This window comes from Streptomyces sp. NBC_00328, assembly GCF_036139655.1.
Lineage (GTDB): Bacteria > Actinomycetota > Actinomycetes > Streptomycetales > Streptomycetaceae > Streptomyces.
Genome location: NZ_CP108013.1, coordinates 1152332 through 1208614, shown reverse-complemented (window position 1 = coordinate 1208614; position 56283 = coordinate 1152332). Strand labels below are relative to the sequence as shown.

The following is a 56283-nucleotide window of genomic DNA, read 5'->3' as shown; positions in this document are numbered from 1 at the left end:
AAACCCTGCGCGCCGGCCGCCTGGTGCTCTGCGCGGGACTCCAGAGCGACCGGGTCGCCCGGCTGGCCGACGACGGCGACGAGCCGCGCATCGTCCCCTTCCGCGGCGAGTACATGACCGTCACACCGAGCAGGGCGCACCTGGTCCGCGGCCTCATCTACCCCGTGCCCGACCCGCGTTACCCCTTCCTCGGCGTGCACTTCACCCGCCGCGTGAACGGCGACGTGGAGGTGGGACCCAACGCGGTCCTCGCCCTCGCCCGCGAGGGATACCGCCGCTCCGACATCGACGTCCGCGAACTCGCCCGCATCGCCCGCTTCCCCGGCATGTGGCGTCTGGCCAGGGAACACTGGCGCACCGGCGTCAAGGAGATACGCGGCTCACTGTCGGTGGACGCCTACATGAAGGCCGCCAGGGCGTACGTCCCCGCCATCCACGCCGCCGACGTGGTGCGCGGCGGGGCCGGCGTACGGGCCCAGGCGCTCGGCAGGGACGGCTCGCTGGTGGACGACTTCGTCATCCACCGGGCCGGTGGCGTCACCGCCGTACGCAACGCCCCCTCACCCGCCGCGACCTCCTCGATGGCGATCGCGGAACACATCGCCGACACCGTCCTCGGTGACACCCGCGCAACCTGAACATGCCCCGTGCGCAGGGCACTTCCGCGCAAGAACTGCTTGCGCCCCCAGCGCTCGGCAAAGGCCTTTCGCCGACCTAGCGTTCCCTCCGCACCACCCCGGCACCCCTCCGCAGAGAAACGGCAGATGACATGTTCGTTGTCGACACCCAGATCCACATCTGGAAGGAAGAGACCCCGGACCGCCCCTGGGTCCCCGGCGCACGGGAGCGCATCCGCCTCAACGGACACCGCGAGGACCCGTTCTCCTACGAGGAGGCCCTCGAGCTGATGGACGAGGCGGGCGTCAACCGGGCGCTGATCCTGCCCCCGTCGTGGGAGGGCAACCGCATCGACTACGCCCTCGAGGCCTGCGAGGCCCACCCGGACCGCTTCGGCATCATGGCCCGCGTCCCGCAGGACGACGCCGTCGAGGGCACCGCGATGCTGAAGGACTTCGCCCACAACCCGCACATCAAGGGGACCCGGCTCACCTTCCACCGTCCGCAGGACCGCAACTGGATGATCGACGGCACCAACGACTGGTACTGGCCGATCGCCGAGGAACTCGGCATCCCCACCATGGTCCACGCCCCGATCTGGAAGCGCGAGCTCGGCGAGATCGCCGCCAAGCACCCCGGCCTGAAGATCATCATCGACCACATGGGCATCATGGCCCGCTGCGTGGACGACGCGATCGGCTACTGGGTCCAGGAGACCGCCGACCTGGCCGTGCACCCGAACATCTACGTCAAGGTCTCGGCGCTCCCCGGCTACTCGACGCAGCCCTTCCCGAACAAGAACATCGAGAAGTACGTGCGCGAGATGGTCGACAGGCTGGGCCCCCAGCGGTGCTTCTACGGCACCGACATCACCCGCCTGCTGGGCCACGGCATCACCTACACCGACACCATCGAACAGTTCACCCAGCACTGGGACTTCACGCCCGAGGAACTGGAGTGGATCCTGGGCCGCGGCATCTCCGAGGTCCTCGACTGGCCGATCGAAGGCTGAGGACACACCGGAGATGACGGACACCGAGAACACACCGGGTGCCGGCGGCAGGGACGGCGGTGAAGCGCTCGTATCGGCCTTCAACGCCGTCGGCGCCGACTACGTCTTCTGCTCGTCGGGGTCGGAATGGGCCCCGGTCTGGGAATCCCTGGCCCGGCGCCACCGCGACGGCGAGCCCGCACCGGAATACCTGGACCTCACCCACGAGACCGTGGCGGTCGGGATGGCCACCGGCTACGGCCTGCTCGCCCGCCGCCCGCAGGCCGTGCTCCTGCACGCGGCCCCCGGCCTGCTCCAGGGCTCCATGGCGGTCCACGGAGCCCTGCTGGCCGGCGTCCCCATGGTGGTCGCCTCCTCGGAGTCGACCACCTACGGCGACGGACCCGGACAGGACCCCGGCGGTCAGTGGTACCGCAACCTGTCCGTCGTGGGCGGACCGCACGGCATCGCAAGACCGTTCACCAAGTGGTCCAACGAGGCCGCCGGAGTGCACACCCTGCCCTCCATGGTCACGCGGGCCGCCGAGCTGGCCTGGCGGGCTCCGGCCGGACCGGTCTACCTCGACATCCCGCTGGAGATCCTGCTGGAGGAGTGGGACGGCCGCGAGGCCAAGCCCGTCGTCCCACCGGGTTCGACCCACAGTTCCCCCGAAGAGGCCGACCTCGTGGCCGAGTTGATCCGCGAAGCGGCCGTCCCGGTGATCGTCACCGAGACGGCGGGCCGCGAGGCGGGCGGCTTCGAGGCCCTGGTCGCCTTCGCCGAGGCCTGGAACCTCCCGGTCGTCGAACCCGACTCGGCGGTGTGCGGCAACTTCCCGCGCACCCACCCGCTGCACGCGGGCTCGGACATCGGCCCCTGGATGGACGAGGCCGATCTCATCCTCCTCGTCAACTGCCGCGCCCCCTTCTATCCGCCGTCGCGCCGCCCGTCCAAGGCGCGGATCGTGGTCATCGACGAGGTGCCGCAGCGCCCCCACGTCGCCTACCAAGTCCTCTTCGCCGACCACTACTTGGAAGGGAACGTCGCCAACACCCTGCGCCAGCTCGCCAAGCGGGCGCACACACGGCCGCCGGACCTCGAGGCCACGGCCGCCCTCACCGCGCGCCGCGTGGAGCATGAGGAGCGGCACGCGGACGAACGGGCCGCCATCGCGGCCGCCGAGACGAAGGCGACCCAGGCAAACGCCTTACAGGCAGAGGGCGTCGACCCCGTGCACGTCGCCGCCACCCTGCGCGGACTCCTGGACGGACAGGACGCGATCGTCGTCGACGAGACGATCACGCACAGCCGTGTCGTCAAACGCCATCTGCAGACCTCCGAGCCCGACACGTACTTCTACGTCCAGGGCGGACTCGGCCAGGGCATCGCGGTCGCGCTCGGCGTCAAACTCGCCGCGCGGGAACGGCCCGTGGTCCTCACGATCGGCGACGGCGCCTTCGCGTACAACCCGGTCATCCCGTCGTACGACGCCTCGAACGCGTACGGACTGCCGCTGCTGATCGTGGTCTTCAACAACCGTGTCTACAAGTCGATGAACCTCAACCATCGCCGGTTCTACCCCGAGGGCGCGGCGGCCGAGACCGGCGAGTGGCTCGGCACCGACCTGCGCCGGCTGCCCCGGCTCGCCCGGTTCGCCGAGCCGTTCGGCATGCACACCGAGACCGTCGACGCGCCGGACGCGCTCGCCCCCGCCCTGGAGCGCGCGCTCAAGGCCGTGGCGGAGGGCACCACCGCTGTCGTCGACGTCCTCGTCACCCGCTGATCCAGGAGGCACCCGCCACCATGACCGACACCCCAACGCCCAAGCCGGGCAAGGTGCTCGTCCCCGCCGAGGAGCTCCGCGGATTCGCCGCGGCCCTCCTCGAGAAGGGCGGCCTTCGCCCCGAGCACGCCCGTACCACCGCCGACGTGTTCGTCTGGGCCGCGCTGCGCGGCGTCGACTCCCACGGCACCGCGCGTGTCCCCGCCTACCTGGAGCTGCTCTCCAAGGGGGTGGCCAACGCCAGTCCCGAGATCACGGTCGAGTCGAGCACCCCGGCCGTCGCCGTCCTCGACGCCGACCGCGCGCCAGGACCGGTGGCCCTCACCGCCGCCGCCGAGGAGGCGGTCACCCGGGCCAGGACGAGTGGAATCGCGGCCGTCGGGGTGCGCCGCACCGTGCACACCGGTGCCATCGGCTACTACGTCTCGAAGATCGCCGAACAGGGCCTGATCGGTATCGCGTTCGTCGCCGGCATGCCCAACATGGGCTACACCGGGGTCAAGGGCGCGGCGGTCGCGACCAGCCCGCTCGCCGTCGCCGTACCGGCGAGGAGTCATGCCCCGCTGCTCCTCGACATGGCCACCGCCACCATCGCCCTGGGCAAGATCCGGCAGGCCCGGGCGAGCGGCACCCCGCTGCCCGAAGGCGCCGCCGCCACCGGGGACGGCACCCCCACCACCGATCCGGACAAGGCGGTCATGCCGCTGCCGCTGGGCGGCGCCAAGGGGTCCGGAATGTCGCTCGCCTTCGAGCTGCTGACCAGCGTCCTCGTCGGCGCTCCCATCTTCGCCGCCTTCCACTCCGACGATCCCGAAGGACGCAAGCACCGCCAGAACGCGCTGATCGTCGCCATCGACCCGGCGGCCTTCGGCGACGCCGACGGGTTCACCGCGGCCGTCGACGCCACGCTCGCCACGCTCAAGGCGCTGACTCCGGCGGACGGAGCGCAGGGCGTGTTCTACCCGGGGGAGCGCAGCGCCTCGGTCGCGGCGCGGCGCGCGGGGGAGGGGGTGCCCGTGGCGGCCAAGGTGTGGCGCGAGCTGACTGAGAGCGCGGCGGGGTTCGGCATCTCCGTGCCCGAGGTCCAGGGGTAGCTCCCGGACGTCCTCGTAGCCCCCGGCGGCCCGGTGCCGCGGCAGACGCTGTCCGTCTGCCGCGGCACCGGGCCGCTCCGTTGCCGCGCCCGGCCCGGCCGGTGCCGTGAACGCGCCGGGCCTGTACGTGAACGTGCCGGGCCTCCGGTGCCGCGTCGCGCGAGATGAGCGCCCCTCCGGCCGGCCGCGGGTCCGCCCCGGCTCCGGCACAGGTCCTGCGTCTCCCGGAGCGGCGGCGGACCCGTGGGTTCCGCCGTCGTACGGTCGGCAACATGCCGAACAAAATTGTTGACAATCTTGTTGGTCTAGATTTACGTTCGACAGGCACTCACTCAGGGAGGGCGCAATGCAGACGGAAGCCCGTCCAGGCACCGGCGAGCAGGCCAAGCAGCACGCGTTGGCGCAGCTGCGGCAGGCGATTCTGCGCGGAGAGATGGCACCGGCCCAGCGGCTGGTGGAGAACGAACTCGCCGAGCAGTTCGGTGTCACCCGGGCCAGCGCGCGGGCGGCGTTGATCGAGCTGGAATCGGAGGGACTGGTCGAACGGATCCGCAACCGCGGATCACGCGTCCGGGTGGTGACCGTGGAGGAAGCGGTCGCCATCACCGAGTGCCGTATGGCCCTCGAAGGTCTCTGCGCCGCCAAGGCGGCCGTCCTGGCCACCGACGACCAGCTCGCCGAGCTGGCCGATCTGGGCGCCGCCATGGTCAAGGCGGTCGGCGACGGTGAACCCATGACCTACTCCGAGCTGAACCACGAAGTACACGCCCGGATCAGGGAGTTCTCCGGCCAGCGGACGGCCGTGGAACTCCTGGAACGGCTCAACGCCCAACTGGTTCGCCACCGCTTCCAGTTGGCGTTGCGTCCCGGTCGCGCGCAGCAGTCCCTGAGTGAACACCTGGCCATGATCGAGGCGATCGCGGCCAGGGACCCGCAGGCGGCCGAAGCGGCCGTCCGCGCTCACCTCGGCAGTGTGATCGAAGCGCTGCGCGACTGACGCACCGCGCGGCGACGCGCGGTGCGACGGACAGCCGAGGCGGGCGCCCACCTGTCCACCAAGGAGATTCCAGCAATGACGCACGGCTACGCGCCCGCCACCCCCGAGCCCCCGGCCCCGCCCGAGCCCGGGGGGAGCCCGTCACGATCGACGCTCGTCGTCACCGCGCACGCCGGAGACTTCGTGTGGCGGGCAGGGGGTGCCATCGCCCTGGCCGCGTCCCGCGGGGAGAAGGTCACCATCGCGTGTCTGACCTTCGGCGAGCGCGGTGAGTCCGCCAAGGCCTGGCGCGAGGGCAAGAAGCTCGACGAGATCAAGGCGATACGCCGTGAGGAGGCCGAGAAGGCCGCCGCCACGCTCGGCGCCGCGGTCCGCTTCTTCGACGCCGGCGACTACCCGCTGACCGTCACCGCCGAGCTCACCGACCGCCTGGTGACGGTCTACCGCGAGACCCAGCCGGACGTCGTGCTCACCCACCCGGCCGAGGACCCGTACAACGGCGACCACCCCGCCGCCCACCGCATGGCGCTGGAGGCCCGGGTCCTCGCCCAGGCCATCGGCTATCCCGGCGAGGGCGAGATCATCGGCGCCCCGCCCGTCTTCTACTTCGAACCCCACCAGCCCGAGATGAGCGGCTTCAGGCCCGAGGTCCTCCTCGACATCACCGAGGTGTGGGAGACCAAGCGCAAGGCGATGGAGTGCCTCGGCGCCCAGCAGCACCTGTGGGACTACTACACCGACCTCGCCGTACGCCGAGGTGTCCAGCTCAAGCGCAACGCCGGCCCCAACCTGGGCCTGGCCCACAAGACCATGGCCGAGGCGTTCATGCGTCCCTACCCGCAGATCGCGAAGGAGCTGGCATGAGCGGCGTGATCGTCACCGGCCCGCCGAAGGCGGACGCGAAGGACGTCGAGGCGATCGCCGGATACGGCACCGCGACCGTGCACGAGGCCATGGGCCGCACCGGCCTGCTCGGCACACGTCTGCGCCCCGTCCAGCAGGACACCCGTGTCGCCGGCACCGCGGTCACCGTCCTGTCCTGGCCCGGCGACAACCTCATGATCCACGCCGCGGTTGAGCAGTGCGGAGAGGGCGACGTCCTCGTCGTCACCACCACCTCGCCCTCCACCGACGGCATGTTCGGCGAACTCTTCGCCACGGCGCTCCAACGGCGCGGCGTGCGCGGTCTGGTCATCAACGCCGGCATCCGGGACACCGCCGAACTGAGGGAGATGGGCTTCGCCGCCTGGTCCGCCGCTGTCAGCCCGCAGGGCACGGTGAAGGCGACCGGCGGCTCCGTGAACGTGCCGGTGGCCATCGGCGGCCAGATCGTCCGGCCCGGCGACGTGATCCTCGCCGACGACGACGGCGTGGTGTGCGTGCCCCGCGAGAGTGCCCGCCGGGTCGCCGAGGCGTCCGAGGCCCGCGAGCGCAAGGAGGCGCTGGCCCGCGCCGCCTTCCTCGACGGCGAACTCGGCCTGGACCGCTACGGGTTGCGCGAGACGCTGGTCCGCCTGGGCGTGACCTACACGTCGTACGACGACTACGTGCGGGACGGAGCCACGCCATGAGCGGGCCCGACGAGGTGCGCTGCATGCTCCTGCGCGGCGGCACCTCCAAGGGCGCCTACTTCCTCGCCGGGGACCTCCCCGGGGACACCGCCGGACGCGACGATCTGCTGCTGCGCGTGATGGGCAGCCCCGACCCGCGCCAGATCGACGGCCTGGGCGGCGCCCACCCGCTGACAAGCAAGGTCGCCGTGGTCTCGGTCTCAGCGGACCCCGCCGCCGACGTCGACTACCTCTTCCTCCAAGTCGCCGTCGACAAAGCGGAAGTGTCGGACCGTCAGAACTGCGGCAACATCCTCGCCGGGGTCGGCCCGTTCGCCGTCGAACGCGGACTGGTCGAGCCGGGGGAGGGCCGTACATCGGTACGCATCCGCATGGTCAACTCCGGGGACCTCGCGGTCGCGAGCTTCCCCACCGAGGGCGGGCGCGTGGTCTACACGGGTTCCGCCGAGATCTCCGGGGTGCCCGGGACGGCTGCTCCGGTGGTGATCGAGTTCCCGCGGGGGAGCAGCCCGCTGCTGCCCACCGGCCATGCCCGGGACATCGTCGCCGACACCCCGGTGACCTGCGTGGACAACGGCATGCCGACCGTGCTGATCGCCGCGTCCTCGCTGGGCGTCACCGGGTACGAGGCCCCCAAGGACCTGGAGGAGGATCCGGCGCTGGCCGACCGGCTCCGCGAGATCCGCCTGGAGGCGGGCAAGCTGATGGGTCTCGGGGACGTCGAGAACGCCACCGTGCCGAAGCTGACCCTGCTCGCTCCGCCCCGCGCCGGCGGTGCCGTCATGACCCGCACGTTCATCCCGGTGCGCTGCCACACCTCCATCGGTGTCCTCGGCGCCGCGAGCGTCGCCGCCGGGCTGCGCGTGGAGGGCGGCGTCGGGCACGGCGTGGCGCGCCCGCCCGAACGGGGCGACCGGCTGCGTATCGAACACCCCACCGGATTCCTCGACATCGAAGCAGGTGTCGAGTACGGCCCCGGGGACGCCGCACCCGTGGCCCGGCGCACCGCCGTCGTCCGCACCGCACGCAAGATCTTCGACGGCACGGTCTTCCCCCGGCCGGCCGGAGCCGCACATCACCCTTAAGGAGGCCCCATGGCCCCGCCGCTCGGCGACATCGCCCACCTCGGGCACGTCGAACTGCTCACCCCCGACCTGGACGCCAGCGTCCGCTTCTTCACGGACTACCTCGGGCTGACCGAGAACGGCCGCTCCGGAGACTCCGTCTATCTGCGGACCTGGGACGACTACGAGCACCACAGCCTGACCCTCACCGCCCACACGACCTCGGGCATCCGCCGCACCGCCCTGCGCGCCTCCAGCGAGGAGGCCCTCCAGCGCCGGGTCAAGGAGATCGAGAGCGCCGGCCGCGAGGGCCGCTGGGTGAACGACGAGCCGGGGCTCGGCCCGGTCTACGTCACCACCGACCCCGACGGTCACGAGCTCGCCCTGTACTGGGAGAGCGAGTGGTATCAGGCGCCCGACCATCTCAAGCCCGGTCTGAAGAACCAGCCGCAGGCCAAGCCCGGCCACGGGGTCGGCGTACGACGCCTGGACCACGTGAACTTCCTCGCCTCCGACGTCGCCGCCAACGGGGACTTCGTCCGTGACGCGCTCGGGGCCCGGCCGACCGAGCAGATCCAGCTCGACAGCGGCCGGATCGCCGCCCAGTGGCTGACCTTCAGCAACAAGTCGTACGACGTCGTCTACACGGAGGACTGGACGGGTTCGAGCGGGCGCCTGCACCACATCGCGTTCGCCACGGACACCCGTGAGGACATCCTGCGCGCCGCCGACCTCGCCATCGACACCGGTGTGTTCATCGAGACGGGCCCGCACAAGCACGCCATCCAGCAGACGTTCTTCCTGTACGTCTACGAACCCGGCGGCAACCGCATCGAGCTGTGCAACCCGCTCACCCGACTCGTCCTGGCCCCCGACTGGCCCCTGGTCACCTGGACCGAGAACGAGCGGAAGAAGGGCCAGGCCTGGGGCCTGAAGACCATCGAGTCCTTCCACACCCACGGCACACCGCCCATCGGCTGACCACCCCGTTGGCCTCGCGCCGGGCGCCGAACTTCTGAGCGAACCGTTCCAGCCATTGCCTACGTGCGGGCGGCACTGACCGTGTGCCGCCCGTGCGTGCTTTCATCTGCCTCTCAGCCACCCGTGCCAGAGTCGCGAGGGGTGGCTTGATTGTTTCGCAGATTGTTGACAAAAGCGTTGACACTCCGGGAGTTCACTCCTTAGCGTCTGTCGCACAATCGGGTCAGCCGCACGAGCCGCGTCGACCCGCGTCCCCGATCCCCTTCCAGGGCCCCCACCTCCTGGACGAGAGGAAACAACGATGTCCTCCTCCCTCGCCCTGCCCGCTCGCGGCGGCAGCAGACTGGCCGCGATCGTCGTCGGTCTCTGCTGGCTGGTCGTCCTCTTCGACGGCCTCGACATGTTCATCTACGGCTCCGTGCTGCCGCACATGCTGGAGACGAAGGCGCTCGGCATCGACCCCGGCAAGGCCGGCGACGTCGGCTCCTACGCCACCTTCGGCATGCTGATCGGCGCCCTGTGCTCGGGCACCGTCAGCGACTGGGTCGGCCGCAAGAAGACGATCATCGCGTCGACCGCCGTGTTCTCGCTGGCCTCCGCGGTCTGCGCCGCCGCCGGGAGCCTGGGCGTCTTCAGCCTCGGCCGCTTCCTGGCCGGCCTCGGCCTCGGCGGTCTGCTGCCGAGCGCGATCACCATGGTCACCGAGTACGCGCCGAAGGGCCGCCGCGCCCTCATCGTGGGTTCCCTGATGACCGCCCACCAGGCCGGCGGCATCGTCGCCGGATTCGTGGCGCTCGGGACGGGCGACTGGCGGGTCTCCTTCTGGATCTGCGTGATCCCGCTGTTCATCGGAGTTCCGCTGGCGGCCGCCTTCCTGCCCGAGTCGATGTCCTTCCTCCAGGCCAAGGGCCGCACCGACGAGGCCCGCGCGCTCGCCGACCGCTACGGGGTCGACCTGGCCGCACGCGCCGAGGAGCGCCAGGCCGTGGCCGACCGCTTCAGCGCCGTCACCGCCCTGTTCCGCGGGGGCCGGTGGATGCAGACCCTGCTCTTCTGGATCGCGTCCTTCGGCGGTCTCCTCCTCGTCTACGGCGTCTCGCAGTGGCTGCCCTCGCTGATGAAGGCCAACGGCTACGACCTCGGCTCCTCGATCGGCTTCGTCATCGTCATCAACCTCGGCGGCATCGTCGGCATGCTGATCGGCGGACGCCTCACCGACAAGTTCGGCGGCTCGCGCATCTCCGCGATCTGGTTCGGCGCCACCGCCATCGGGATCTACTCCCTCAGCTTCAAGATGGCGCTGCCCCTCACCTACACGGTCGTCTTCCTGACCGGCATGTTCCTCTTCAGCGCCCAGGCGATGATCTACGCCACGGTGGCGCACCGCTCCGAGGACGACAACCGTGCCACCGCGGTCGGCTGGACCTCCGGAATGGGACGCTTCGGCGCCGTCTTCGGCCCCTGGCTCGGCGGCCAGCTGCTCGCCACCGGCTCGACGACCGCGGGCTTCACCGCCTTCGCCCTCGCGGGCGTCTTCTCCCTGGTGTTCGTCAGCCTGACCGGTCTGCGCCGCGTCCAGGCGACGCCCCTGAGCTCCGTCCCGCAGCAGGAGCTGGCCGCCACCGGCTGACCGGGGCGGCACAGAGCCGGCGTCCGGGCGGGCCCTGCGGAAGGGCCCTCCCGGACGCCCTCATGCCCGGGGCGTGCGCGCGGTGACGCCTGGCGAGTGATGAACAGGGAGGACACCGCCTTATCCCGTTGCCCCGTTCGTCCCGGGATGTTGAAGTGACCCCATGGATCACGTAGCGGTACTGGCGTTGTTCGACCGGGACATGCGGGAAGGCGCCCGGCCCGACGCGCCGGGCGCCCGCGTCGAGCGCGTCGGCAAGGTGGTGCGCCAGGTCGGCGCCGACAAGGGCTGGAACGGGGTGGTCTGGTCCGACCTCGACGCGACGGGCGCCGACGCGGCCATCGCCGAACAGGTGCGCTTCTTCTCCGGGCTCGGGGGCGGCTTCGAGTGGAAGCTGTACGGGCACGACCGGCCCGAGGACCTGGGGCAGCGACTGCGGGCCGCGGGTTTCACCGCCCAGCCCGAGGAGACGCTGATGGTCGCCGAGCTGAGCGATCTGGCCCTCGACGGGGAACCGCCCGAGGGCGTACGCCTGCTGCCGGTCACCGACCGCGCGGGCGTGGCCCTCGTCGCCGACGTCCATGAGCAGGCCTTCGGCGGCGACAGCACCCTGCTGCGCCACCAGCTGCTCGCCCAGCTCACCGGCGACCCGAACACGGTCGTCGCCGTCGTGGCGCTCGCCGGAGACGTCCCGGTCAGCGCGGCCCGCATGGAACTCCCGCCGGGGGCCCGGTTCGCCGGGCTGTGGGGCGGGGGGACCGTCGAGGCCTGGCGGGGCCGGGGCATCTACCGCGCCCTCGTCGCCCACCGGGCCCGTGTCGCCGCCGAGCGCGGCTACCGCTACGTCCAGGTCGACGCCTCCAGCCAGAGCCGCCCCATCCTCACCCGGCTGGGCTTCCAGCCGCTCACCACGACCACGCCGTACGTGTACGAAGGGTGACCCCTGCCGCCGTCGACGCGAGCGGCCGGGGGCGATGTCGCCGTACTGAGGGCGGACGTCCGACACAGGAATCCGTCGTCGGGCGCCGAGTCCCGGCCGGGAACCCCGGCCGAGGCCCCGGGACCGACGCGGGACCTGGGGGACCGGCGCCCCGGAGCGCGCCGCTGTCCCTGCCCCTCAGAGGTCCAGCCGGTACTCCAGCTCCCGGTGGGTCGGCCGGTAGCCGAGCGCGTCGTTGATGCCGATCATGTGCGCGTTGCTGTCGGCCGTGTCGGTCAGCAGTCCGGCGAGTTCCGGGTACCGCAGACGCGCTGCGCGGATCGACTCGGCCTTCATCCACAGCCCGAGGCCGTGGCCGCGATGCCCGGGCAGGACGCCCGTTCCGTAGTGCTGGGCGTCGCCGCGCCCGCCGCCCGGTACGACGAGTTCCGAGAATCCGGCGACGGAGCCGTCCGAGCGGTCCACCACGGCCACCGTGTGCAGCGCGTCGCCCCGTTCGAGGACGGCCTCGGCCACGGCCACGACCCGCGTGACGTCCCAGACGTCGATGCCGTGGTCGCTGTCCTCCATCGGCATGTCGTCCATGGCCCGGCGGGAGTCGGCGAAGGTGTGCGCCAGTTCGGGCGGCACGACGCCGTCCCAGCTCGTCAACGCGTAGCCGGGATGCGGGCGTTCGGCGATCGCGGTCACCGCTTCGAGGTCGAGTTCCGGCAGCGGGAGGCGGGCGAACGTCAGAGCCAGCACCGGGCGGAACCCATGGGCCGTGAGAAACGGCTCGCCGGGGGAGCCGGCCGTGACGTGGGCGACCAGCGACCGGCGGCCGTCGCCCCGCGCGGCGGTCAGGGCGGCGTCCAGAAGGGCACCGCCCACTCCGTCGCGCCGCTCGGCCGGGTGCACCGCGATCTCCAGTTCGGCGCGATGGTCCCGCCCCTTCCCACCGGGCAGCCGAAGGAACGCCGAGCCCACCGGGACCCCTTCGGCGTCCGAGGCCAGCCAGGCCAGTCGTCGGTTCGAGGGGGAGGAGCCGGGATCGGTCAACGGCGTGATGCGTGGCGGCAAGGTGTCTCCGTGAAGTGGCGGCGCAGGGATGCGAAACCCGCAGAACGTAGCCGCACACACCCCCGCCCGGCAACGCAATTCGGCGAGCGCCGCCCGTCAGCCGGTTCCGGCCCGGCGCCGGCCGCTCAGTGACGCCCCCTGGCCCGGTCCAGTGCCGTGACGCCGATCGCGGCGAGGCCTATCTGGATGAGCCACTCGATCCAGTCGACGCCCTTGGTGTCGGCGACGCCGAACGCGGCGGCGATCCCCGACCCGATGAACGCGGCCACGATGCCGACCACGATCGTCCACAGGATGCCGATGCGCTGGCGTCCCGGCACGGCGAGCCTGCCCAGTACACCGATGACGATGCCGATGACGACGGCACTGATGACGCCCGAGATCTCCATCTCCGCCCCTCCTGGTCGGTCCCCCGCTGTTATGTATCTGCCCGTATCGGGCCCGGCCAGTCCGCCGCCGCGCAGGCACCCGTGGGGATGCCGCCGGAGGGCCTGCGGCGCGCCCCGTCCGCCCCCTGGGCAACTCGTGTTTAGACATGTACCGTTCAATAATCTGTTGAACGGGAGACGGTCAACTTCCGTTCTACGCGCGCAGACTTGGCGCCCGCACCGCCTCTCCCCCCTCATTACCGGAGGTTCGTCGGATGCTCGGATTCAGGAAGTCCCGTCACAGACTCACCACCGCCCTGGGCCTGTTCGGACTGCTCGTCACGGGTGCCGCGCTCCAGGCGGCCACCGCTGTTCCCGCCCACGCGGCCACCCCCCACCGCGTCCTGTTCGACAACGGTCACGCCGAGACCGCGGGCAACGCCGACTGGATCATTTCCACCAGCCAGCCCGACCCGCTCGGCCAGAACTCCAGCCCGACCTCGGAGACTTCCTGGACGGGCGCCCTGTCCTCCTGGGGCGTGGCCCTGCAGAAAACCGGCAACTACAGCCTGAAGACGCTGCCTTCGGGCTCCAGCCTCACCTACGGGGGCAGTGCCGCGACCGACCTGTCGAACTTCGACGAGCTGGTGCTGCCCGAGCCCAACACGCTGTTCACCACGGCCGAGAAGACCGCCATCATGACGTTCGTCAAGAACGGCGGCGGCCTCTTCATGATCTCCGACCACACCGGAGCCGACCGCAACAGCGACGGCTACGACGCGGTCGAGATCTTCAACGACCTGATGAGCAACAACAGCGTCGACAGCACCGACCCGTTCGGCTTCTCCATCGACACGCTGGACGTCGGCTCCGACTACCCGAGCGCGATCAGTGACAGCACCAACGCGGTTCTGCACGGGTCGTTCGGCACCGTCACCAAGAGCCTGATCGCGGACGGGACCACGGCCACGCTCAAGCCGGCCGACAACTCGGCCGTCAAGGGCCTGCTCTACCGGACCGGTTACTCCGGGAACACCGGCGCGTTCTTCGCGACCAGCACGTTCGGCAGCGGCAAGGTCGCGTTCTGGGGCGACAGTTCCCCGATCGACGACGGCACCGGCCAGTCCGGCAACACCCTGTACGACGGCTGGAACGACACCGGTGCCACCAACAAGGCCCTCGCCCTGAACGCCACCGACTGGCTCGCCGGCACGACCAGCGGTGGCGGTGGCGGCGGCACCTGCACGGCCACGCAACTGCTCGCCAACCAGGGCTTCGAGTCGGGCAGCACGTCCTGGACCGCCACCAGCGGGGTCATCACCAACAGCTCCAGCGAGGCGGCCCGCACCGGTTCGTACAAGGCCTGGCTCAACGGCTACGGCTCGGCCAACACCAACACGCTCGCGCAGTCCGTGACCGTCCCCGCGGGCTGCTCGGCCACCCTGAGCTTCTATCTGCACGTGGACACGGCCGAGACGACCACGAGCACGGCGTACGACACCCTCAAGGCACAGGTCCTCAACAGCAGCGGCACCGTGCTGTCGACCCTGGCCACGTACTCGAACCTGAACGCCGCGTCCGGGTACACGCAGCGCTCGTTCAGCCTGGGCACCACCTACGCCGGGCAGACGGTCACGATCAAGTTCACCGGCGTCGAGGGCTCCACGCTCCAGACGTCGTTCGTCCTCGACGACACCGCGCTCAACGTGAGCTGAGCGCGAGCCGGACGAGGGGCGGGCCCGGAACCGGGTCCGCCCCTCGCGCCGTTCCACCGGGCCCGGACGGTTCTACCGGGCCCGGACCGTCCGCTCCTCCGTGTTCCACCCGGAGATCCGCACCGCGGGCCCGGCCCCGTGCAGTTCGGCCGTCCGGCAGGTCGCCGTCAGCGTCACCGACTCGCCCGGCCACAGGCTCACCTGGTTGTCGGACCACCGCACCGGCAGCACCGGCCTGCCCTTGCCGTCCACGAGATGCGCGTCGGTCAGGAGCGAGGGCGTCTTCCCGCTCCCGTCGTTGCGCAGGACGACCTTCGTCGTGGAGGTCCCGCCGGGACCCGAAGAGGTCGACACAGAGGCCGAAACCGGCACCCGGGCCATGGAGTTGAGCCCCTTGAGGTCCGCGTAGCTCGTCGTCGGCGTGTAGTACCAGTCGGTGTTCGCCCAGTCGATGGTGTCCGGCCGGGTCGACAGCCAGTAGACGTTGCGGCTGACCTCCCTGCCCCCGGCGTCGCGCAGCACCAGGCGCGCCAGATACGTCGTCGACAGACCCCTCACCGAGGACGGCACCGTGAGCGCGGTGCGGCGCGCCCCGTCACCCCGCAAGGTGACACCGGTCGCCGTCCTGTCGTACCGCTGTGTGCCGGCGGTGTCGAAGAGCGTGACCCGCGCCGTGAGGCCGGACACAGACGCGTGCCGGTTGTTCACGACGACGACGGACCGGTCGTCGTACGAGTACTGGATGTGCAGGGGCTCATTGGCCTTCTTCGCCCCGAAGTAGGCCCCGCCCTGGTCGAGGTAACGGTCCATCAACTGCCAGTGCAGCGACGTCCATCCGCTGTTGAGCATCCAGTGGACGACCCCGGTCGAGGGCTTCGAGGAGTCGGTGGCATTGCGCCCGTACGCCTCGAATTGCGCCCGTACGTTCTCGTACTGGGCGAGCTGCGCCTTGCGCACGTAGTCGGTGAGACCCGTCGGCGCGCCGTAGCGGCCGGCCAGGGCGGCATCGTAGATCTTGAGGGTGTCGAAGACCGGGGACGGTGAGCGGTGGTACTGCCTGACGTCCGGGTTCTTCCAGAGGGTGTCCAGTTCGGCGGGCGACATCATGCGGCGGAGGGTGTCGAGGGTGGGGATGTCGGGGCCCGCGCCGGTCTCGGAGTTGAAGCCGGTGGCGCCGCCCTCGCGCTTGGCGTACCAGTAGCCCGGCGGGATCCAATCGTAGGGCCCGGTCATCTTCATGCCCGAACTGCCGGACACCGGGGAGGATTTGTCGGACGCCGCAGCGACCACCGGGGTCGGCCAGTCGGCCGCCTTCAGCGCGTCGAGGTAGGTCTTCTCGATCCTGGCGTCCGGCGCGAAGTCGCTGCCGATGAGGAAGGAGATGACGCTCGGGTGGTCGCGCAGCCGGGCGGCCTCGGCGGCCATCGACGCCTTGGCGACCGGGTAGTCGGCGGCGGTCCACTTGTCGCCGGTCTCCGTGCCGTTGACCTGTCCCTCCCACTTGTCGCAGCACTCCCAGCCGGGCAGGGTGAGAATGCCGTAGCGGTCGGCGAGGTCGAAGAACTCGTCCGCCTCGATGTGGCCTTCGAGGCGGATGGTGTTGAGGCCCAGATCGCGCACATACCTCAGCCGGTCCTCGACGTACTCCCGGTCCCAGCGCAGGAACTCGTCCGGGGACCAGCCGCCGCCCTTGATGAGCAGCCTGCGGCCGTTCACGCTGTACTGCCGGGCGCCGTCGGCATTCAGGGGCGCCTTCACGTCGCGGACGCCGAAGTCCTCGTGTGCGGTGTCGGAGGCGGCACCGGCGACGGAGACGGTCAGATCGAGGCCGTACAGCGGCTGCCCGCCCATGTCGGCGGGCCACCACACCCTCGGTGACGTCAGGTGCAGCCCGGGGGCGTCGGACGGCGAGAAGGCGACCGCCTTCGTCTGGTGGGCCGCGAGCGGGACGGTCTTCGAGAACGACACCGGGCCGATGCGGCCGGACACCGTGGCCGTGACGGCCGAGCCGGTCTCGTTGCGGGCCCGCGCCTTGACCGTGAGGTCCGCGGACCTGAGCGAGGACACGTCCAGGCGGGTCAGCACATGCGCGTCGCGCAGCGCGACCGGGCCGCCGCGGCGGACAAGGACGTCCCGGACGATGCCCATGTTCTGGTCGGGCGGCGGCTGCAGCCAGTCGATCCAGCCCATGGTCAGGTTCTTGTTCGGATCGTTGGGCCGGATGCGGAAGGCGACCGTGTTGGTGCCCGCGCGCACCAGCGAGGTGATGTCCAGCTCGTGGTGCGTGTAGGCGCCGGCCACCTCGGCGGCGTCGGCGACCCGGCGGCCGTTGACGTAGACGTCTGCCGCCGAGATCACCCCGCTGAAGTCCAGATAGCTGCGCTCGGAGGTGTCGGTGACCGTGAAGTCCGAGCGGTACCACCAGGGCACGGTGAAGTCGGCCTTCGGGACCTTCCGCAGGTTCGTCGAGTAGAACGGATCCGCGTACGTCCCGTTCGCGAGCAGCGCCGCGAGGACCGTGGAACGGGAGCCGGCCGGGTACCAGCCGCTCACCCCGTAGCCGGGGCTGGAGACGGCGGACGCCGGGTCGAGGACCTTGGCGCTGGACTGGATCGCGTACCCGGACAACGCCGTGGCGCTGCCCGGCGCGGAGGCCACCGGTGTGACGCGGACGTGCGGCACGGCGGTCGCTCCGATGTCGGGCCCGTCGGCCCAGGCGCTCGCGGAGAGGGTGCACAGCAGGCTCAGGGCGACGGCGGCCGTGGCGAGGCGCCGCCGGGAGGCAGGGCGGTGGAACACGGTGATCTCCTTGGGAGGTGGGGGAGCATCCGCGCTTCGGCACTGCAAGTTAGGAAACTTTACTAACTAGGTCCACAAGCTAGGCCGGTGAGTAAGCCATGTCAATCACCGGCCCCGTCGATCACAGCGGGGCGGGCCTTCCTCACTCGCCTCCTGGCCCCCGCTTCGCACCACCCACGCCAGCCGTGCCGACCGCCCGTGCCAGCCGTTTCGACCGCCTGTGCCAGCCGTGCCGCCCGTGCCAGCCGTGCCGCCCGTGTCGGCCGCGTCGACCGTGCCGGACGCGCGAGTTGTGCCGGGCGGCGGCGGGCGCCGCCCCCGGTTCAGGATGCCGACCTGCGCTCGAACACCACATCGCGCGCGGTCCCCAGCGCCGTGGCCACCGCGCCGAGCAGCACCGCGTCCTCGCCCAGACGGCCGGGTGCGATCCTCGGGCGCAGGGGTGTGAGGGCGCGCAGGGTCTCACGGACCGGCTTCAGCAGCAGATCGACGCTGTGGCCGACGCCGCCGCCCAGAACCACCAGGTCGGGATCGAGCACCGCCGTCGCGGCCGCCACCGTGTGCGCGATCCGTTCGCCCTCCAGCCGGACCGCCTCGACCGCGGGCTTGTGGCCTTCCCGGGCGGCGTCGAAGACGGCCTTCGCGGTGAGCTGCCCGGTCATGCCGAAGTGCCGGGCGGCTTCGACGACCGCCTCGCCGGACACCGCGTCCTCCAGGGTCTCGGGCTTGTGTTGGCCGGGCCACGGCAGGAAGCCGATCTCACCGGCTCCGCCGTGCGCCCCCGTGAACAGCCGTCCCTCGCTGACGACACCCATGCCGAGGCCGGTGCCGATCATGATGTACGCGAACAGCCGACTGCCGGCGCCGACCCCGTACGTGTACTCGCCGAGTGCCGCGAGGTTCGCGTCGTTGTGCACCTCCAGCGGGATGCCGAGTTCCTCCCGCATCCGGTCGAACAGGCCCGCCCGCCCCCACCCGGGCAGATGCATCGCGTACCGCACCCGGCGCTGCTTCTCGTCGTACACGCCCGGCGTGCCCACCACCGCGTGGGCCACCTCGTGTGCGCCGACACCGGAGTTGGCGACGACCTGGTGGGCGGTGGAGACCACCAGGTCGGCCATCGCCCCGGAGGTACGGGCACGGTTGCGCACGTCGGCGCGCGCGACCACCGCGCCGTCGAGATCGGCGACCGCGACGCGCAGCCAGCTGCGGCCGATGTCTATGCCGAGCGCGTACCCGGCCGCGGGGTCGGGGGCGTACAGGACGGCGATCCGGCCGCGCTCGGGAGCCCGCGTTCCGACCTCGTGGACGAGTCCCGCCTCCTCCAGCGCGGCGAGCGCGCTGGAGACCGTCGGCTTGGACAGGCCCGTCTCGCGGGCGAGTTGCGCGCGCGAGGCGGCACCGTCGTTGCGCAGCCGGTCGAGGAGCAGTCGCTCGTTGGTGCTGCGCAGCCGCTGGCGGTTCCAGGGCTGTTCGGGCTGCTCTGCGGTGTCGTCGGCGGGCATCGGACCATTCTCACTCATTCATGACACCCTCTTGACGTGCTTAGTAAGGCTCCTTAACTTTATCGCCCAGTCAGCTTCGCCGGGCGAGCCAAGGGGAGTCCAGCGCCGACCGGTCACCCGCCGCCCTTGATCCGTCGGCCGCCATCGACGCCGGCCGTCACCTCGTACCTCTCCCCGCGTCCTGTCCTGAGGAGGACCCGTGTCCGGTACCCCGCCACCCGTCGGCGGTTTCGTCCGCCGTATCGGCCTGTTCCAGGCCACCGCCATCAACATGAGCCAGATGTGCGGCATCGGGCCGTTCGTGACGATCCCGCTGATGGTCGCCGCGTTCGGCGGCCCGCAAGCGGTCATCGGCTTCATCGCCGGCGCTCTGCTGGCGCTCGCCGACGGGCTCATCTGGGCCGAGCTCGGCGCCGCCATGCCCGGTTCCGGCGGCAGCTACGTCTATCTGCGCCAGGCCTTCCAGTACCGCACCGGGCGCCTGATGCCGTTCCTGTTCGTGTGGACGGCGATGCTCTTCATCCCGCTGATCATGTCCACGGGCGTGGTCGGCTTCGTGCAGTACCTGGGCTATCTGGCCCCTGACATGGGCAAGACCACCGGCGACCTCGTCGGACTCGGCATGGTCGCCCTCGTCGTCCTCCTGCTGTGGCGGGGGATCGAGCACATCGCGCGGATCACCGCTGTCATGTGGGCCGTGATGATTACCTCAGTCCTCCTGGTGATCGTCGCCGCCGCCACCGACTTCAGCGCCGACCTCGCCTTCACCTACCCGGCGCACGCCTTCGAACTGTCGGGCAGCCACTTCTGGATCGGCTTCGCGGCAGGCCTGACCATCGGCATCTACGACTACCTCGGCTACAACACCACCGCGTACATGGGCGCCGAGATCAAGGACCCCGGCCGCGTCCTGCCCCGCTCCATCATCTTCTCGATCCTCGGCATCATGGTGATCTACCTGCTGCTCCAGATCGGCACACTCGGCGTCATCGACTGGCACCGGATGAAGGACCCCGGTGACATCGCCTCCACCTCGGTGGCCTCGGCGGTCATGGAGGAGACCTGGGGCAAGGGCGCCGCCGACACCGTCACCGTCCTCATCCTGATCACCGCGTTCGCCTCGGTCTTCACCGGACTGCTCGGCGGCTCGCGGGTGCCCTACGACGCCGCCCGCGAGCGCGTCTTCTTCCGCCCGTACGCCAAGCTGCACCCCAAGCACCGCTTCCCGATGCTGGGTCTGGCCACGATGGGCGTCATCACGGCGATCGGCTTCCTGATCGGCCGCCACACCGACCTCGCCACCCTCATCCAGCTGCTGACCACGGTCATGGTGATCGTCCAGGCGCTGGCCCAGGTCGTCGCCCTGTCGGTGCTGCGCAAACGGCAGCCGGGCCTGCGCCGCCCGTACAAGATGTGGCTCTACCCGGTGCCGAGTTTCCTGGCCCTCGCCGGCTGGCTCACCATCTACGGCTACGCGGACAAGAACTCCCCAGGCCGCCACCCCATCGAGTGGTCGCTGGCCTGGCTCGCCCTCGGCCTCGTCGCCTTCGTCGTCTGGGCGCGCCTGGACAAGGTGTGGCCGTTCGGCCCGAAGGAGGTCACCGAGGAGTACCTGACGGCGCCGGCTCCGGAGACGGAACCCGCCGGGGCGTGACCGCCCGGGGCGCCCCCGGACGCACGATGTCCGGGGGCGCCCACCTGAATCCGACGGCCTGGGCGGATCTGGGCCCTCGGACCCTCCGGCAGCCTGTCGCCGCCGGTCACGGAGCTCAGCCGTGGCCGTCGTCGGCCGGCTGGCTCCAGGTCCGAAGGACAACGTCCCGGCCCTTCGCCGTACGGACCACGGGTTCGTCACCGGCGAGAACGAAACCCGTCGCCTTGGCCACCGCCTCGCTCGCGGTGTTCCCGTCCTCGATGCACAGCACGACGCGCCGGCCGCCGACGCGACGGTGGGCGAAGTCCACGGCGAGCCGGACCGCGCGGGTCGCGAGCCCCCGGCCCCGGTAGGCGGCCCCCACGCCGTAGGCCAGCTCGACGTCACGGTCGTCGGCCGTGCCGGGGAACAGCAGGATCTCCCCCTGGGGCCGCGCACCGTCCGTGGTGATGGCGAGCTGCACCCCCCGCCTCTCGGCGGTCTTCTGCTCGGCCGCCGCGAGGTAGGCGAGCGCCGCCTGGGTGTCGAAGGGCGAGACGACCGGTGTCCACCGGTCGATCTCGGGATCGTCGTAGAGCGCGACGAGATCCGCGACGTCGTCGTCGGACCACTCGCGCAGATGCAGCCCCAGCCCGCCGATGCGCAGGGGCCGGGGCAAGTCGAACGTCGGTCGGCTGTCCATCGGACGATCGTGACGTGCCGGGCGGGCGAAGGCCAAGGACGCGAGGACGCGTACATGGGTCCGGATCCGGACAGCGCGGCCGGTGCCCTTCGCGGACCCTTCGTGTGTTGTCCGGATGCGCGGGGGCGGGGCCAGGATAGAAAGGGGACATCATCCGATCGTCGGGAGGCCGTGATGCTCGTCCCTTTCGGGGCACTTGATTTCCTGGACCGCGCCGTCACCGTGTACGGCGACCGCGTCGGAGTCGTCGACGAACCCGACCAGCCGGCCGAGGCCTGGGAAGGGCTGACCTACCGGCGCGTCGGTGAGCTGGCCCGGGCCCAGGCCGCCGGGCTCGACGCGCTGGGCGTCCCGCACGGCGCGCGCGTGGCCGTCGTCTCGCCCAACAGCGCCCGGCTGCTCACCTCCTTCTTCGGCGTCAGCGGCCACGGCCGGGTCCTCGTACCGGTCAACTTCCGTCTGACGGCCGACGAGGTGAGCTACATCGTCGAGCACTCGGGCGCGAGCGTCCTGCTCGTCGACCCCGAACTGGCCGACCGCTTCGCCGGGGTCGGCTGCAAGCACCGCTTCACGCTCGGTCCCGCCGCGGACGCCGAGCTGTACCGCTTCGACACCGAACCCCGGCCCTGGGAGGCGGACGAGAACGCCACCGCGACGATCAACTACACCAGCGGCACGACGGCCCGGCCCAAAGGCGTACAGATCACGCACCGCAACATCTGGGTCAACGCCACGACCTTCGCCCTGCACGCCGGGGTCACCGACCGTGATGTGTACCTGCACACCCTGCCCATGTTCCACGCGAACGGATGGGGGATGCCCTTCGCGATGGCGGGCCTCGGCGTCCGGCAGATCGCGCTGCGCAAGGTCGACGGGGCGGAGATCCTGCGCCGGGTCGCCGAGCACGGCGTGACGGTGATGTGCGCGGCCCCGGCCGTCGTCAACGCGGTGCTGGCCGCCGCCGAGTCGTGGGAGGGCGAGATCCCCGGCCGCGACCGGGTCCGTATCATCGTCGCCGGAGCGCCGCCGCCCACCAGGACCGTCGCACGGGTCGAGTCCCTGCTGGGCTGGGAGTTCATCCAGATCTACGGCCTCACCGAGACCTCACCCCTGCTCACCGTCAACCGCACCCGCGCCGAATGGGACGGCCTCGACCCGCAGGACCGCGCCGAGAAACTGGTACGCGCCGGCGCCCCCGCGCTGGGCGTGACCCTGCGCACCGCCGCCGACGGCGAGATCCTCGCGCGCTCCAACGTCGTGCTGGAGGGCTACTGGGAGCAGCCCGCGGAGACCGAACGGGCGCTGGCGGAGGGCTGGTTCCACACCGGCGACGGCGGATCCATCGGCGAGGACGGCTATCTGACGATCAGTGACCGCAAGAAGGACGTGATCATCACGGGCGGTGAGAACGTGTCCTCGATCGAGGTGGAGGACGCGCTCTTCAGCCACCCGGCGGTGGCCGAGGTCGCGGTCATCGGGGTGCCGCACGAGAAGTGGGGCGAGACCGTCAAGGCCCTGGTGGTCCTCGCTCCGGACGCGGAGGCCACGGAGAGCGAGCTGATCCAGTACTGCAAGGAGCGCCTCGCCGGCTACAAGGCACCGACCTCGGTCGAGTTCCGGGACGTCCTGGCCCGGACGGCCACCGGCAAACTCCAGAAGTACAAGCTGCGCGAGCCGTACTGGGAAGGACACGAACGGCACGTCAACTGACCGTCGCTCCCGGTGACGGCGTGCCCTGCGGCTAGGGCGGCCCCCGCGCCCCGGCGGCCCGGTGGCCGGGCGTGACGCAACGGTCGCCTTCGGTGATCGGCCACCGGGCGGTCCAGCCCTCCTCCGCCCGGCGCGGAGGAAGATCGGGCCCCGGCCCATCCGTTCGGCCCTCTGCTTCGGAATACCTCCGAGAGCTCCGATCCCCCGATCAGGAGCAGCGCGGGAGGAATCCGATGAGAACGAGGCACGGGCCGGCAGGCGCTCCGGACGGCGGCGCCGGGCACACCGGGCAGGGACGGCCGGGAGCACTGCGGCGTACGGCCGTGATCGGCGGGGGAGTGGCCGGGCTCACCGCCGCGTACGTGCTGAGCCGTGAGCGGCCCGTGGCCCTCTACGAAGCGGACGACCGGCTCGGCGGACACGCCCACACCCACGACCTGACCTCGTCCGACGGACGCCTGCACCGCGTCGACTCGGGCTTCATCGTGCACAACCGCCGCACCTACCCGCACCTGCTGCGGCTGTTCGCCGAACTCGGCGTCGCCACGCAGGAGTCCGAGATGAGCATGTCGGTGCGGTGCGAGGGATGCGGACTCCAGTACGCGGGCGCCCGGGGCCCCGCCGGTCTGTTCGCCCGGCCGCGCAGCGCGCTGCACGGCCCCTACCTGCGGATGCTCGCCGAAGTCCCGGCATTCCACCGCGCCGCCCGCCGGCTGCTGGCCGAGGACGGCGAAGACGCCCTCACGCTCGGTGAGTTCATCGCCCGGCAGCGCTTCTCGCCCTATTTCACGCGGCACTTCATGACCCCGCTCGTCTCCGCCGTCTGGTCCTGCGACGCGGCCACGGCCCGCCGCTACCCGGCCGCCTACCTGTTCCGCTTCATGGACCACCACGGCATGCTCTCGGTGGGCGGCTCGCCCGCCTGGCGCACGGTCACCGGAGGCTCCCGCTCCTACGTCGACCGACTGGCCAAGGAACTCGACGCGGTGCACACCTCCACCCCGGTCCGGGCCGTGCGCCGTCACGCCGACGGAGTGGACATCACCACCGAGGACGGCACCACCGCCTCGTACGGCTCCGTCGTCATCGCCGTGCATCCCGGCCAGGCCCTGCGGCTGCTCGCCGACCCCACCCGCCTGGAACGCGAGGTGCTCGGGACGTTCCGCCACTCGCGCAACACCACCCTCCTCCACACCGACACGACGCTGCTGCCGAGCGCCCGCCGGGCACGCGCCTCCTGGAACTACCTGATGCCCGACTGCCGCACCGACGCCGACCGGGTCCGGGTCAGCTACGACATGAACCGGCTCCAGCGGCTGGACGCGCCCGAGACCTACGTCGTCACCCTCGGCGGCGAGGACCGGATCGACCCGGCACGGATCCTGGCCCGCATGGAGTACGAACACCCCGTCTACACACCCGAGTCCGTCGCCGCCCAGCGCCGACTGCCCGCCCTGAACAGCCCGGTGACCGCGTACGCCGGCGCCTACCACGGCTGGGGCTTCCACGAGGACGGCTGCCGCTCCGGCGTCGAGGCGGCAAAGGCACTGGGGGTGACCTGGTGACCGGCGTCCCCGCCCTCTATCCCTGCACGGTCGCGCACGTACGGACCCGTCCCACCCGGTACGCGCTCCGCCACCGGACGTACATGTGGCTGACCGACCCCGACCATCCGCCCGAACTTCCCTACCTCTTGCGTCCGTTGGCCCGCTTCGATCCGCGTGACCACTTCGACGGCGACCAGCCGAGCATCCGGGCGGGCCTGGACCGCTTCCTCGCCTCGCACGGCGTCGACCTGCACGGCGGACCGGTGCGGATGCTCGCCCACGCCCGGGTCCTCGGCCACGTCTTCAACCCGCTGACCCTGTACTGGTGCCACGACCCCGACGGCACCGCGCGCTGTGTCGTCGCCGAGGTGCACAACACCTACGGCGAACGGCACGCGTATCTGCTGCGCCCCGACGTCGGCGGCATCGCGCGGACCCGCAAGGAGTTCTACGTGTCGCCGTTCTTCCCCGTCGACGGCGCCTACCGCATGCGGCTGCCCGAGCCCGGCAGCCGGCTCGATCTGACGGTACGTCTGGAACGCGCGGGCACACGGCCCTTCACCGCCACCGTACGCGGGACGCGACGGGCGGCGACGGCCGGCGCGCTGCTGCGTCAGGCGCTGCGCCACCCGTGGTCCACCCTCGCCGTGTCCGCCGCCATCCGGCTCCACGGCATCCGCCTCTACCTGCGGGGACTGCCCGTTCAGCCCCGCACCCCACGACGAGATCAGGAGAGCGTGACATGACGACAGCCGAGTCCTGTCCCGTCGGGACACCCCGACGGGACACCGACCCGCTCCGCTGGCCGGACGTCGTGGCCCGGCCGCCGTCGTCACGGGCCCGCACGGCCGTCACCCGCGCGGTGGTGCGCCGGGCGCTCGAACGACTGCCGCTGCGGGCGCGGTTCGCCGACGGAACCCGCGCCGGCCTCGGCGGCCCGGTCATCGACATCCACGACCCCGCCGCTTTCCACCGCCGCATCGGCGCCCACGGCCTCGTCGGCTTCGGCGAGTCCTACATGGCCCGGGAGTGGGACGCGCCGGACCTGGTCGCCGCGCTCACCGTGCTCGCCGGCAACGCGGCCGGGCTGGTCCCGGCCCCGCTCCAGAGACTGCGGGCGCTCTGGGCGACGCGCCGGCCGGACGTCCACCGCAACACCCCCGCGGGAGCCCGCCACAACATCAGCCGCCACTACGACCTGTCCAACGACCTGTTCGCGCTCTTCCTCGACGACACCCTCAGCTATTCGTCGGCGCTCTTCCGCGGCTTCCCCGCCTCCTGGGCGCTGCTGCCCGCCGCCCAGCACCGCAAGATCGACCGGCTGCTGGACCTGGCCGACGTGGGACCGGGCACACGGCTCCTCGAAATCGGCACCGGCTGGGGCGAGCTGGCGATCCGCGCCGCCGCCCGCGGCGCCCGGGTCACCTCGCTCACCCTCTCCCGGGAACAGCAGGCACTGGCCCGTGAACGGGTGCGCGAGGCGGGACTCGACGACCGCGTGCGCATCGAGCTGTGCGACTACCGCGAGGCCACCGGGACCTACGACGCCGTGGTCAGCGTCGAGATGATCGAAGCCGTGGGGGAGGAGTTCTGGCCGGCCTACTTCACCACCCTCGACGCCCGGCTCTGCCCCGGCGGCCGCGCCGCCCTCCAGGCGATCACCATGCCGCACGACCGCATGCTCGCCTCCCGCGACACCTTCACCTGGATCCAGAAGTACGTCTTCCCCGGCGGGCTGCTGCCCTCCGTCGAGGTGGTCGAAGAGGTGACCCGCGCCCACACCGGCCTGCGCACCACGCGCAGGGACGCCTTCGGGGAGCACTACGCGGAGACCCTGCGGCTGTGGCGCGAGCGGTTCACCGAGCGGGCCGACGAGGTCGCGGCGCTCGGCTTCGACGAGACCTTCCGCCGGATGTGGACCTTCTATCTCGCGTACTCCGAAGCCGGGTTCCGCTCCGGCTATCTGGACGTCCAGCAGTACCTGTTCACGAAGGAGGACCCCACGCCATGAGCGGTTTCCCCTGGGGAGCGTTCGCCCAGAACCTGGCGCTCGCGGCCGGCGCGGCGTTCGCCGTCATGCTCGCCACCTTCGCCGTCGCCGTACGCGGGGGCGTGCACCGGATCGTGGACGTCGCCTGGGGGATGGCCTTCACCGCGGTGGCCCTCGTCACCTTCCTGGCGTCCGCCGGTGAGGGCGACGAGGCCCGCCGCGTGCTCGTCACCGTCCTCACCTCGGTGTGGGGACTGCGGCTGGCGGCGCACATCGCGCGGCGCGGCCGGGGACACGGCGAGGACCCGCGCTACGAAGCCCTGCTGGCCAAGGCGCCCGGCAGCCGTGACCTCTACGCCCTGCGCATGGTGTACCTCCTGCAAGGAGCACTGGTGTGGCTGGTGTCGCTGCCCGTCCAGGCCGCGCAGTACATTCCGGGGCCGCTGACGGGCTTCGCCTGGGCAGGCACCGCCCTGTGGGCTCTCGGGCTGTTCTTCGAGGCCGTCGGCGACGCCCAGCTGGCCCGCTTCAAGGCCGATCCGGCCCACCGCGGCCGCGTCATGGACCGCGGCCTGTGGAGCTGGACCCGCCACCCCAACTACTTCGGCGACTTCTGCGTCTGGTGGGGCCTGTTCCTGCTCGCGTGCGACAGCCCGCAGGCGGCCGCCGTGGCCCTGGTGTCGCCGCTGGTGATGAGCTACCTCCTGATCAACGGCAGCGGAAAGCCGATGCTGGAGCGCCACATGGCGCGGCGCCCGGGTTTCGCCGAGTACGCGGCACGCACCAGCGGCTTCTTCCCGCTCCCACCGAGACCGCGCCGCTGACCGGCTCCGACGGAGCCGAGTGTTCGTCCCCTCCCCCCAACGGAGGGGACGAACACTCAGACGGGGAGGCCCAGCAGGGCCACGGGCGCGGACGTCGGCCTCGGGGAACCACCGGCGGGCTCCACGGTGATCCCCATGCCGGACGCACCGTCGAGGGAACCCTCCAGGAGGACGGCCTCGGCTGTACGGCCCGGGTCCATCAGCCCGGCGGACCGCATGGTGCCCCCGTCGTCGAACCACAGCTGGTACACCTTGCCGCCCGGCGGCTTCGCCATCTTCGAGGAGATGAACACCGCCCGGTCCCGGCTCCGGGACACGACCACCGTGCCGCTCGCCCCGCCCGTCAGCTTCGCCGTACGTGACCTGGCGTCGGGGGCGGTGAGGACCGCGGTCACCTGGTCAGCACGCCGTTCGGCCTGCCGGGCTTGCTCCTGGGCGTCCTGGGCGCGCTCGTGCTGCCACACCGCCGTACCGCCGAGCGAGGCGGCCGCGGCCAGAGCCGCGGCCAGAGCCCATCGCCCGGTCCGGCGCCGGCGGATGCGGGGGGCCCGGGGAGCCGTGAGGGGAAGGGCGCGCGGCGGCTCCTGGCGGACCGTGGTGATCCGCCGCATCACCCGGTCCTTGAGGGCCGGGCCCGGCGAAGCCGTGACGGCCAGGCCCAGCCGCGCCGCGGTGGCACTGAGCTCACGGACCTCCCGCGTGCAATCGGCGCAGTCCGCGGCGTGCCGCTCGAAACGCTCGCGTTCGTCGTCGGCGAGCGCGTGCAGCGCGTACGCGCCGGTCAGGGTGTGCAGATCCACCGGGGTCACGCCGTGACCCCCAGACAGTCGCGCAGCCGGATCAGACCGTCGCGCAGCCGGGTCTTGACCGTGCCGAGGGGAGTCGCCAGCAGCTCCGCCACCTCCCGGTAGGTCAGCCCGCGGTAGTAGGCCAGGGTCACCGACTCGCGCTGGAGCTCCGTCAGCGTGCGCAGACAGCGCCGTACCTGCTCACGTTCCAGGCGCGCCTCGACCTGTTCGGTCACCTCGTCGAAGGCGGGCGTCCGGTCGAGGAGCGCGGCCCTTCGTTCCCGCGCGGCCGAGGCCTCGACCGAGCGCACCCGGTCCACGGCCCGCTGATGGGTGAGGGTCAGGACCCAGTTCATCACCGACCCCCGCTCGGGGCGGTAGCGGGTGGCGGTCCGCCACACCTCGACGAGCACCTCCTGCGCGACCTCCTCCGACTGCGCCGGGTCGCGCAGCACCTTGCGCACGATGCCGAGGACGGGGCCCGCCACCACGTCGTAGAGCGAGGCGAACGCGTCCTGGTCACCGCGGGCGACCCGGGTCATGAGATCCGGCAGGTCCGGCTCCGCGGACGGGTTGCGCCCGATCTCCACGGCTTCCTTCACGGTGTGGTCCTCCGAGGCGCGACGACGGTTCGGATGTGATCCGGAGCTGGTGGGACGGTGGATTGGCCGGCGGGCCGGAAAGTGCCGGGGGCCCCTTTGCGGTCAGACCGGTCAGACCGGTCAGACCTGTCAGACCTCGGCCAGCGGGCGCAGACAGTCACGGAGCTGGTGCATACCGCGCCGGGAGTGGCTCTTGACGGTGCCCAGCGGCCAGCCGGTGCGCCGGGCGATCTGGGTCTGCGTGAGGTCCTCGTAGAACGCGAGGTGCAGGACCCGGCGCTGCGGGGTCGGGAGCTTGGCCAGTTCGTGCCGGACGACGACACGGTCGAGCGCGGCCTCGGGCCGGGACCTGGTGTCGTCGGCGAGGACCAGAAGGGCGCCGGCCGCGCCCACCAGCTCGGTGCGCCTGGTCCGCGCGGACAGGGCGTCGGCGATCTTGCGCCGGGTGATGCCGACGAGCCACGCGGCCACCGGGCCGCGTTCGGGCCGGTAACCGCGAGCGCCCCGCCATACGGCGAGGAACACCTGCTGGGTGACGTCCTCCGCCTCGCGCGCGTCGCCCAGCGAACGCCGGGCCAGGGCGTGGACGAGGGGAGCCCAGCGCCGGTACGCGGTGGCCATGGACGCCTCGTCCCCGTCGACGATGCCACGGGCCAGGTCCGCGTCCGTGAGCGCGTCCCCCGACTCGGCGGTCAGGTGCTCGGCGGTCGGATCTGCGCGCATGGCCACGACTCCTTGCTCCGGGAACTCCGTGTGTGGGGCCCCGTGGAACCGATTGTGGGAACCATGCGACAGAGGCGACAACTCGCATCGTTTCTGCGTCGTATAGTCGCCGTATGGGTGATGGCCGGTCGGATCAGGGTCGGGGACCGGGCACGGGATCCGCCGAAGCCGGTGTCACCACCGGCGCGCTGGCCCGCCGCCTGGGAGTGTCACCCACCACGCTGCGTTCCTGGGACCGCAGATACGGAATGGGCCCCGCGGTCCGTTCCGGCGGACGGCACCGCCGCTGGACGCCCCAGGACGTGGCGATGCTCGAGGAGATGTGCAGGCTGACCTCGGCCGGAGTGCCGGCCGCCGAGGCGGCCAGGGCGGCGAAGGGCCGGCCCGACCCGCTGACGCCCGAGGTCGGGAGCGCGGCCGACGGCCTGGAACACCCGTCACCGGCGGCCGGAGCGGAGCCCTTCGGGGACCCCAGACAGGAGTGCAAGGGGCTCGCGCGCGCCGCCGTACGCCTCGACGCGCCTTCCGTGGACGACCAGTTGACCTCGCTCGTCGAGCGGCACGGCGTGGTCGTCGGCTGGGAGGAGGTGATGGTGCCGACCCTGCACGCGGTGGGCCGCAAATGGGAGTCCGCCGGGGACCGCTACGTGGAGGTGGAGCACCTGCTGTCGTGGCAGATCTCCCGGGTGCTGCACCGCGCTTCGGGACCGGTGGTGGGGCCCCGATCGCCGGCGACCGGCGGTCCGATCGTGCTGGCCTGCGTCCCGGGCGAACAGCACTGCCTCCCGCTGGAGGCGTTGCACGCCGGGCTCGTCGAACAGGGCCTGCCCGCGCGGATGTTCGGCCCCGCCGTGCCCCCCGAGGCGCTGACCGCGGCGGTGCGCCGGCTCGGACCGGTCGCCGTCGTGCTGTGGTCGCAGACCCGTTCCACCGCCGACCGCCCGCTGGCCCGGCACATCGCGGCCACCGCCTGGGGAGTCAAGGGCGCCCGCAGCCATCCCGCCGTCCTGCTCGGCGGCCCCGGCTGGGCAGGACGCCAGGAACCGGGCATGCTCCGGCCGCCGGGGCTGAGGGAGGCGCTCACCACGCTGGTGAGCCTGGCCGAGGGCTGAGCCGGAAGGCGGCCGCCCTCACGAACTTCCGTTCGGGCCGCCGCCGTTCACCCCACCCGCGTGGTTCAGCCCACCGTCGGCGTCGGCGAGGGCAGCGAGGCACCTGCCGCGGGCAGCGACGCCCCGCCCGAGGGCAGCGCCGCACCACCACCGGCCGGCGGCGTCAGGACGACCTCCGGCTCGCCGGGCTGCGGCGCGGGAGGCGTCAGATTGACCGCGGGCACCTTCGGGATGGTGGTCTCCTGGATGATCACCTGGTCGAAGTCGACCAGGCCGGTCTTCTCCATCACGGTGATGTGGTCCAGCACGGTGTCGTTGGCCTGGTCGGCGAGCTGCCGTACGAGGGAGTTCTCCGTCGAGGCGCGGATCTTCGCCACGGTCGAGAAGATCTGTCCGTGGGTGATGCGCAGGATGTTGGCGAAGTCGGTGTTGAACTTCGAGCCGGAGTCCGCGCTCAGCGTCGCCACGAAGCCCTGCTGCTGCGGGGACGGCTTGTTGGGCAGCGTGATGCCGAGTTCCTTGGCGACCTTGCGGCTCGTGGCGTCGAGCCCGGCATGCCCCGCGATCAGGTGCTCCCCCGCCGTGCGGACCTCCGGGGTGGTCCCCTTCTGCAGGGCCAGCTGCCCGACCGGGTACTCCCACAGCCCCGCCGCGCGCACCTTGACGACGAAGTCGCGGTCGGCCTCGGTCAACGGCCCCGAGGACGGATTGGCGACGATGCGGACCGGGGCGGCGGACGTGGTCTGGATCCCCAGCATGGCCGGATAGGCGAGCGCGGCCAGGGTCAGCGTCAACGCACCGGTCACGAAGAGGGTTCCCACGTTCCGTGTAATGCGCATTGAGCAGCCTCCTGGGGCGGGTACGGCGGTTCCGGAGCCGTTCGCTCCGGGATGGCCGCGCGATGGATCCGGTGCGCACGGATCCGGTACGAGTGGTTCGGACGACCACCAGTACGGCGGCGCACCGCTGAGGAATCTCTACAACAGGTAAAATCCTCGGCAGTTTATATTCGACTCGGATCGTTCTTGCACGCGGCCGCGGTGTTGTTGTCGGTCCAGGCCCCGGGCGTTGTTGTCAGTCCAGGCCCCGGGCCTTCTTGAACCGGGCCAGCCCCTCGGACAGGTCGACGATCGGGTCCGGGTAGTCGCGGGCCGCCCGGTCCAGGCTCTGGACCTTCCACGGCTCGTGCACCGCGCGCCCCGCGATTCCGGCCAACTCGGGCACCCATCGCCGGACATATGCCCCTTCCGGGTCGTAACGCCTCGCCTGGGTCAGCGGGTTCAGGACACGGTTGGGCCGGCTGTCCGTGCCCGTTCCCGCCATCCACTGCCAGTTGAGCTGGTTGTCGGCGACATCGCCGTCCACCAGCAGGTCCAGGAAGTGCCGGGCCCCGACCCGCCAGTCCACGTACAGCGTCTTGGCCAGGAAGCTCGCGGTGAGCAGGCGCCCCCGGTTGTGCATCCAGCCCTCGTGGCGCAACTGCCGCATCGCGGCGTCCACCATTGGATAGCCGGTCCGCCCCTCCCGCCAGGCCTCGATGTCCTCCTGTGCCTCGGCCCCCGAGCGCCAACGGTCGTGCCGGGGACGGTAGTCGGCGGCGGACGCGTCCGGCCTGGCCGCCAGCACCTGGTGATGGAAGTCCCGCCAGGCGAGCTGTCGTACGAACGCCTCGGCGCCCGGACCGCCCACGCCGCGCGCCCGGTGGACCAGTTCGACCGCCGACAGCGTGCCGAAGTGCAGATGGGGGGAGAGCCGGGAGGTCGCGTCGCCGGGCAGGTCGTCGTGGCGGTCCTCGTACGCCCCGATCCCGTCGCGCAGCCAGGCCGTCAGCCGTTTCCTGGCCTCAGTCTCGCCGCCCCGGGCCAGCCCCGCGGACACCGCGGACACGTCCGGGCGTGAGGGGACCGCCTCAGAACCGACGCCGTCCGGCACCCGGACGGCCCGGGGAGCCGCGACCGGGTCCCGCAACGGCTGCCGCGCCCACCGGCGGTGGTACGGCGTGAAGACGGCGAAGTGGTCGGAGGCCGCCGGGGTCACCGCACCGGGAGGGAGCGCGGTGACCACCGCCTCGTGGACGTGGAGACGGCGTCCCTGCGACTCCAGCGCGGCGCGCAGCCGCTCCTCCCTGCGGTGCGCGTAGGCGCTGACCCCCGCCGCGATGTGCACCGCGTCGGCATCGGCCTCGGCGGCCGCCTTCGCCACCTCGGCCGCCACGTCGCCGGAGCGCACCACCAGACGACCGCCGCGGTCGCGGAGCCCGGCGTCCAGATCCGCAAGACAGTCGGCGAGGAACGCCATCCGGTTGGGGGTGGTGAACCCGGCGTCGGCGACGGCCTCGTCGCGGACGAAGAGCGGCACCACCGCGTCCGAACCGTCGAGGGCGGCCCGCAGCGGCGGGTGGTCGTGCAGCCGCAGGTCGGAGGTGAACAGGACGATCGAGACGGTCATGGGGCGGGCTCCGGGGGAGGTGCTGAGAGGGGTGCGGCGTCGGTCTGCTTCGGTCCGGGAAAGTCCCGCGGATGCGGTTCGTACAGTTCGCGCGGTACGGACACGGACGCGGTTCGGGAGTCGGCGGGTGGGCATGGACACGTTCGGTGGGTGTGCGTGGGTGCGGTGTCAGCGGGTGGGCGCGGGTGCCGTCGCGGCGGCGGGAGTGCTCTCGGCGGCCAGCGCGATGTTGCGGGCCATGCCGCCGAACACCACGGCGTGGAACGGCGACACGCTCCACCAGTACAGGTGCCCGAGCAGCCCGTGCGGATGGAACAGGGCCCGCTGCCCGTAGCGTGTGCGCCCGTCGTCCGTCACATCGGCGTACATCTCCAGCCACGCGAGCCCCGGCAGCCTCATCTCGGCCCGCAGCCGCAGCAGCCGCCCCGGCTCGATCTCCTCCACCCGCCAGAAGTCGAGGGAGTCGCCCACCCGCAGCCGGCTGGCGTCACGGCGGCCGCGCCGCAGGCCCACTCCGCCCACCAGCCGGTCCATCCAGCCGCGCACCGCCCAGGCCAGCGGGAAGGAGTACCAGCCGTTGTCGCCGCCGATGCCCTCGATCACCCGCCACAGATTCCCGGGCGACGCGTCCACCGTCAGTTCGCGCTTGTCCGTGTAGAGGCTGCCGCCCGCCCAGTCCGGGTCGGTGGGCAGGGGGTCGCTGGCCGTGCCGGGATACGACGCCGACGACCAGCGGGTGGTCACCTGGGCGTCGCGCACCCGCTGGAGTGCCAGGGCGACCGCCGCGTCGAAGCCGATCGGCCGTCCCGGAGGATCGGGAACGTACCGGACGATGTCGTGCTCGCGGCACACGACCTCATGGCGCAGCGACTCGGTGAGCGGGCGGGCGATCGACGCGGGCACCGGGGTGACCAGGCCGACCCAGTGACTGGACAGCCGGGGCGTGAGGACCGGCACCGGGAAGATGAGCCTGCGCGGCAGTCCGGCGACGGCCGCGTACCGGCGCATCATCTCCAGGTACGTGAGGACGTCGGGGCCGCCGATGTCGAAGGCGCGGTTCACCTCCGCGGGCATCCCGGCGCTGCCGACCAGGGTGCGCAGCACATCGCGTACGCCCATGGGCTGGATCCGGGTGTGCACCCAGCTCGGTGTCACCATCACCGGCAGCCGCTCGGTGAGATAGCGCAGCATCTCGAAGGAGGCCGAGCCGGAGCCGATGATCACCGCGGCGCGCAGCACGGTGGTCGGTACGCCCGACTCCAGCAGGATGCGTCCCACCTCGGCCCGCGACCTCAGGTGCGGTGACAGTTCCCCGGCCGGTACGCCCGCGGGGGTGAGGCCGCCCAGGTAGACGATGCGCCGCACACCCGCCGCACGGGCCTGTTCGCCGAAGATCCGGGCCGCCCTGCGGTCCGTGTCCTCGAAGTCGTGGCCCGTGCCGAGTGCGTGCACGAGGTAGTAGGCGACCTCGCATCCGCGCAGCGCGTCGGCGACCGAGGCGGCGTCCGTCACATCGCCGCGCACCACCTCCGCCTCGCCCGCCCAGGGGTAGTCGCGCAGCTTGGCGGGTGTGCGGGCCAGGCAGCGCACCCGGTACCCCTCGGCCAGCAGTTCGGGGACCAGCCGTCCGCCGATGTAGCCGGTGGCACCGGTCACCAGACACCTCGGGCCGGTGCCGGTCTCGTCGTCGCTCATGGGTCCTCCGTCGGTCGCCGTCCTGGCCCCCTCGGGGACCGCCTCCTCCCTGATCCCTTCCACCCCGGTACCGCCCGCGGATGCGCCGGACGGGGCGGCCTCCGGGTGCCGGACGCCCGGACGGGGGAGTGCCGGGACTTCTATAGGCTGATCACGTGGCCAGACGAGACGACCGTGACGACCGGACGGATGATCCGGACCCCGATGCGGGCCGGGAGCGGGATCAGGCCGCGGCGACGGATCTCCACGCCTTCGCGGTCGAGCTGCGCCGCCTGAACGGCGAGATCAACCGGCTGGTCCACGCCTTCGCCGGGGAACACGGTCTGCACGCCACGGACGTTCTGGCGCTCGCGGCGATCCTCGACGCGTCCGAGCCGCTCACCCCGGGCCGGCTGCGCGAGCACCTCGGGCTCACCTCGGGCGCGGTCACCGCGTGTCTGGACCGGCTCGAACGCGCGGGCCACATCCGGCGCGTCCGGGAGAGCCCCGACCGCAGGGTGGTCCACCTCCACTACGTTCCCGACGCCAGGTCGGCCGCGCGCGCCCACTTCCGGCCGCTCGCCGACGTCACGGCGAGCGTGCGGTCCGGGTTCAGCGAGGACGAGCTGTCCGTCGTCCTGCGCTTCCTGGCGACGATGAACGAGCGGCTCTCGGCCGTACGGTCTCCCGGCCGCTGAACCCGCCCGCCGCCCGGTGCATCCGGACGGCCGCCGGGGACGGAACTGCGGGCATGGTCTACGATCTGGCCGCGAGATATCTCAATGATTGAGATTGTCATTCATCGAGATACTTGCCGCTCATCGAATCACCTGCCGGCGCAACCTGGAGAACGATGTCCCTCACCCCGCGACGAGCCCTGTGGCTGATCCCCGTCGTCCTGCTCGTCGCCTGGCTCGGCATCGGAGGCACCCTCGGCCCCTACGCCGGCCGGCTCGGCGAGGTCTCCACCAACGACCAGGCCGCCTTCCTGCCGCGCAGCGCCGAGTCCACGAGGGTGGTGGCCCAGCAGCGTGCGTTCCAGCAGGCCGGGACGCTGCCCGCGATCGTCGTGTGGACCATGGACGGCGACGCTTCCACGGCCGGTGCCCGGCAGTCCGCCGCCACCCGCGCGCTCGCCTCCCTCGCCGGCACCCCCGGCGTGGTCGGCCGGCCGTCACCCGCCCTGCCGTCACAGGACGGCAAGGCACTGGAAGGCGTCGTCCAGCTCAGGCCCGACCTCGGCAAGCGGCTTCCCGACGCCGTAGACCGCATTCGTACCGCCGCCGCGGCCGTCCCCGGTACGACCACGTGGATCGCCGGGCCCGCCGCCAGCCAGGCCGACCTCGGCGACGCCTTCGCCGGAATCGACGGACTGCTCCTCGGGGTGGCCCTGGCGGCCGTCCTCGTGATCCTGCTGCTCGTCTACCGCAGTGCGCTGCTCCCGTTCCTCATCATCCTCGGATCGGTGTTCGCGCTGGGCCTGGCCTGCGCCGTCGTCTACGTCCTCGCCGACCACGGCGCCGTACGCGTCGACGGCCAGGTGCAGGGCATCCTCTCGATCCTCGTGATCGGCGCCGCCACCGATTACGCCCTTCTGCTGAGTGCCCGTTTCCGGGAGGAACTCGCCCTGAGCGCCGACCGGTTCACGGCGGTCCGGGCGGCACTGCGGCAGTCCTGGGGCGCGATCGTCGCGAGCGCGGGAACCGTCGCCCTCGGACTGCTGGCGCTGCTGCTCAGCGATCTGACGAACAACCGCTCGCTCGGTCCCGTGGGAGCCATCGGCGTGGCCTGCGCCGGCCTGAGCTCGCTCACCTTCCTGCCCGCCGTCCTGGTGCTCCTCGGCCGCGCCGCCTACTGGCCGGCCAGGCCCCGCCCGGCGGGCGGGGTGAGCACCGGCGGCGGCATCTGGAACCGGGTCGCGGCACTGGTCGACCGCGCGCCGCGCAAGGTCTGGGCGATGGCCCTGGCCGGCCTCCTCGCCTGCGCGGCCTTCGCGCCCACCCTGACCGCGAAAGGCATCCCGCTCGCCGAGATCTTCGTCAACGACGCACCGTCGGTCGCCGCGCAGGAGACCCTCGGGCGGCACTTCCCGGGCGGCTCCGGCAACCCCGCCGTGATCATCGCGAACGCCGACCGCGTCGCGCGGGTCACGTCCGCCGCGCGCGCCACGGACGGTGTCGCGTCGGCCGCCGCGGTGACGGAGTCCGGGCGGCCCGGCGGGGGAGCGCCCCGGATCGTCGACGGCCGGGTCCGTGTCGACGTCACGCTGCGGTCCGCCGCGGACAGCGACGCGGCCAAGGCCACCGTCGCCCGGCTGCGCACGGCGGTGCACGCCGTACCGGGCGCCGACGCGCTCGTCGGGGGCTACGCGGCCCAGCAGTACGACACCCGGCAGACCGCCGAACGCGACCGCACGCTCATCGTGCCGGTGGTCCTCGCCATCATCCTGGTCATACTGACCGTCCTGCTCCGCTCGCTGCTCATGCCGGTGCTCCTGGTGGCCACGGTGGCGCTCAACTTCCTCGCCACGCTGGGCATCTCGTCGCTCGTGTTCCGGCACGGGTTCGGCTTCACGGGCACCGACGCGTCCGTGCCGCTGTACGGCTTCGTGTTCCTGGTGGCCCTCGGCGTCGACTACAACATCTTCCTGATGTCCCGGGTCCGGGAGGAGTCGCTGCGTCACGGGGTACGCGCGGGCGTGCTGCGCGGACTCGTCGCCACCGGCGGGGTGATCACCTCGGCGGGTGTGGTGCTGGCCGCGACCTTCGCCGCCCTCGGGGTGATCCCGCTGGCGTTCCTGGTGCAGATCGCCTTCATCGTCGCCTTCGGCGTCCTGCTCGACACCCTGGTCGTCCGTTCCCTGCTGGTGCCGGCCCTGGTCCGCGACATCGGCCGCCGGGCGTGGTGGCCGGGGGCGCTCAGCCGCGAGGCCGGAGCCGACCCCGAGCCGGCGTCCGCGCCCGGGGCCCGAGGGGACGAGCGCGTCGAGGTGTGAGAGCCCTGTCGGAGTGGGCCCGTCCGGCGGGACGGGCCCACTCCGACAGGACGCACGACGGCCCGCCGTGTGGTTCGCGCGGGCCGTTCGTGCGTGCGGACCGTCCGCTGTATTCCGCGGCGGTCCGCGCGCCGCGGTCCGGCTCAGTCCTCGTCGCCGGCCGGAACGACCACGAGGAAGGCGTCCGAGGTCAGGTCCATCACGACCGTCGCCTGCAGCCCCTCGGTACGGCGCCGGGCCGCGTACTCCTCCGCGGTCCAGGATCCACGCGGAGCCCCGGCGGGAAATCGTTCCAGCACCTTTGTGCCCATGGCGGCAGACACCTCCAGCTCTGACGGCGGACCCGGAGCGACGAGTCCCGTGGAATGCGCTTGCCCGGGTTTCCCCGGGACATGTCCCGGTCCGGGATGCGAGACCGAACCGCCGTTCCTTGACTGCCCGTACGCGGAGCTGCGACGATCGCGACCATGAAGATGCGACTGGACCTCACGCGGCGACGCCACGTCGACCTCGCGCGTGTCTGCAGTTCCTTCTGTCGCCGCGAAGCCTGACGATCCCCGACTGCGGGTCTCCTTCGCGCGGGTCCTGCGCCCACGGTGACTTCTCCTCACCGTGATCGGTGTGTTCCCTCGCTTCTCCGCGATACATCGGCGCCCGAACTCCGGCTGACTCAGGCCGAGTTCCCGAACCTCGACGCGTCCCGAACAGCCGCCGGCCCGGAGTGCCGCGCCGCGGTCCGTACGGTGCGCCGAGGTCCGACTGCCGTACATGGAGCGGGAGTCCGTCGGGACTCAGGTGTCTCTCCAGCGTGCCGCGCGAGTGCAGTGCGAGCCTGATCCGTCTCCGTTCGCCCTCCGTCCGCCCGGCAGCCCGCCGTCCAGGAACGCCGGTCACGTCCGTCCGTTCACCCCGGTATCCCGCCCACCCGAAGTCCCGGTCACGCCTTCCGGTCACCCCGGCAGCCCGTGACCAGGCACCCGGGTCACGGAACTCACCCGCGAGCCCGCTCGCGGTACTGACCCGAACCCGTTCACCGGAACCCGTTCACGAAAGAGGACTCATGGCCACCGTCCTGTCCGTCTCCGGCAGCCCCTCGGTCTCCTCCCGCACGGCCAAGCTCCTGCGCCACCTCGACGCCCGGCTCGCCGGGCAGGGGCACGAGGTGATCCCCCTCGACGTCCGTACGATCCCCGCCGAGGCGTTGCTCGGCGCGGACTTCCAGCACCCCGCCATAGTGGAGGCGACCGAACTGTTCGCCCGTGCCGACGGAGTGGTCATCGGCACCCCCGTCTACAAGGCCGCCTACTCCGGCGTCCTGAAGGCGCTGCTCGATCTGCTCCCGCAGTACGCCCTGGCCGGGAAGACCGTGCTGCCGCTGGTGACGGGAGGCAGTACCGCTCACGTGCTCGCCCTGGACTACGCGCTCCGTCCGGTCCTCAACTCCATGGGGGCGGCCCATATCGTCCAGGGCTGGTTCACCCTCGACAAGGACATCATCACGGGCCAGGACGGGAGCGTCACCGTGGCTCCGGGCAGCGCCGAGGCCCTGGCCCAGGTGGTGGACCAGTTCTCCGCCGCTCTGGGCCGTACACCCCTGCTCGCCGCCACGGGCTGACACCGATGACCGTCGAAGCGATCGCCGACGACGCGGAGGCGCCGCGACGGGGCGAACGCTGCCTGCCGGGGCACTGAAGCCGCAGCAGGCACGGCACCGGCCACAGCCGACGGCCCCCTCGCCCACCAGGTCCCCACGATCGGAGAACGCCGCCGTGTCCCTCACCTTCCACTGGTTCCTGCCCACCAACGGCGACAGCCGCGATGTCGTCGGCGGAGGACACGGCACGCCCGCCACCGTGTCCTCACGGGACCGGCCACCGACGGTCGCCTATCTGAGCCAGATCGCCCGTGCCGCGGAGGACCTGGGATTCGCCGGCGCCCTCACCCCGACGGGCGCCTGGTGCGAGGACGCGTGGCTGACGACCGCGATGGTCAGTCAGCACACGGAGCGGCTGAAGTTCCTCGTCGCCTTCCGGCCCGGCTTCGTGTCGCCCACCCTCGCCGCGCAGATGGCCTCCACCTTCCAGCGCCGGACCGGCGGACGGCTGCTCCTCAACGTGGTGACCGGCGGCGAGAGCCACGAGCAGCGGGCCTACGGCGACTTCCTCGACAAGGACGCCCGCTACCGCCGTACAGGCGAATTCCTGCGGATCGTCCGGGACCTGTGGGACGGCAAGACCGTCGACCTGGCCGGCGAGTACCTGCGGGTCGAGGACGCCCGGCTCGCCCGGGTCCCCGACCCGGTCCCCGAGGTCTACTTCGGCGGCTCCTCGCCGATCGCCGGCGAGGTCGCCGCCCGCCACGCGGACGTCTACCTCACCTGGGGCGAACCACCCGCCCAGGTCGCCGAGAAGATCGCCTGGATCCGCGGGCTGGCGGCGAAGGAGGGGCGGACCCTCCGGTTCGGCATCCGGCTCCATGTCATCACCCGCGACAGCTCCGAGCAGGCCTGGGCCGAGGCACACCGGCTCCTCGACGGCTTCGACCCGGCGACCGTACGGTCCGTGCAGGAGGGACTCGCCCGCAGCGAGTCGCAGGGCCAGCAGCGGATGCTCGCGCTGCACGGCGGCGGCCGGGACGGACTGGAGATCCACCCCAATCTGTGGGCCGGCATCGGCCTGGTGCGCGGCGGAGCGGGCACCGCGCTGGTCGGCAGCCACGAGGAGGTCGCCGACCGGATCGGGGAGTACCACGCTCTCGGCATCGACGAGTTCGTGCTCTCCGGCTACCCGCACCTGGAGGAGGCCTACTGGTTCGGCGAGGGCGTCCTGCCCCGGCTCGCCGCGCGGGGCCTGTGGCGGCACCCGTTCGCGGCCCCGCCGGCACCGGTCGCCCAGGTGCCCTTCACCGGCTGAGCGGACCGGGCCCGCCGAGGGAACCCAGCGACCCCAGGTGCGCCGCGCGCACCTGGGCCGTCTGCCCCTGCACCAGCAGGAACATCCCCTCGCGCGCGAGCCGTTGGGCCGGGCTGCGCAGGTCCATCGCCCGACCGCCGCCGGCCACGACCGCCGCCGTGGTGGCCGCCCGCATCACGTCGTACGCCCGGGTCTTGCACTCCAGCCGCTCCTCGATCCGCGCGGTCGGCACCGGGTGGTCGGCGAGTTCGTACGCCTGCCGTCTGACCTCGTCGAGACGCGCCCGCAGTGCGTCCGCCGTCCCCTTCGCCGAGGGATCGTCCTCCAGCAGGCCGATCGCCGCCGCCGTGACCCCGAAGACGGCCGGCGAGGCATTGGTGTTCTTGGGGCGGTCCGTGACCGCCCAGGACTCGTACGGGGTGCGCAGCGCCACCGCGTCGTCGGGCAGCCACAGCCCGTCCAGCTCCAGCGAGACGGTCCGGGACGCAGTGAGCGCGGCGAGCCGCATCGGCGGGGACGGGCGCAGCCCCGGCTGCTCGCGCGCCCGCGTGAACGCGAACAGCGCCTCGTCGTCCGCCGTCACCCCGGCCAGCAGCATGACGTCGTTCAGCCCCCAGCCGGTGTACCAGGGGACCGTCCCGTCGAAGCGCCACCCGCCGCGCTCGCGCGTGACCCGTACCGGGACGCGCGGGTACGCGCGCAACTGGGCGTACGCGACACCCGACAGCAGCTCTCCGCGCGCGAGCGGGCCAAGAAGCCGGTCGCGCACCGGAAGGCCGCTCCTCGCCAGGGTCGCCACCGGCGTGTGGTGCTGGGTCTGCACGAACCAGGTCGAGCAGCACGCCCCGGCCAGGATCTCCGCGGTCGCGCGTACCACCGCGGCGGGCGCCGCCGACCCGCCGGCCTCGACCGGCGCGGCGATCCCGAGCAGCCCCGAGCGCTTGACGGCCTCGACGCTGCTCGCGGGCATGCCGTCCCGGTCCACGTCCTCGGCCAGGGGCGCCAGGACCCCGGCCGCCAGTTCCCGGGCCGCGGCGACGAGCGGATGCGGTGGGACGGTCATCGAAGGAATCTCCCGCTGTCGTCGTGGCGTGTGTCGATCCGGCGCCCTCTCGTTCGTGTAGTCACAAAGACGCCGAGTGGGACCACCGAGGAGGAACATCATGAAGTACTACCTGCTGAGCGTGATGCAGCCGCAGGGCGAGCCCCCCGCGCCCGAGGTCCTGGAAGAGATCATGCACAACCTGGACGTGTTCAACACCGAACTGCGCGAGGCCGGCGCCTGGGTGTTCGCCGGCGGACTGCACGGGCCGGAGACGGCCACCGTGCTGCGCGCCCGGGACGGTGACGTCCTGGTCACCGACGGGCCGTACGCGGAGAGCAAGGAGTATCTGGGCGGGATCTGTCTGATCAAGGCGCCCGATCTCGACGCGGCGCTCGCCTGGGGGCGCAAGGCGACCCTGGCGACGACGCTCCCGATCGAGGTGCGGCCGTTCACCCACGAGTCCGAGGACCGATGACTGTCGGAGCCGGTGACATCGAGGCCGTCTTCCGCGCCGAGTACGGCCGGGCGGTCGCCGTCCTGATCCGCTTCCTGGGCGACATCGACCTCGCCGAGGAAGCGGTCCAGGACGCGTTCACCACGGCCGTGGCGAAGTGGCCGGGGACCGGGATCCCGCCGAGCCCGGCCGGCTGGATCATCACGACCGCCCGTAACCGCGCCGTCGACCAGCTGCGCCGCGAGTCCACCCGCGCGGCCCGGCACGCCGAGGCGGCCCGGCTGCACGACCCGGACGACCCCGTGGAGGAGGGCCCCGTGCGCGACGAACGGCTCCGTCTGATCTTCACCTGCTGCCACCCCGCGCTCGCGCCCCAGGCCCAGGTCGCCCTGACGCTGCGGCTCCTCGGCGGCCTGAGCACCGCGCAGATCGCGCGTGCCTTCCTCGTCCCCGAACCCGCCATGGCCCAGCGGATCGTCCGCGCCAAGGCCAAGATCCGCGACGCGGGCATCCCCTACCGCGTGCCGCGCGACGCGGACCTGCCGGATCGCGTCAGGGGTGTACTGGCCGTCGTCTACCTCGTCTTCAACGAGGGGTACGGGGGCCGCGAGGACCTCTGTGCCGAGGCCCTGCGCCTCGGACGTCTCCTCGTCGAGCTCATGCCCGACGAGCCCGAGGCGCTCGGCCTGCTCGCGCTGATGCTGCTCGTCGAGGCCCGCCGGCCGGCCCGCGCGACGGCCGGCGGTGACCTGGTGCTCCTCGCCGAACAGGACCGCACCCGCTGGGACCGGGACCTGATCACCGAGGGCCAGGCGCTCGTACGCCGCTGTCTGCGCCGCGACCGGCCGGGGCCCTACCAGATCCAGGCCGCGGTCAACGCGGTCCACAGCGAAGCCCCGACCGCCGCCGCCACGGACTGGGGGCAGATCCTCCAGCTGTACGACCAGCTCATGCGGCTCGCCCCCAGCCCGGTCGTGGCCCTCAACCGCGCCGTCGCCGTGGCCGAGACCGAGGGGCCCGAGCCCGCTCTGGCGCTCGTGGAGGAGCTCGACCTGGAGGGATACCACGCCTACCACGCCGTACGGGCGGAGCTGCTGCGCCGTCTCGGTCGCGACGCCGAGGCGCTGCGGGCGTACGAAGCGGCCATCACGCTGACCGGGAGCGCGCCGGAACGCGCCCACCTCGAACGGACCCGGGCATCCCTCGCGGAGAGCTGACGGCCGAGGCCGCGCGCCCCGTCCCGGCCGATCGTCAGCGTGCCCGGCGGACTCCACCCGGGGTCACACGCTGAGCGCCTCCCGCACCACCCGCTCGGCGTCCCGGCCTCCCTCGCCCGACGACGTGACCCGGCCCGCCTCCAGGACGTAGTAGCGCTGCGCGGCCCGCATCGCGAAGCCGACATGCTGCTCGACCAGGAGCACCGACAGACCGCCCCGGGCGGCCAGGGCGAGGACCGTCTCCTCGATCTCGGCGACCACCGAGGGCTGGATGCCCTCGGTCGGCTCGTCCAGCAGGAGAACCCGAGGCTCCGTCACCAGGGCCCGCGCGATGGACAGTTGCTGGCGCTGACCCCCGGAGAGCAGCCCCGCGCGGCGGCCCGACAGGGCCCGCAGCGCCGGGAACAGGTCCAGTGCCTCGGCGATCGCCTCCCTGCCGCGGCGTCGCCCGTCCGCGACCAGCTGGAGATTCTCGGCGGTCGTGAGGTGCGGGAAGGCCTGCTGGCCCTGCGGGACGTACGCCATGCCGCGCGCCACCCGCTCATGGGGCCTCAGCCGGGTGATGTCCTCGCCGTCCAGGCGGACCGAGCCGCTCCGCGGGCCGAGCAGTCCGACGGCGGCCCGCAGCAGGGTGCTCTTGCCCGCGCCGTTGTGCCCGAGCACCGCCGCCACCCCGTCCCCCGGCACCTCGACGGAGACACCGTGCAGGACGAGACTGCGGTGGTACCCGACGTGGACGGTGTCGATCTCCAGCATCACGCCTCCTGAGCGGCCGTCGGTCCGGGCACGGTCGCCGTGGTGTCCTCGGCGGCCGCGTGCCCGAGATACACCTGCTGCACCTTCGGGTCGGCCTGCACCTCGGCCACCGTCCCCTCGCTGAGCACCCGGCCCGCGTGCAGCACACTGACGCTGCGCGCGAAGGACCGCATGAAGTCCATGTCGTGCTCGATCACGACGACGGTCCGCTCCCGGCTGATGCGCTCCAACAGCTCGCCGGTGGCCTGCCGTTCGTCCTGGCTCATGCCCGCGACCGGCTCGTCGAGCAGCAGCAGCCGGACGTCCTGCACGAGCAGCATGCCGATCTCCAGCCACTGCTTCTGGCCGTGCGCGAGCGTCCCGGCCGGGCTGTCGGCGCGGCCTGCCAGGCCCACCGTCTCCAGGGCGCGCGCCACGGACCCGGGCACCCCCTTGCGGCGGCGCAGCATCGTCAGCGCGCCCCGCCCGGCGCCCGCCGCGATGTCCAGGTTCTGAAGGACCGTCAACTCCTCGAAGACGGCGGCCGTCTGGAAGGTGCGGCCGATCCCCGAGCGGGCGATGCGGTGCACGCTGCGGCCGAGGATGTCGGCACCCCCGAAGCGCACCGATCCCGTCGCCCGCACCAGTCCGGTGACCGCGTCGACCAGCGTCGTCTTGCCCGCGCCGTTCGGTCCGATCAGGAAGCGAAGATCCCCCGGCCGCACATCGAGGTCCACCCCGTCGACGGCGGTGAAGCCGTCGAAGGTCACCCGCAGACCCCGGATCTCGAGCCCCGCGGGCGCACTGTCCGTAAACTCCGTCATGCCGTGTCTCCAGCGAGTCCTCGGTGCGCCCGGCGCCGCTTCACGATCGCGGCCAGCGAGGCGAGACCGCCCGGCAGGAACGCCAGGGCGACGATGAACAACAGCCCCTGGAAGTAGGTCCAGGCCGCGGGGAACGCCTCGGACAGGGCCGTCCTGGCCCAGGCGACACCGATCGCGCCCAGTACCGCGCCCGTCAGGCTCGCCCGGCCGCCGACCGCGGCGCCGATGACGAGCTCGATGGACGGCACGATGCCGACCAGCGCGGGAGAGATGATGCCGACGGCGGGCACGAACAACGCACCCGCCAGTCCCGCCATGCCCGCCGCGACGACGTACGCCACGAGCTTGACGTTCGCGGGGTCGTAGCCGAGGAACCGCACCCGTTCCTCGGAATCCCGCACGGCGACGAGAAGTTCGCCGTAGCGGCTGTGCATGAGCTGACGGGCGAGCGCGATCAGCAGGAGCAGCACCGCGGCGATGACGAAGTACACCATCCGCTGGTTGACCGGGTCGTTCAGGTCGTAGCCGAAGAAGCCCTGGATGTCGGTCAGTCCGTTGGTGCCGCCCGTCGTGGCCTGCTGGCCGACCAGCCAGATCGCGAAGGCCGCGGCGAGCGCCTGGCTGAGAATCGCGAAGTAGGCGCCCTTGACCCGGCGCCGGAAGATGAAGGAACCGAGGATCGCGGCGACGGCCATGGGCAGCAGGAAGGTCGCGGCGATCGCGAACACCGGATTCGCGAACGGCCGCCACCACCAGGGGAGTTCGGTGGCGGTCCCGTACAGCTGCATGAAGTCGGGCAGGTTGCCGGGGCCGGCGTCCGCGATCTTCAGGTGCATGGCCATGGCATAGCCGCCCAGTCCGAAGAACACCCCTTGGCCGAGTGTCAGCAGGCCGCCGCGCCCCCATGCCAGACAGATGCCGACCGCGACCATGGCCGTGCACAGATACTTGGCGAGCAGCCCGAGCCGGAAGTCGGACAACGCGAGCGGGGCGACGGCGAAGAGCACCAGGGCGGCGGCAACGAATCCGGCCGCGGGCCGAGCCGCCGTGAACCGGCGCCGGCCGCCCGGCAGTTGTCCCGCCTCCGGGGCGAGGGGAGTGGTGGTGGTCATACCAGGCTCCTCGTGCGCAGCGTGTACAGGCCCTGCGGCCGCCACTGGAGGAACGCGACGATGGCCACGAGGACCAGCACCTTCGCGACACTGACGGTGGTCGAGTACTCCAGGACCGACTGCAGCGCGCCCAGCACGAAGGCCACGATCACGCTGCCCTTGAGCTGCCCGATGCCGCCGACCACGATCACCAGGAAGGCGTCGATGATGACATTGGTGCCCATCGTCGGCCCGATCGGGCCGACCAGGGTCAGCGCGACCCCGGCGACCCCGGCGAGCCCGGAGCCGATGAAGAAGGCGGTGCGGTCCACACGCCCGGTGGAGATGCCGGACACCTCCGCCAGGTCCCGGTTCTGCACCACCGCGCGGATCCGCCGCCCGAGCGGGGTCAGCCGCAGGGTCAGGGACAGGGCCACGACCGCGGCGACCGCCAGCCCGAGGATGAACAGCCGGCTGTTGGCGAAGGTGAGCGGATCGTCGCCGCCGATGACCGTGATGTGCCCGGTGAGGACATCGGGTGCGCGGGTCTGCACATTCGGCGCGCCGAAAATGTCACGGGCGAGTTGCTGAAGCATCAGCGAGACACCCCAGGTGACAAGAAGGGTGTCGAGGGGACGGAGGTAAAGGCGGCGGATCAGCAGCCATTCCAGCAGCGCGCCGAGCGTCCCCGACACAAGAAATGCGACGGGCAGGGCGACGATCAGTGAAATTCCTGCGCCGGAAATGGACTTCTGCAGTACGTACGTGGTGTAGGCGCCGGCCATGATGAACTCGCCGTGGGCCATGTTGATGACATTCATCTGGCCGAAGGTGAGCGAGAGGCCGAGCGCGATGAGGAGCAGGACGGCACCGATGCTGACGCCGGTGAACAGCTGCCCGAGGATCACGGTCATACGGCGGCTCCGGGGAGTCGGGACGCGGGGCCTGTGCGCACAGGCCCCGCGCGACGGGTGGTCAGGAGAGGCCGGAGGCCCAGTCGTAACCCTTCAGGTAGGGGTCCGGCTTGATCGGCTTGCCGGAGTCCCAGACCTGCTGGATCAGCCCGTCGGAGCCGATCCTGCCGATGCGGGCGGTCTTGTAGATGTGCTGGGTCGCGCCGTCCACGGTGACCTTGCCCTCCGGCGCGTCGAAGGTGATGCCGTCGGACGCGGCCTTGACCTTCTCGGGGTCGAAGGACTTCGCCTTCTCGACCATCGCCTTCCACAGGTAGACCGAGGTGTACGCGGCCTCCATCGGGTCACTGGTCGGCTTGTCCTGGCCGTACTTGGCCTTGTAGGCCTTCACGAACTTGGTGTTCGCGGCCCCCGGGGTGGTCTGGTAGTAGTTCCAGGCAGTCAACTGGCCCGCCAGGTACTGCGCGCCGATCGACTTGACCTCCTCCTCGGCGATCGACACCGAGACCACCGGCATGCTCTTGGCGGTGAGTCCGGCGGACTTGTACTCCTTGAAGAAGGCCACGTTCGAGTCGCCGTTGAGGGTGTTGAAGACCGCGTCCGCCTTCGAGGCCTTCACCTTGTTGGCGATCGTGCTGAACTCGGTGGAGCCGAGCGGCGCGTAGTCCTCGCCGAGCACCGTCATGCCGTTGGCCTTCGCGTACGCCTTGATCTCCTTGTTGGCGGTGCGCGGGAAGACGTAGTCGCTGCCGACCAGGTAGATCCGCTTCCTGCCCTGGGACTTGAGATAGTCGAGCCCGGGGACGATCTGCTGGTTGGTGGTGGCGCCGGTGTAGAAGATGTAGGGGGACTGCTCAAGTCCCTCGTACTGCACGGGGTAGAAGAGCAGCGACTTGTTCTTCTCGAAGACAGGCTTGACGGCCTTGCGGCTGGCGGAGGTCCAGCAGCCGAAGGTGGCCGCGACCCGGTCCTCCCTGATCAGCTTGCTCGCCTTCTCGGCGAACGTCGGCCAGTCGGAGGCTCCGTCCTCGCTGATCGGCTCGATCTTCTTGCCGAGCACTCCGCCCGAGGCGTTGATCTCGCCGATGGCCAGTTTCAGGGAGTCGCGTACGGTCACCTCGCTGATCGCCATCGTGCCCGACAGCGAGTTGAGCAGGCCCACCTTGACGGTGTCGCCGCTCACGTCCGCCTTCGCGGCCTTGTCGGACGTACCGCCCGCGTCGGTCTTGGCGCCGCACGCGGAGAGTGCGACGACGGTCGCGAGCACGGCGGCACCGGCTGCGATCCGGCGTCGGAGAATTCGGGAACCGCTGGACAATAGAACCCCCTCGGGCTGTGGAGGAGACAACCTCCTGAAGTGCGGTCCACAGCCTCAAGTCGCCCTGTTTCCAAGGTGTTTCGCGGTACTTTCCCGGCCGTATCTTCCCGCTCTCATGATGCGTTCGGGGGCGCTCGGGAGGGCAACAAAAAATGCCCGGGGCGGAATTCGGCATCCGAATTCATGACACGCCCGAGGCATTCTGATTACTTCCCGCGGGAAGTATCTTGGCGCCGACGAGCCGGTGTCAAGGGCCGGGTTCGTGAAGGTCGAGCTCGGCGACCACGTCGAAGTCCAGCCCCTCGGCCCGTGCCAGGTAGATGCGTTGGCGCACATGGCCGCCGCGCAGATGGAGCAGCCCCCGGGGCCCCTCGTAGGACACGGTCTCGGCCGCCGCCCCGATAGCCGACACATCGAGGGTCCCGGCCCGGCCGATGAGCGCGGCGAGCAACAGCACGCCCTCGTAACAGGATTCGCCGAAGCTGCCGAGCGCCGGCGCCTCGATCCCGAATCGCCCTGCGTACAGTCCGTGGAAGTCCAGGGTGTCCTGGCCGGCGAGGGAAGCGAAGAACCCGGCCGTGCTGTAGAGATCCACCGTGGCCGAAGGGCCGCTGGCCATGAGCATGTTCTCGTCCATCAGGGTGCTCAGCCGGAGGCACCGGGTGTCGAGGCCGGCAGCGGCGAACGCCCGGTTGAAGCGCACCGCGTCACTGCCGACCAGCAGCATGATGACGCCGTCCGCCTCCGTGCGCTCGATCCGGCGCAGCACCGCACCGAAGTCATGGGTGCCCAGCGGCAGATACACCTCTCCCTGGATGCTGCCGCCGGACTCGCGCGCGTACACGTGAGCGGCTCGGGCCGTACGGCGCGGCCACACATAGTCGTTGCCCACCACGAACCAGCGGCGCAGCCCGCGCTCGTGCGCCAGCAGGCCCATGGCCGGGCGTAGTTGGTCACGGGGTGTCTCGCTCGTGAGGAACACCCCGGCGGTGTTCTCGCCGCCTTCGTACAGGGCGGTGTAGACGTAGGGAACCCGATGCGCGATTCTCGGGGCGAGGGCCTGGCGCACCGAGGAGATGTGCCAGCCCGTGACCCCCTGCACGGCCCCCAGGTCCACCAACGCCTCGACATGGTCCGCGACTTCGCGTGGTGTGCCACCCCCGTCGACGGGCAGCAGCCGCAGCTCCTTGCCGAGCACCCCGCCCGCGCGGTTGACCTCCTCCGCCGCCAGTTGCGCGCACAGTTCGCAGGTGGGCCCGAAGATGCCCGCCGATCCCTGCAGGGGAAGGACGAGGGCCACGCCGAACACGGAGTCGTCTGCCGTGAACCAGTCGGGCACGGGTGAATCGGGCCGGAACATGGCGTCATGATTCCGGGCCGACGCGGTGAACTCCAATCCGTCTCGTACCATGTACACCCCCCGGGAGCGAGGAGCAGGATGCCGACCCCATCGCCGCGTCAGCCCCAGGATCTGATGCAGCTGCTGACGCGGGCGGAGCGCCTGGCAGCACGGCGGCTCCAGTCCGTGCTGGACGAGGACGGCTGCTCCCTCGACGCCTGGCGGGTCCTCGCGCTGCTCTCCGACGGTACGGGCCATCCCATGACCGCGATCGCCGAGGCGGTCTTCCTCCCGCCGGCCACGCTCACCAGACTCGTCGACCACCTCGTGGACCAGAACCTCCTCTACCGCCGCGTCGACCCGCACGACCGGCGCCGCATCCTCGCCCACCTCACCCCGCGCGGCCGGACGTACTGGCGGCGCCTGGACCGCGAGGTCCGCGCACGCTGGCCGGTGCTGAACGAGGGGGACGACGACGTGCTGCGCTCGCTGCTGGAACGACTGGCGGACACGCTCGGCGCGGCGGGCGAGCGGTCCACGTTCTGAAGCCAGATGCCAGAAGGTCCTTTACCCGGGACCCGCGTCATCCGTCGACAACCGCCCGAGGCGGAGCGGCGCGGGGCAAGATGGCCTCATGACAAAGCTGTCCGTACGGTCGGTCCCTGGTACGTCCTCTGGTTCGGTGCTGTCGTTGTGGTCACAGGACTCCGTGCTGTCGATCGGCTCCGTGGGATCGGTGCTGTCCGTGGGGTCCGTCGGTTCGGCCTTGTCGGTCGGCTCGATCGGCAGCGCCCTGTCGGTCGGCTCGATCGGTTCCGCCCTGTCACTGATCTCGACCGGTTCGTGGCTGAGTACAGGATCGGTGTTCTCCGCGCAGTCGCGGTGGTCGGTACTGTCCTGGCGTTCCTCCCGCGGTTTCCTGGCCGCGGGAGCGGTAGGGGCGGCGACCGGAGGCGCCCTGCTGGTGGCCCGGATGCTGCACGGGGCCGGAACCGGCACGGATTAGTCGAACCGCGCGCTCGGTCGGCGCGTCTTCGTTTTCCGGATTCAACGAGCTCGACAGCTTCATCGCCTCCGCGCTGCCGTGCGCCCCGTCCACGCGGGCGAGGTCGTACGGCACGGACGCCCCGCACATTGCCCCTGGCCCGCCGCTTCGTCGCCCAGGAGAGGACCGGGATGACCACCTCGTACGAGACGATCAAGACCAGGCTGGAGGGCACAGTCCTGTCCGCCACGTTCAGCGCGCCGCCGATGAACCTCATCGGCGCCGAGGTCGTGCGGGACCTGGTCGCGTTGCTCGAGGAGGTGTCACATCCGGCCGCCCCCAAGGTGGTGATCTTCGACAGCGCGGACCCCGACTTCTTCCTGCCGCACGTCGACATGACGAAAGTCCCGGAGTACACCGCCGAGGCCGCGAAGGCCGGAGGCCCCGGCGACGCCTCCCTGGGCATGCTGTTCCGCAAGCTGAGCCGGCTGCCGGCCGTCACCATCGCCAAGCTGCGCGGCCGTGCCCGGGGAGCGGGCAGCGAGTTCCTCCTCGCCTGCGACATGCGCTTCGCCTCCAGGGAGAACGCCGTCCTGGGCCAGCCCGAAGTGGGAATCGGCGCACCGCCCGGCGCGGGCGCGATCCAGCACCTCACCCGGCTGATGGGGAGGGGCCGCGCACTCGAAGTCGTGCTGACGTCGTCGGACTTCGACGCCGATCTCGCCGAACGCTATGGATGGGTCAATCGGTCGGAGACGCGCTGGGCCGCTTGAAGGCCGCCGACTGATGAAGGGCCGCCGTCCGCAGGGCGGCTCCAGGGCGCGTACGAGACCTGGCCCGCGGACGAGTCCTTCGACGGTTTCCTGCGGCGCCTGGAGCGCTGCCTGCGCCAGACGGGCCCCGGCACGGCCGAGGGCCGACGGTGTCCCTGCCGGATCGATGAGGTGGACCCGCGCCGCCCCCGGGCCGGTGACACCGGGGTTCCCTGGCCTTCACGGCCGGGCCGCTCGGCATGGGCCTCGCCCTGATCGGCGGATTCGTGCTGCGGATCCGCGCGGTTGCGGGCACGGTGATGGTGGGACTGATGCGGGTCGCCGAGTGGGTGCCCGCCCAGTACCTGGCCGACGGCTCACGGAGAGCACGGCGGTCGATCCGTTCGCCGGCCACCACCTCGTCCACACGGCTTTCCTGATCGTCCTCGTCCTCGCCCTCGTTCCCGCGCCGTCCCCGCCGTCTCCGCGGGCGACACGCCCCGGTGCCGGTGGGCTCCCGGCCGAGCCGTCGGTCAGGCGCACCGGTCGCCGGCCGTGCCGGCCCCGGGCGGGAGACGGGAGCCCGGGAGGGTTCCCGTCTCCCGGGCGGCCCGGTGGCCGGCTTGGGCCGAACGGCCCCCACCGGGGACCAGCGGCCCCTGCCCCACCCGACCGTTTCGACACGACCCTGGAATCGGACCCGGACCGGGCCCGACTCAGGAGGTGGACACCATGCCCCGCACTGTCACCGTAGGCCTCGACGGATCACCCGAGAGCCTCACCGCCGCCGAATGGGCCACCCGCGAGGCGCGGCTGCGCGCCCTGCCGGTCAGGCTGGTGAACGTATGGGAACCGGCCCCGGACCCCATGGCCCAGGCACCACTGCTCGGGGCCGAGACCCACCAGCACTGGAGCGAGCGGATTCCGCGCGAAGCGGCCGAAGGGCTACGGGAGCGCCACCCGGGAGTCGAGGTCACCGCGGAGCAGCTCACCGGCCGGCCCGCCGAGGTGCTGCTCAAGGCCGCGGACGACGCCGAACTCCTCGTCCTCGGCACCCGGGGGCTCAGCGGCGCCGGCGGATTCATGGTCGGATCGGTCGGCCTGGCCGTCGCGGCACACGCCGGGCGCCCCGTCGTGTTCGTACGCGCCGGTGAACAGGCCGCGGACGAGCACCTGACGGATCCGACGGGCATCCCGTCCGCCCTCGCGCCCTTCCGCCCCGTCGTGCTCGGGCTGGACACCGGCGCCCCGGACGACGCCCTGATCGGCTTCGCCTTCGAGGCGGCCCTGCTGCGCGCCACGGCGCTGCGGGTCGTGCACTCCTGGAACGAGCCGCCCTACATCGCGTACGGGCTGCCCCCGGACCTGAAGATGAATGTCCGGCTGGCCGCCGAGGACGCCGCCGCCATGACGGAAGCGCTGCGGCCCTGGCGCGAGAAGTACCCGGCCGTGGAGATCATCGAGGACTCCCTGTCCGGGAAGCCGGCCAACCACCTCGTCGACGCCTCCCGGGAGGCCTCGCTCGTCGTCGTGGGCCGCCGGGTCCGCGACGCCGCGCTCGGCGCCCACATCGGGCCCGTCACGCACGCCGTGCTGCACCACTCCACCGCCCCCGTCGCCGTCGTCCCGCACCCCTGATCACCAGGGTCCGCTCTCGGCCGGGTACCGGTCGCAACCCGATCGTGCAAGGAGAGACATCCCATGAAAGCAGCAGTCGTACGAGCGTTCGGTGAGCCGCTGGTCATCGAGGAACGGCCGGACCCCGAACCCGGCCCCGGCCAGGTCCGCATCCGGGTGGAGGCCTCGGGGCTCTGCCACACCGACATCCACGCCGCCAACGGCGACTGGCCGGTCAAGCCGAGCCCGCCGTTCGTCCCCGGACACGAGGGCGTCGGCCTCGTCGAGGCGCTGGGTGACGGTGTCACCCATCTCGCCGTGGGACAGCGGGTCGCCGTGCCCTGGCTCGGCAAGGCCTGCGGACGCTGCGAGCACTGTCTCTCCGGCTGGGAGACGCTGTGCGAGCAGCAGATCAACACCGGTTACGGGTGCGACGGCGGCTACGCCGAGAAGATGCTCGCCTGGGCCGACTTCGCCCAGCCGGTGCCCGAGGGGATCTCCCCGCTCGACGCGGCCCCGCTCACCTGCGCGGGTGTGACCACGTACAAGGCCCTGAAAGTCGCCGACGTCAGGCCCAGCCAGCTGGTCGCCATCTCCGGCGTGGGCGGACTCGGCCACCTGGCCCTGCAGTACGCGAAGATCGCCGGTGCCACCGTGGCGGCGATCGACGTCACCGACGAGAAACTCGAACTGGCCTCGGAACTCGGCGCCGATATCGTGATCGACGCCCGCAAGGAGGACCCCGGCGAGGTCCTCAGGCGCCACGGCGGCGCGCATGCCGCGCTGGCGCTCGCGGTGAACGAGGACGCCTTCTCCGCGGTGTACAAGGGACTGCGGCGCGGCGGAAAACTCGTCATGGTCGCGATGCCGGCGCACGGCACGATCCCGGTCCCGATCTTCGAGACCGTGCTCAACGGCACCTCCGTGATCGGCTCCATCGTGGGCACCCGGCAGGACCTGGCCGAGGTCTTCGAACTGCACGCCGCGGGCCGGACCAGGGTCATCCGCGAGTCCCGGCCCCTCGCCTCCGTCAACGAGTCCATCGACGAGGTGCTGCACGGCCGGATCCAGGCCCGGATCGTCTTCGACTTCGGCGAAGGGAGCTGACCCCAGCGGATCGGGCGCGAACGCCTCAGAGGCTCGCCGCGTGGTCGGGGACGAACGTCTGCAGATCGCGCGGCGGGCGGACGTAACCCGTCGACGGCGGCCGGTCGGGCAGCTCCAGAACCGGCGGCGGCACCTCGCGATAAGGGACGGTGGACAGCAGATGGGCGATCATGTTCAGCCTGGCGCGGCGCTTGTCGTCGCTCTCCACCACGAACCACGGGGCCTCGATGATGTCCGTGTGCACCAGCATCTCGTCCTTCGCCCGGGAGTAGGCCTCCCAGCGGGTGATCGACTCCAGATCCATGGGCGACAGCTTCCAGCGCCGCGTGGGGTCCTGCAGCCGGCGCCGGAACCGCTTCTGCTGCTCCGCGTCACTCACCGAGAACCAGTACTTGCGCAGCAGCACACCGGCCTCCACCAGCATCCGCTCGAAGATCGGGCACTGCCGGAGGAAGAGCTGGTGCTCCTCCTTCGTGCAGAAGCCCATGACGTGCTCGACCCCGGCGCGGTTGTACCAGCTCCGGTCGAACAGCACGATCTCCCCGGCGGCCGGCAGATGCTCCACATACCGCTGGAAGTACCACTGCGTGCGCTCCCGCTCGGTGGGCGTCGGCAGCGCCGCGATCCGCGCGACACGCGGGTTCAGATGCTCCGCCACCCGCTTGATCGTGCCGCCCTTGCCCGCCGCGTCCCGGCCCTCGAAGACCACCACCACACGGGCGCCCTCGGTCCGCACCCACTCCTGGAGCTTCACCAGCTCCGTCTGCAGACGCAGCAGCTCACGCTCGTACGCCTCACGCGGCACCCTCGCCGTCTTCTCCTCGGCCATGCCGCCTCCTCCGCCCGATGACGCCTCCGGTGAAGCGCCGCGACGCCCCGCCTTGCCGACGTACCCCGACGACCGACGGAGTCTCCATGCCCAAGGCCGAACACCAGGACAGCACCGTACTGACCGACGACGAACTGCGCACTCTGGACGCCCACTGGAGGGCCGCCAACTACCTTGCCGTGGGCCAGATCTATCTGATGTCCAACCCGCTGCTCACCGAGCGCCTGACTCCCGCGCACATCAAGCCCCGCCTGCTCGGCCACTGGGGCACCTCGCCCGGCCTCAACCTGGTCCACACCCACCTCAACCGGGTCGTGAAGGCACGCGGCCTGGACGCGCTGTGCGTATGGGGCCCCGGGCACGGCGGCCCGGCCGTGCTGGCGAACTCCTGGCTGGAGGGCACGTACAGCCAGACGTACCCCTCCGTGCCCCGGAACCGCGAGGGCATGGAGAGGCTGTTCCGGCAGTTCTCCTTCCCCGGCGGAGTGCCCAGCCACGTCGCCCCCGAGACGCCCGGCTCCATCCACGAGGGAGGCGAACTCGGCTACTCCCTCGCCCACGCCTACGGAGCCGCCTTCGACAACCCCGGGCTGCTCGTCGCCTGCGTCATCGGTGACGGCGAGGCGGAGACGGGACCGCTCGCCGCGTCCTGGCACTCCAACAAGTTCCTCGACCCGGTCCACGACGGCGCCGTCCTGCCCATCCTGCACCTCAACGGCTACAAGATCGCCAATCCGACCGTGCTCTCCCGGATCCCGGAGGCCGAACTCGACGAGCTGCTGCGCGGATACGGCCACGAGCCGATCCACGTCACCGGCGACGACCCCGCCCAGGTGCACCGCGCCATGGCCGCCGCCTTCGACCGGGCCCTGGACCGGATCGAGCTCCTCCAGCGCACGGCCCGCGAGGAAGGCGTCGCCGAGCGCGCCCGCTGGCCCGTGGTCGTGCTGCGCACCCCCAAAGGCTGGACCGGCCCCGCCGAGGTCGACGGCGAACCCGTCGAAGGAACCTGGCGCGCCCATCAGGTGCCCCTCGCCGGAGTCCGTGAAAACCCAGAACACCTGCGGCAGCTGGAGACCTGGCTGCGCTCCTACCGCCCCGAGGAACTCTTCGACGCCGAGGGGCGGCCGGTCACCGACGTACTGGCCTGCGTGCCCGAGGGCTCCCGGCGCCTGGGCGCCACCCCGCACGCCAACGGCGGCCTCCTCCTGCGCGATCTCCCGCTCCCGCCCCTGGACCGCTTCGCCGTCCCCGTGGACAAGCCCGGAGCCACCGTGCAC

General features: G+C 71.6%; 52 protein-coding genes (2 of these 52 only partly in view). 32 read left to right on the top strand and 20 right to left on the bottom strand.

What is annotated here, in order from left to right; translation table 11 throughout:
• The 11 genes from lhgO to OG485_RS05125 all read left to right on the top strand — a co-directional run.
• A protein-coding gene (gene lhgO, locus OG485_RS05175; protein WP_328664823.1) for an L-2-hydroxyglutarate oxidase crosses the window boundary here: on the top strand, window positions 1-638 show its 3' portion. It extends 574 nt beyond the left edge of the window; the window shows 638 of its 1212 coding nt (coding positions 575-1212); its start codon lies off the left edge, out of view; its stop codon occupies window positions 636-638.
• A gap of 131 nt (window positions 639-769) precedes the next feature.
• On the top strand, window positions 770-1630 hold the full coding sequence (locus OG485_RS05170; protein WP_328664822.1) for an amidohydrolase family protein: 861 nt from the start codon (window positions 770-772) through the stop codon (window positions 1628-1630).
• A gap of 13 nt (window positions 1631-1643) precedes the next feature.
• Complete coding sequence (locus OG485_RS05165) at window positions 1644-3392, top strand: thiamine pyrophosphate-dependent enzyme (RefSeq protein ID WP_328664821.1); 1749 nt, start codon at window positions 1644-1646, stop codon at window positions 3390-3392.
• A 20-nt stretch (window positions 3393-3412) separates the two neighbouring features.
• Window positions 3413-4486, top strand: coding sequence for an Ldh family oxidoreductase (locus OG485_RS05160; protein WP_328664820.1), 1074 nt, complete (start codon window positions 3413-3415; stop codon window positions 4484-4486).
• Window positions 4487-4832: 346 nt separating this feature from the next.
• A complete protein-coding gene (locus OG485_RS05155; RefSeq protein WP_328664819.1) occupies window positions 4833-5483 on the top strand; it encodes a GntR family transcriptional regulator in 651 nt (216 codons plus the stop codon).
• Window positions 5484-5558: 75 nt separating this feature from the next.
• On the top strand, window positions 5559-6347 hold the full coding sequence (locus tag OG485_RS05150; RefSeq protein WP_328664818.1) for a PIG-L deacetylase family protein: 789 nt from the start codon (window positions 5559-5561) through the stop codon (window positions 6345-6347).
• Window positions 6344-7054, top strand: a complete 711-nt coding sequence (locus tag OG485_RS05145) for a 4-carboxy-4-hydroxy-2-oxoadipate aldolase/oxaloacetate decarboxylase (RefSeq protein ID WP_328664817.1) — start codon at window positions 6344-6346, stop codon at window positions 7052-7054. The genes OG485_RS05150 and OG485_RS05145 overlap by 4 nt, the downstream gene beginning before the upstream one ends.
• On the top strand, window positions 7051-8139 hold the full coding sequence (locus tag OG485_RS05140) for a 4-oxalomesaconate tautomerase (RefSeq protein ID WP_328664816.1): 1089 nt from the start codon (window positions 7051-7053) through the stop codon (window positions 8137-8139). Before OG485_RS05145 ends, OG485_RS05140 begins: the two co-directional genes overlap by 4 nt.
• A gap of 9 nt (window positions 8140-8148) precedes the next feature.
• On the top strand, window positions 8149-9099 hold the full coding sequence (locus OG485_RS05135) for a catechol 2,3-dioxygenase (protein ID WP_328664815.1): 951 nt from the start codon (window positions 8149-8151) through the stop codon (window positions 9097-9099).
• Window positions 9100-9400: 301 nt separating this feature from the next.
• Window positions 9401-10729: an MFS transporter gene (locus OG485_RS05130; RefSeq protein ID WP_328664814.1), complete on the top strand. Its 1329-nt coding sequence runs from the start codon at window positions 9401-9403 to the stop codon at window positions 10727-10729.
• A 163-nt stretch (window positions 10730-10892) separates the two neighbouring features.
• Window positions 10893-11669, top strand: coding sequence for a GNAT family N-acetyltransferase (locus OG485_RS05125; protein ID WP_328664813.1), 777 nt, complete (start codon window positions 10893-10895; stop codon window positions 11667-11669).
• 177 nt (window positions 11670-11846) lie between these two features.
• Here the strand turns inward: OG485_RS05125 and OG485_RS05120 are convergent, their stop codons facing one another.
• On the bottom strand, window positions 11847-12728 hold the full coding sequence (locus tag OG485_RS05120; protein ID WP_328664812.1) for a GNAT family N-acetyltransferase: 882 nt from the start codon (window positions 12726-12728) through the stop codon (window positions 11847-11849).
• A 125-nt stretch (window positions 12729-12853) separates the two neighbouring features.
• Window positions 12854-13117: a GlsB/YeaQ/YmgE family stress response membrane protein gene (locus tag OG485_RS05115; protein WP_328664811.1), complete on the bottom strand. Its 264-nt coding sequence runs from the start codon at window positions 13115-13117 to the stop codon at window positions 12854-12856.
• A 254-nt stretch (window positions 13118-13371) separates the two neighbouring features.
• On the opposite strand from OG485_RS05115, the gene OG485_RS05110 reads away from it, so the two are divergent.
• Entirely contained in the window at window positions 13372-14811 is a 1440-nt protein-coding gene (locus OG485_RS05110) for a hydrolase (RefSeq protein WP_328664810.1), read from the top strand.
• A gap of 72 nt (window positions 14812-14883) precedes the next feature.
• Here the strand turns inward: OG485_RS05110 and OG485_RS05105 are convergent, their stop codons facing one another.
• Complete coding sequence (locus OG485_RS05105; RefSeq protein WP_328664809.1) at window positions 14884-17610, bottom strand: glycoside hydrolase family 2 protein; 2727 nt, start codon at window positions 17608-17610, stop codon at window positions 14884-14886.
• 323 nt (window positions 17611-17933) lie between these two features.
• On the bottom strand, window positions 17934-19133 hold the full coding sequence (locus OG485_RS05100; protein WP_443048656.1) for an ROK family transcriptional regulator: 1200 nt from the start codon (window positions 19131-19133) through the stop codon (window positions 17934-17936).
• A gap of 181 nt (window positions 19134-19314) precedes the next feature.
• Between OG485_RS05100 and OG485_RS05095 the strand changes: the two genes are divergently transcribed.
• Window positions 19315-20769: an APC family permease gene (locus OG485_RS05095; RefSeq protein ID WP_328664808.1), complete on the top strand. Its 1455-nt coding sequence runs from the start codon at window positions 19315-19317 to the stop codon at window positions 20767-20769.
• Between the two features lie 115 nt (window positions 20770-20884).
• Here the strand turns inward: OG485_RS05095 and OG485_RS05090 are convergent, their stop codons facing one another.
• The gene (locus tag OG485_RS05090) at window positions 20885-21451 is read right to left on the bottom strand and encodes a GNAT family N-acetyltransferase (RefSeq protein WP_328664807.1); all 567 of its coding nucleotides are present in this window, start codon (window positions 21449-21451) and stop codon (window positions 20885-20887) included.
• Between the two features lie 174 nt (window positions 21452-21625).
• Here OG485_RS05090 and OG485_RS05085 point away from each other — a divergent pair, with 174 nt between their 5' ends.
• The 5 genes from OG485_RS05085 to OG485_RS05065 all read left to right on the top strand — a co-directional run bounded on the left by OG485_RS05085 (window position 21626) and on the right by OG485_RS05065 (window position 27522).
• Window positions 21626-23161 (top strand): AMP-binding protein, encoded by a 1536-nt coding sequence (locus OG485_RS05085; protein ID WP_328664806.1) that lies wholly within the window; start codon window positions 21626-21628, stop codon window positions 23159-23161.
• 308 nt (window positions 23162-23469) lie between these two features.
• Entirely contained in the window at window positions 23470-24726 is a 1257-nt protein-coding gene (locus OG485_RS05080; protein WP_328674238.1) for an NAD(P)/FAD-dependent oxidoreductase, read from the top strand.
• Window positions 24723-25454, top strand: coding sequence for a DUF1365 domain-containing protein (locus OG485_RS05075; protein ID WP_328664805.1), 732 nt, complete (start codon window positions 24723-24725; stop codon window positions 25452-25454). Before OG485_RS05080 ends, OG485_RS05075 begins: the two co-directional genes overlap by 4 nt.
• Window positions 25451-26719: a cyclopropane-fatty-acyl-phospholipid synthase family protein gene (locus tag OG485_RS05070; protein WP_328664804.1), complete on the top strand. Its 1269-nt coding sequence runs from the start codon at window positions 25451-25453 to the stop codon at window positions 26717-26719. Before OG485_RS05075 ends, OG485_RS05070 begins: the two co-directional genes overlap by 4 nt.
• Window positions 26716-27522, top strand: a complete 807-nt coding sequence (locus OG485_RS05065; protein WP_328664803.1) for a DUF1295 domain-containing protein — start codon at window positions 26716-26718, stop codon at window positions 27520-27522. The genes OG485_RS05070 and OG485_RS05065 overlap by 4 nt, the downstream gene beginning before the upstream one ends.
• A gap of 56 nt (window positions 27523-27578) precedes the next feature.
• Here OG485_RS05065 and OG485_RS05060 read toward each other — a convergent pair whose 3' ends face one another.
• The 3 genes from OG485_RS05060 to OG485_RS05050 all read right to left on the bottom strand — a co-directional run bounded on the left by OG485_RS05060 (window position 27579) and on the right by OG485_RS05050 (window position 29635).
• Window positions 27579-28331, bottom strand: a complete 753-nt coding sequence (locus OG485_RS05060; protein ID WP_328664802.1) for an anti-sigma factor — start codon at window positions 28329-28331, stop codon at window positions 27579-27581.
• Window positions 28328-28912 (bottom strand): sigma-70 family RNA polymerase sigma factor, encoded by a 585-nt coding sequence (locus OG485_RS05055; RefSeq protein ID WP_328664801.1) that lies wholly within the window; start codon window positions 28910-28912, stop codon window positions 28328-28330. The genes OG485_RS05060 and OG485_RS05055 overlap by 4 nt, the downstream gene beginning before the upstream one ends.
• 129 nt (window positions 28913-29041) lie before the next feature.
• Window positions 29042-29635 (bottom strand): sigma-70 family RNA polymerase sigma factor, encoded by a 594-nt coding sequence (locus OG485_RS05050; RefSeq protein ID WP_328664800.1) that lies wholly within the window; start codon window positions 29633-29635, stop codon window positions 29042-29044.
• A 113-nt stretch (window positions 29636-29748) separates the two neighbouring features.
• Between OG485_RS05050 and OG485_RS05045 the strand changes: the two genes are divergently transcribed.
• Complete coding sequence (locus OG485_RS05045; RefSeq protein ID WP_328664799.1) at window positions 29749-30747, top strand: MerR family transcriptional regulator; 999 nt, start codon at window positions 29749-29751, stop codon at window positions 30745-30747.
• A 65-nt stretch (window positions 30748-30812) separates the two neighbouring features.
• Here the strand turns inward: OG485_RS05045 and OG485_RS05040 are convergent, their stop codons facing one another.
• The 3 genes from OG485_RS05040 to OG485_RS05030 form a co-directional block, all read right to left on the bottom strand.
• On the bottom strand, window positions 30813-31586 hold the full coding sequence (locus OG485_RS05040; RefSeq protein ID WP_328664798.1) for a DUF4142 domain-containing protein: 774 nt from the start codon (window positions 31584-31586) through the stop codon (window positions 30813-30815).
• 235 nt (window positions 31587-31821) lie between these two features.
• Complete coding sequence (locus OG485_RS05035; RefSeq protein WP_328664797.1) at window positions 31822-33195, bottom strand: cryptochrome/photolyase family protein; 1374 nt, start codon at window positions 33193-33195, stop codon at window positions 31822-31824.
• Window positions 33196-33363: 168 nt separating this feature from the next.
• On the bottom strand, window positions 33364-34890 hold the full coding sequence (locus OG485_RS05030; protein ID WP_328664796.1) for an SDR family oxidoreductase: 1527 nt from the start codon (window positions 34888-34890) through the stop codon (window positions 33364-33366).
• Between the two features lie 155 nt (window positions 34891-35045).
• Between OG485_RS05030 and OG485_RS05025 the strand changes: the two genes are divergently transcribed.
• A complete protein-coding gene (locus OG485_RS05025) occupies window positions 35046-35567 on the top strand; it encodes a MarR family winged helix-turn-helix transcriptional regulator (RefSeq protein ID WP_328664795.1) in 522 nt (173 codons plus the stop codon).
• A 155-nt stretch (window positions 35568-35722) separates the two neighbouring features.
• A complete protein-coding gene (locus OG485_RS05020; RefSeq protein ID WP_328664794.1) occupies window positions 35723-37864 on the top strand; it encodes an MMPL family transporter in 2142 nt (713 codons plus the stop codon).
• A gap of 143 nt (window positions 37865-38007) precedes the next feature.
• Here the strand turns inward: OG485_RS05020 and OG485_RS05015 are convergent, their stop codons facing one another.
• Entirely contained in the window at window positions 38008-38175 is a 168-nt protein-coding gene (locus tag OG485_RS05015) for a hypothetical protein (protein ID WP_328664793.1), read from the bottom strand.
• Window positions 38176-38924: 749 nt separating this feature from the next.
• Here OG485_RS05015 and ssuE point away from each other — a divergent pair.
• Window positions 38925-39479: an NADPH-dependent FMN reductase gene (gene ssuE, locus OG485_RS05010; protein WP_328664792.1), complete on the top strand. Its 555-nt coding sequence runs from the start codon at window positions 38925-38927 to the stop codon at window positions 39477-39479.
• Window positions 39480-39633: 154 nt separating this feature from the next.
• Entirely contained in the window at window positions 39634-40776 is a 1143-nt protein-coding gene (locus OG485_RS05005) for an LLM class flavin-dependent oxidoreductase (protein ID WP_328664791.1), read from the top strand.
• Here OG485_RS05005 and OG485_RS05000 read toward each other — a convergent pair.
• Entirely contained in the window at window positions 40766-41839 is a 1074-nt protein-coding gene (locus OG485_RS05000) for an acyl-CoA dehydrogenase family protein (protein ID WP_328664790.1), read from the bottom strand. The two genes, OG485_RS05005 and OG485_RS05000, sit on opposite strands and share 11 nt — an antisense overlap.
• Before the next feature lie 100 nt (window positions 41840-41939).
• Between OG485_RS05000 and OG485_RS04995 the strand changes: the two genes are divergently transcribed.
• Window positions 41940-42296 (top strand): YciI family protein, encoded by a 357-nt coding sequence (locus tag OG485_RS04995; RefSeq protein ID WP_326789662.1) that lies wholly within the window; start codon window positions 41940-41942, stop codon window positions 42294-42296.
• A complete protein-coding gene (locus tag OG485_RS04990) occupies window positions 42293-43492 on the top strand; it encodes an RNA polymerase sigma factor (RefSeq protein WP_328664789.1) in 1200 nt (399 codons plus the stop codon). Before OG485_RS04995 ends, OG485_RS04990 begins: the two co-directional genes overlap by 4 nt.
• 63 nt (window positions 43493-43555) lie before the next feature.
• Here OG485_RS04990 and urtE read toward each other — a convergent pair whose 3' ends face one another.
• The 6 genes from urtE to OG485_RS04960 form a co-directional block, all read right to left on the bottom strand.
• A complete protein-coding gene (gene urtE / locus OG485_RS04985) occupies window positions 43556-44248 on the bottom strand; it encodes an urea ABC transporter ATP-binding subunit UrtE (RefSeq protein WP_328664788.1) in 693 nt (230 codons plus the stop codon).
• On the bottom strand, window positions 44248-45051 hold the full coding sequence (urtD, locus tag OG485_RS04980; RefSeq protein ID WP_328664787.1) for an urea ABC transporter ATP-binding protein UrtD: 804 nt from the start codon (window positions 45049-45051) through the stop codon (window positions 44248-44250). The genes urtE and urtD overlap by 1 nt, the downstream gene beginning before the upstream one ends.
• Window positions 45048-46163 carry an urea ABC transporter permease subunit UrtC gene (urtC, locus tag OG485_RS04975; protein ID WP_328664786.1) on the bottom strand — a complete coding sequence of 372 codons (1116 nt, stop codon included), beginning with the start codon at window positions 46161-46163 and terminating at the stop codon, window positions 45048-45050. Before urtC ends, urtD begins: the two co-directional genes overlap by 4 nt.
• Entirely contained in the window at window positions 46160-47056 is an 897-nt protein-coding gene (gene urtB, locus OG485_RS04970) for an urea ABC transporter permease subunit UrtB (protein ID WP_328664785.1), read from the bottom strand. The genes urtC and urtB overlap by 4 nt, the downstream gene beginning before the upstream one ends.
• A 61-nt stretch (window positions 47057-47117) precedes the next feature.
• Window positions 47118-48323: an urea ABC transporter substrate-binding protein gene (urtA, locus tag OG485_RS04965; RefSeq protein WP_328664784.1), complete on the bottom strand. Its 1206-nt coding sequence runs from the start codon at window positions 48321-48323 to the stop codon at window positions 47118-47120.
• Between the two features lie 298 nt (window positions 48324-48621).
• Window positions 48622-49734: a substrate-binding domain-containing protein gene (locus tag OG485_RS04960; protein ID WP_328664783.1), complete on the bottom strand. Its 1113-nt coding sequence runs from the start codon at window positions 49732-49734 to the stop codon at window positions 48622-48624.
• A 78-nt stretch (window positions 49735-49812) separates the two neighbouring features.
• Here OG485_RS04960 and OG485_RS04955 point away from each other — a divergent pair, with 78 nt between their 5' ends.
• The 6 genes from OG485_RS04955 to OG485_RS04930 all read left to right on the top strand — a co-directional run bounded on the left by OG485_RS04955 (window position 49813) and on the right by OG485_RS04930 (window position 54174).
• Complete coding sequence (locus OG485_RS04955) at window positions 49813-50259, top strand: MarR family winged helix-turn-helix transcriptional regulator (protein ID WP_328664782.1); 447 nt, start codon at window positions 49813-49815, stop codon at window positions 50257-50259.
• Between the two features lie 88 nt (window positions 50260-50347).
• Window positions 50348-50719: a hypothetical protein gene (locus tag OG485_RS04950; protein ID WP_328664781.1), complete on the top strand. Its 372-nt coding sequence runs from the start codon at window positions 50348-50350 to the stop codon at window positions 50717-50719.
• A gap of 170 nt (window positions 50720-50889) precedes the next feature.
• Entirely contained in the window at window positions 50890-51471 is a 582-nt protein-coding gene (locus OG485_RS04945) for an enoyl-CoA hydratase/isomerase family protein (RefSeq protein ID WP_328664780.1), read from the top strand.
• A 239-nt stretch (window positions 51472-51710) separates the two neighbouring features.
• Window positions 51711-51890 carry a hypothetical protein gene (locus OG485_RS04940; RefSeq protein ID WP_328664779.1) on the top strand — a complete coding sequence of 60 codons (180 nt, stop codon included), beginning with the start codon at window positions 51711-51713 and terminating at the stop codon, window positions 51888-51890.
• Between the two features lie 292 nt (window positions 51891-52182).
• The gene (locus tag OG485_RS04935; protein WP_328664778.1) at window positions 52183-53088 is read left to right on the top strand and encodes a universal stress protein; all 906 of its coding nucleotides are present in this window, start codon (window positions 52183-52185) and stop codon (window positions 53086-53088) included.
• A 63-nt stretch (window positions 53089-53151) separates the two neighbouring features.
• The gene (locus tag OG485_RS04930) at window positions 53152-54174 is read left to right on the top strand and encodes a zinc-dependent alcohol dehydrogenase (RefSeq protein WP_328664777.1); all 1023 of its coding nucleotides are present in this window, start codon (window positions 53152-53154) and stop codon (window positions 54172-54174) included.
• A gap of 25 nt (window positions 54175-54199) precedes the next feature.
• Here OG485_RS04930 and ppk2 read toward each other — a convergent pair whose 3' ends face one another.
• Window positions 54200-55003: a polyphosphate kinase 2 gene (ppk2, locus tag OG485_RS04925; RefSeq protein WP_328664776.1), complete on the bottom strand. Its 804-nt coding sequence runs from the start codon at window positions 55001-55003 to the stop codon at window positions 54200-54202.
• Window positions 55004-55089: 86 nt separating this feature from the next.
• On the opposite strand from ppk2, the gene OG485_RS04920 reads away from it, so the two are divergent.
• A protein-coding gene (locus tag OG485_RS04920) for a phosphoketolase family protein (RefSeq protein ID WP_328664775.1) crosses the window boundary here: on the top strand, window positions 55090-56283 show its 5' portion. 1191 nt of this gene lie beyond the right edge of the window; 1194 of the gene's 2385 nt are visible here — the first part of the coding sequence; the start codon lies at window positions 55090-55092; its stop codon lies off the right edge, out of view.

Excerpts from the sequence above, each read along its gene's own strand:
- OG485_RS05150 (WP_328664818.1), top strand. The coding sequence starts at position 5,559 with ATGACGCACGGCTACGCGCCCGCCACCCCCGAGCCCCCGGCCCCGCCC.
- OG485_RS04990 (WP_328664789.1), top strand. The coding sequence starts at position 42,293 with ATGACTGTCGGAGCCGGTGACATCGAGGCCGTCTTCCGCGCCGAGTAC.
- urtE (WP_328664788.1), bottom strand. The coding sequence starts at position 44,248 with ATGCTGGAGATCGACACCGTCCACGTCGGGTACCACCGCAGTCTCGTC.
- OG485_RS04945 (WP_328664780.1), top strand. The coding sequence starts at position 50,890 with ATGACCACCTCGTACGAGACGATCAAGACCAGGCTGGAGGGCACAGTC.
- ssuE (WP_328664792.1), top strand. The coding sequence starts at position 38,925 with ATGGCCACCGTCCTGTCCGTCTCCGGCAGCCCCTCGGTCTCCTCCCGC.
- OG485_RS04930 (WP_328664777.1), top strand. The coding sequence starts at position 53,152 with ATGAAAGCAGCAGTCGTACGAGCGTTCGGTGAGCCGCTGGTCATCGAG.
- OG485_RS05140 (WP_328664816.1), top strand. The coding sequence starts at position 7,051 with ATGAGCGGGCCCGACGAGGTGCGCTGCATGCTCCTGCGCGGCGGCACC.
- OG485_RS05020 (WP_328664794.1), top strand. The coding sequence starts at position 35,723 with ATGTCCCTCACCCCGCGACGAGCCCTGTGGCTGATCCCCGTCGTCCTG.
- OG485_RS05110 (WP_328664810.1), top strand. The coding sequence starts at position 13,372 with ATGCTCGGATTCAGGAAGTCCCGTCACAGACTCACCACCGCCCTGGGC.
- OG485_RS05030 (WP_328664796.1), bottom strand. The coding sequence starts at position 34,890 with ATGAGCGACGACGAGACCGGCACCGGCCCGAGGTGTCTGGTGACCGGT.
- OG485_RS05065 (WP_328664803.1), top strand. The coding sequence starts at position 26,716 with ATGAGCGGTTTCCCCTGGGGAGCGTTCGCCCAGAACCTGGCGCTCGCG.
- OG485_RS05085 (WP_328664806.1), top strand. The coding sequence starts at position 21,626 with ATGCTCGTCCCTTTCGGGGCACTTGATTTCCTGGACCGCGCCGTCACC.
- OG485_RS05045 (WP_328664799.1), top strand. The coding sequence starts at position 29,749 with ATGGGTGATGGCCGGTCGGATCAGGGTCGGGGACCGGGCACGGGATCC.
- urtD (WP_328664787.1), bottom strand. The coding sequence starts at position 45,051 with ATGACGGAGTTTACGGACAGTGCGCCCGCGGGGCTCGAGATCCGGGGT.
- OG485_RS04955 (WP_328664782.1), top strand. The coding sequence starts at position 49,813 with ATGCCGACCCCATCGCCGCGTCAGCCCCAGGATCTGATGCAGCTGCTG.
- OG485_RS04995 (WP_326789662.1), top strand. The coding sequence starts at position 41,940 with ATGAAGTACTACCTGCTGAGCGTGATGCAGCCGCAGGGCGAGCCCCCC.
- OG485_RS05090 (WP_328664807.1), bottom strand. The coding sequence starts at position 21,451 with ATGGACAGCCGACCGACGTTCGACTTGCCCCGGCCCCTGCGCATCGGC.
- OG485_RS04940 (WP_328664779.1), top strand. The coding sequence starts at position 51,711 with ATGGGCCTCGCCCTGATCGGCGGATTCGTGCTGCGGATCCGCGCGGTT.
- OG485_RS05135 (WP_328664815.1), top strand. The coding sequence starts at position 8,149 with ATGGCCCCGCCGCTCGGCGACATCGCCCACCTCGGGCACGTCGAACTG.
- OG485_RS05050 (WP_328664800.1), bottom strand. The coding sequence starts at position 29,635 with ATGCGCGCAGATCCGACCGCCGAGCACCTGACCGCCGAGTCGGGGGAC.
- urtB (WP_328664785.1), bottom strand. The coding sequence starts at position 47,056 with ATGACCGTGATCCTCGGGCAGCTGTTCACCGGCGTCAGCATCGGTGCC.
- OG485_RS05155 (WP_328664819.1), top strand. The coding sequence starts at position 4,833 with ATGCAGACGGAAGCCCGTCCAGGCACCGGCGAGCAGGCCAAGCAGCAC.
- OG485_RS05015 (WP_328664793.1), bottom strand. The coding sequence starts at position 38,175 with ATGGGCACAAAGGTGCTGGAACGATTTCCCGCCGGGGCTCCGCGTGGA.
- OG485_RS05170 (WP_328664822.1), top strand. The coding sequence starts at position 770 with ATGTTCGTTGTCGACACCCAGATCCACATCTGGAAGGAAGAGACCCCG.
- urtC (WP_328664786.1), bottom strand. The coding sequence starts at position 46,163 with ATGACCACCACCACTCCCCTCGCCCCGGAGGCGGGACAACTGCCGGGC.
- OG485_RS05145 (WP_328664817.1), top strand. The coding sequence starts at position 6,344 with ATGAGCGGCGTGATCGTCACCGGCCCGCCGAAGGCGGACGCGAAGGAC.
- OG485_RS04950 (WP_328664781.1), top strand. The coding sequence starts at position 50,348 with ATGACAAAGCTGTCCGTACGGTCGGTCCCTGGTACGTCCTCTGGTTCG.
- OG485_RS05130 (WP_328664814.1), top strand. The coding sequence starts at position 9,401 with ATGTCCTCCTCCCTCGCCCTGCCCGCTCGCGGCGGCAGCAGACTGGCC.
- OG485_RS04960 (WP_328664783.1), bottom strand. The coding sequence starts at position 49,734 with ATGTTCCGGCCCGATTCACCCGTGCCCGACTGGTTCACGGCAGACGAC.
- OG485_RS05125 (WP_328664813.1), top strand. The coding sequence starts at position 10,893 with ATGGATCACGTAGCGGTACTGGCGTTGTTCGACCGGGACATGCGGGAA.
- OG485_RS05115 (WP_328664811.1), bottom strand. The coding sequence starts at position 13,117 with ATGGAGATCTCGGGCGTCATCAGTGCCGTCGTCATCGGCATCGTCATC.
- OG485_RS04935 (WP_328664778.1), top strand. The coding sequence starts at position 52,183 with ATGCCCCGCACTGTCACCGTAGGCCTCGACGGATCACCCGAGAGCCTC.
- OG485_RS05165 (WP_328664821.1), top strand. The coding sequence starts at position 1,644 with ATGACGGACACCGAGAACACACCGGGTGCCGGCGGCAGGGACGGCGGT.
- OG485_RS05040 (WP_328664798.1), bottom strand. The coding sequence starts at position 31,586 with ATGCGCATTACACGGAACGTGGGAACCCTCTTCGTGACCGGTGCGTTG.
- OG485_RS05100 (WP_443048656.1), bottom strand. The coding sequence starts at position 19,133 with ATGAGTGAGAATGGTCCGATGCCCGCCGACGACACCGCAGAGCAGCCC.
- OG485_RS05070 (WP_328664804.1), top strand. The coding sequence starts at position 25,451 with ATGACGACAGCCGAGTCCTGTCCCGTCGGGACACCCCGACGGGACACC.
- OG485_RS05035 (WP_328664797.1), bottom strand. The coding sequence starts at position 33,195 with ATGACCGTCTCGATCGTCCTGTTCACCTCCGACCTGCGGCTGCACGAC.
- ppk2 (WP_328664776.1), bottom strand. The coding sequence starts at position 55,003 with ATGGCCGAGGAGAAGACGGCGAGGGTGCCGCGTGAGGCGTACGAGCGT.
- OG485_RS05000 (WP_328664790.1), bottom strand. The coding sequence starts at position 41,839 with ATGACCGTCCCACCGCATCCGCTCGTCGCCGCGGCCCGGGAACTGGCG.
- OG485_RS05160 (WP_328664820.1), top strand. The coding sequence starts at position 3,413 with ATGACCGACACCCCAACGCCCAAGCCGGGCAAGGTGCTCGTCCCCGCC.